The sequence below is a fragment of the Dawidia soli genome (genome assembly GCF_018598185.1).
In the GTDB taxonomy this organism is placed as follows: domain Bacteria; phylum Bacteroidota; class Bacteroidia; order Cytophagales; family Cyclobacteriaceae; genus Ohtaekwangia; species Ohtaekwangia soli.
The window spans coordinates 57,672-115,342 of sequence record NZ_JAHESC010000002.1 but is presented as its reverse complement, the minus strand read 5'-3'; the positions used below and the strand labels follow the sequence as shown (position 1 = coordinate 115,342).

General features: G+C 52.1%; 54 protein-coding genes (2 of these 54 cut by a window edge). 21 read left to right on the top strand and 33 right to left on the bottom strand.

The window, feature by feature from the left end:
* A protein-coding gene (locus KK078_RS01855; RefSeq protein ID WP_254088531.1) for an AsmA family protein crosses the window boundary here: on the top strand, nt 1–1,141 show its 3' end. Its footprint begins 1,832 nt before the window's first position; 1,141 of the gene's 2,973 nt are visible here — the last part of the coding sequence; its start codon lies off the left edge, out of view; its stop codon occupies nt 1,139–1,141.
* 293 nt (nt 1,142–1,434) lie between these two features.
* On the opposite strand, the gene KK078_RS01850 is transcribed toward KK078_RS01855, so the two are convergent.
* The 3 genes from KK078_RS01850 to KK078_RS01840 form a co-directional block, all read right to left on the bottom strand.
* Nucleotides 1,435–2,994: an Rne/Rng family ribonuclease gene (locus KK078_RS01850; protein ID WP_254088530.1), complete on the bottom strand. Its 1,560-nt coding sequence runs from the start codon at nt 2,992–2,994 to the stop codon at nt 1,435–1,437.
* A gap of 195 nt (nt 2,995–3,189) precedes the next feature.
* Nucleotides 3,190–4,002: a tetratricopeptide repeat protein gene (locus tag KK078_RS01845; protein WP_254088529.1), complete on the bottom strand. Its 813-nt coding sequence runs from the start codon at nt 4,000–4,002 to the stop codon at nt 3,190–3,192.
* 45 nt (nt 4,003–4,047) lie between these two features.
* Nucleotides 4,048–4,383: an HU family DNA-binding protein gene (locus tag KK078_RS01840; RefSeq protein ID WP_254088528.1), complete on the bottom strand. Its 336-nt coding sequence runs from the start codon at nt 4,381–4,383 to the stop codon at nt 4,048–4,050.
* Between the two features lie 97 nt (nt 4,384–4,480).
* On the opposite strand from KK078_RS01840, the gene mutY reads away from it, so the two are divergent.
* The 5 genes from mutY (at nt 4,481) to KK078_RS01815 (ending at nt 8,585) form a co-directional block, all read left to right on the top strand.
* Entirely contained in the window at nt 4,481–5,536 is a 1,056-nt protein-coding gene (mutY, locus tag KK078_RS01835; protein ID WP_254088527.1) for an A/G-specific adenine glycosylase, read from the top strand.
* Between the two features lie 110 nt (nt 5,537–5,646).
* Nucleotides 5,647–6,093 (top strand): single-stranded DNA-binding protein, encoded by a 447-nt coding sequence (gene ssb / locus KK078_RS01830; protein WP_262898568.1) that lies wholly within the window; start codon nt 5,647–5,649, stop codon nt 6,091–6,093.
* Nucleotides 6,094–6,116: 23 nt separating this feature from the next.
* The gene (locus KK078_RS01825; protein ID WP_254088526.1) at nt 6,117–7,415 is read left to right on the top strand and encodes a hemolysin family protein; all 1,299 of its coding nucleotides are present in this window, start codon (nt 6,117–6,119) and stop codon (nt 7,413–7,415) included.
* Nucleotides 7,396–8,001, top strand: coding sequence for a gliding motility lipoprotein GldD (gene gldD / locus KK078_RS01820; protein ID WP_254088525.1), 606 nt, complete (start codon nt 7,396–7,398; stop codon nt 7,999–8,001). Before KK078_RS01825 ends, gldD begins: the two co-directional genes overlap by 20 nt.
* A complete protein-coding gene (locus tag KK078_RS01815; RefSeq protein ID WP_254088524.1) occupies nt 7,998–8,585 on the top strand; it encodes a 3-keto-disaccharide hydrolase in 588 nt (195 codons plus the stop codon). The genes gldD and KK078_RS01815 overlap by 4 nt, the downstream gene beginning before the upstream one ends.
* 1 nt (nt 8,586) lies before the next feature.
* Here KK078_RS01815 and KK078_RS01810 read toward each other — a convergent pair whose 3' ends face one another.
* The gene (locus KK078_RS01810) at nt 8,587–8,790 is read right to left on the bottom strand and encodes a hypothetical protein (RefSeq protein ID WP_254088523.1); all 204 of its coding nucleotides are present in this window, start codon (nt 8,788–8,790) and stop codon (nt 8,587–8,589) included.
* Nucleotides 8,741–9,391, bottom strand: coding sequence for an RNA polymerase sigma factor (locus KK078_RS01805; RefSeq protein WP_254088522.1), 651 nt, complete (start codon nt 9,389–9,391; stop codon nt 8,741–8,743). The genes KK078_RS01810 and KK078_RS01805 overlap by 50 nt, the downstream gene beginning before the upstream one ends.
* 173 nt (nt 9,392–9,564) lie before the next feature.
* Here KK078_RS01805 and KK078_RS01800 point away from each other — a divergent pair, with 173 nt between their 5' ends.
* The gene (locus KK078_RS01800) at nt 9,565–9,954 is read left to right on the top strand and encodes a hypothetical protein (protein ID WP_254088521.1); all 390 of its coding nucleotides are present in this window, start codon (nt 9,565–9,567) and stop codon (nt 9,952–9,954) included.
* Between the two features lie 103 nt (nt 9,955–10,057).
* Entirely contained in the window at nt 10,058–12,907 is a 2,850-nt protein-coding gene (gene uvrA, locus KK078_RS01795; protein WP_254088520.1) for an excinuclease ABC subunit UvrA, read from the top strand.
* Nucleotides 12,908–13,169: 262 nt separating this feature from the next.
* Here uvrA and KK078_RS01790 read toward each other — a convergent pair whose 3' ends face one another.
* On the bottom strand, nt 13,170–13,625 hold the full coding sequence (locus KK078_RS01790) for a hypothetical protein (RefSeq protein WP_254088519.1): 456 nt from the start codon (nt 13,623–13,625) through the stop codon (nt 13,170–13,172).
* A 116-nt stretch (nt 13,626–13,741) separates the two neighbouring features.
* The gene (locus KK078_RS01785) at nt 13,742–14,089 is read right to left on the bottom strand and encodes a phage holin family protein (RefSeq protein WP_254088518.1); all 348 of its coding nucleotides are present in this window, start codon (nt 14,087–14,089) and stop codon (nt 13,742–13,744) included.
* A 68-nt stretch (nt 14,090–14,157) separates the two neighbouring features.
* Between KK078_RS01785 and KK078_RS01780 the strand changes: the two genes are divergently transcribed.
* Both KK078_RS01780 and KK078_RS01775 read left to right on the top strand, forming a co-directional pair.
* Nucleotides 14,158–15,528 (top strand): exonuclease domain-containing protein, encoded by a 1,371-nt coding sequence (locus KK078_RS01780; protein ID WP_254088517.1) that lies wholly within the window; start codon nt 14,158–14,160, stop codon nt 15,526–15,528.
* Between the two features lie 60 nt (nt 15,529–15,588).
* Nucleotides 15,589–16,950, top strand: a complete 1,362-nt coding sequence (locus tag KK078_RS01775; protein WP_254088516.1) for a dipeptidase — start codon at nt 15,589–15,591, stop codon at nt 16,948–16,950.
* Nucleotides 16,951–17,252: 302 nt separating this feature from the next.
* Here the strand turns inward: KK078_RS01775 and KK078_RS01770 are convergent, their stop codons facing one another.
* Nucleotides 17,253–18,305: a PA0069 family radical SAM protein gene (locus tag KK078_RS01770; RefSeq protein ID WP_254088515.1), complete on the bottom strand. Its 1,053-nt coding sequence runs from the start codon at nt 18,303–18,305 to the stop codon at nt 17,253–17,255.
* Between the two features lie 136 nt (nt 18,306–18,441).
* Here KK078_RS01770 and KK078_RS01765 point away from each other — a divergent pair, with 136 nt between their 5' ends.
* Nucleotides 18,442–19,329, top strand: a complete 888-nt coding sequence (locus KK078_RS01765) for a 1-aminocyclopropane-1-carboxylate deaminase/D-cysteine desulfhydrase (protein ID WP_254088514.1) — start codon at nt 18,442–18,444, stop codon at nt 19,327–19,329.
* Here the strand turns inward: KK078_RS01765 and KK078_RS01760 are convergent.
* The 3 genes from KK078_RS01760 to corA are packed head-to-tail and all read right to left on the bottom strand — an operon-like array spanning nt 19,318 to nt 21,684.
* A complete protein-coding gene (locus KK078_RS01760) occupies nt 19,318–20,073 on the bottom strand; it encodes a sulfite exporter TauE/SafE family protein (protein ID WP_254088513.1) in 756 nt (251 codons plus the stop codon). The two genes, KK078_RS01765 and KK078_RS01760, sit on opposite strands and share 12 nt — an antisense overlap.
* An 11-nt stretch (nt 20,074–20,084) precedes the next feature.
* Nucleotides 20,085–20,717, bottom strand: a complete 633-nt coding sequence (locus tag KK078_RS01755; RefSeq protein WP_254088512.1) for a deoxynucleoside kinase — start codon at nt 20,715–20,717, stop codon at nt 20,085–20,087.
* Between the two features lie 16 nt (nt 20,718–20,733).
* A complete protein-coding gene (gene corA / locus KK078_RS01750) occupies nt 20,734–21,684 on the bottom strand; it encodes a magnesium/cobalt transporter CorA (RefSeq protein ID WP_254088511.1) in 951 nt (316 codons plus the stop codon).
* A 166-nt stretch (nt 21,685–21,850) separates the two neighbouring features.
* On the opposite strand from corA, the gene KK078_RS01745 reads away from it, so the two are divergent.
* The gene (locus KK078_RS01745; protein ID WP_254088510.1) at nt 21,851–22,714 is read left to right on the top strand and encodes a hydroxypyruvate isomerase family protein; all 864 of its coding nucleotides are present in this window, start codon (nt 21,851–21,853) and stop codon (nt 22,712–22,714) included.
* A gap of 109 nt (nt 22,715–22,823) precedes the next feature.
* Here KK078_RS01745 and KK078_RS01740 read toward each other — a convergent pair whose 3' ends face one another.
* From KK078_RS01740 to KK078_RS01690, 11 genes are all read right to left on the bottom strand, one after another.
* Complete coding sequence (locus tag KK078_RS01740; RefSeq protein WP_254088509.1) at nt 22,824–24,011, bottom strand: class I SAM-dependent rRNA methyltransferase; 1,188 nt, start codon at nt 24,009–24,011, stop codon at nt 22,824–22,826.
* A gap of 28 nt (nt 24,012–24,039) precedes the next feature.
* Complete coding sequence (locus KK078_RS01735; protein WP_254088508.1) at nt 24,040–25,251, bottom strand: class I SAM-dependent methyltransferase; 1,212 nt, start codon at nt 25,249–25,251, stop codon at nt 24,040–24,042.
* Nucleotides 25,251–25,907, bottom strand: coding sequence for a lipid-A-disaccharide synthase N-terminal domain-containing protein (locus KK078_RS01730; protein ID WP_254088507.1), 657 nt, complete (start codon nt 25,905–25,907; stop codon nt 25,251–25,253). Before KK078_RS01730 ends, KK078_RS01735 begins: the two co-directional genes overlap by 1 nt.
* A 115-nt stretch (nt 25,908–26,022) precedes the next feature.
* Nucleotides 26,023–28,923, bottom strand: coding sequence for a translation initiation factor IF-2 (gene infB / locus KK078_RS01725; protein WP_254088506.1), 2,901 nt, complete (start codon nt 28,921–28,923; stop codon nt 26,023–26,025).
* A 122-nt stretch (nt 28,924–29,045) separates the two neighbouring features.
* Entirely contained in the window at nt 29,046–30,290 is a 1,245-nt protein-coding gene (gene nusA, locus KK078_RS01720; RefSeq protein WP_254088505.1) for a transcription termination factor NusA, read from the bottom strand.
* Between the two features lie 9 nt (nt 30,291–30,299).
* On the bottom strand, nt 30,300–30,764 hold the full coding sequence (locus KK078_RS01715) for a ribosome maturation factor RimP (protein WP_254088504.1): 465 nt from the start codon (nt 30,762–30,764) through the stop codon (nt 30,300–30,302).
* Nucleotides 30,765–30,990: 226 nt separating this feature from the next.
* Nucleotides 30,991–31,617: an HD domain-containing protein gene (locus KK078_RS01710; RefSeq protein ID WP_254088503.1), complete on the bottom strand. Its 627-nt coding sequence runs from the start codon at nt 31,615–31,617 to the stop codon at nt 30,991–30,993.
* Between the two features lie 6 nt (nt 31,618–31,623).
* Nucleotides 31,624–32,490 carry a glucose-1-phosphate thymidylyltransferase RfbA gene (rfbA, locus tag KK078_RS01705; protein WP_254088502.1) on the bottom strand — a complete coding sequence of 289 codons (867 nt, stop codon included), beginning with the start codon at nt 32,488–32,490 and terminating at the stop codon, nt 31,624–31,626.
* Nucleotides 32,491–32,510: 20 nt separating this feature from the next.
* Entirely contained in the window at nt 32,511–33,572 is a 1,062-nt protein-coding gene (rfbB, locus tag KK078_RS01700) for a dTDP-glucose 4,6-dehydratase (protein ID WP_254088501.1), read from the bottom strand.
* Between the two features lie 12 nt (nt 33,573–33,584).
* Entirely contained in the window at nt 33,585–34,577 is a 993-nt protein-coding gene (locus tag KK078_RS01695; protein ID WP_254088500.1) for a UDP-glucuronic acid decarboxylase family protein, read from the bottom strand.
* On the bottom strand, nt 34,567–35,883 hold the full coding sequence (locus tag KK078_RS01690) for a UDP-glucose dehydrogenase family protein (RefSeq protein ID WP_254088499.1): 1,317 nt from the start codon (nt 35,881–35,883) through the stop codon (nt 34,567–34,569). Before KK078_RS01690 ends, KK078_RS01695 begins: the two co-directional genes overlap by 11 nt.
* Nucleotides 35,884–36,055: 172 nt before the next feature.
* Here KK078_RS01690 and KK078_RS01685 point away from each other — a divergent pair, with 172 nt between their 5' ends.
* The 4 genes from KK078_RS01685 to hpf all read left to right on the top strand — a co-directional run bounded on the left by KK078_RS01685 (nt 36,056) and on the right by hpf (nt 38,955).
* Nucleotides 36,056–37,225 (top strand): acyl-CoA dehydrogenase, encoded by a 1,170-nt coding sequence (locus KK078_RS01685; RefSeq protein ID WP_317195864.1) that lies wholly within the window; start codon nt 36,056–36,058, stop codon nt 37,223–37,225.
* Between the two features lie 52 nt (nt 37,226–37,277).
* Entirely contained in the window at nt 37,278–37,475 is a 198-nt protein-coding gene (gene rpsU / locus KK078_RS01680; protein WP_254088498.1) for a 30S ribosomal protein S21, read from the top strand.
* Between the two features lie 157 nt (nt 37,476–37,632).
* On the top strand, nt 37,633–38,511 hold the full coding sequence (locus KK078_RS01675; protein WP_254088497.1) for a tyrosine-type recombinase/integrase: 879 nt from the start codon (nt 37,633–37,635) through the stop codon (nt 38,509–38,511).
* Between the two features lie 138 nt (nt 38,512–38,649).
* Nucleotides 38,650–38,955, top strand: coding sequence for a ribosome hibernation-promoting factor, HPF/YfiA family (hpf, locus tag KK078_RS01670; RefSeq protein ID WP_254088496.1), 306 nt, complete (start codon nt 38,650–38,652; stop codon nt 38,953–38,955).
* A gap of 95 nt (nt 38,956–39,050) precedes the next feature.
* Here the strand turns inward: hpf and KK078_RS01665 are convergent, their stop codons facing one another.
* From KK078_RS01665 to KK078_RS01615, 11 genes are all read right to left on the bottom strand, one after another.
* Nucleotides 39,051–39,617, bottom strand: coding sequence for an OmpH family outer membrane protein (locus KK078_RS01665; RefSeq protein WP_254088495.1), 567 nt, complete (start codon nt 39,615–39,617; stop codon nt 39,051–39,053).
* A 15-nt stretch (nt 39,618–39,632) separates the two neighbouring features.
* Nucleotides 39,633–40,169 (bottom strand): OmpH family outer membrane protein, encoded by a 537-nt coding sequence (locus KK078_RS01660; protein WP_262898566.1) that lies wholly within the window; start codon nt 40,167–40,169, stop codon nt 39,633–39,635.
* Between the two features lie 2 nt (nt 40,170–40,171).
* A complete protein-coding gene (locus KK078_RS01655; protein ID WP_254088493.1) occupies nt 40,172–42,850 on the bottom strand; it encodes a BamA/OMP85 family outer membrane protein in 2,679 nt (892 codons plus the stop codon).
* Entirely contained in the window at nt 42,850–43,602 is a 753-nt protein-coding gene (locus KK078_RS01650) for an isoprenyl transferase (RefSeq protein ID WP_317195863.1), read from the bottom strand. The genes KK078_RS01655 and KK078_RS01650 overlap by 1 nt, the downstream gene beginning before the upstream one ends.
* Nucleotides 43,603–43,658: 56 nt before the next feature.
* Nucleotides 43,659–44,351, bottom strand: a complete 693-nt coding sequence (porG, locus tag KK078_RS01645) for a type IX secretion system protein PorG (protein WP_254088491.1) — start codon at nt 44,349–44,351, stop codon at nt 43,659–43,661.
* Nucleotides 44,348–45,409, bottom strand: coding sequence for a DUF6089 family protein (locus tag KK078_RS01640; RefSeq protein WP_254088490.1), 1,062 nt, complete (start codon nt 45,407–45,409; stop codon nt 44,348–44,350). The genes porG and KK078_RS01640 overlap by 4 nt, the downstream gene beginning before the upstream one ends.
* Before the next feature lie 52 nt (nt 45,410–45,461).
* Entirely contained in the window at nt 45,462–46,340 is an 879-nt protein-coding gene (locus tag KK078_RS01635; protein ID WP_254088489.1) for an NAD kinase, read from the bottom strand.
* A gap of 95 nt (nt 46,341–46,435) precedes the next feature.
* Nucleotides 46,436–47,281 carry a 50S ribosomal protein L11 methyltransferase gene (gene prmA / locus KK078_RS01630; RefSeq protein ID WP_254088488.1) on the bottom strand — a complete coding sequence of 282 codons (846 nt, stop codon included), beginning with the start codon at nt 47,279–47,281 and terminating at the stop codon, nt 46,436–46,438.
* Nucleotides 47,282–47,313: 32 nt separating this feature from the next.
* Nucleotides 47,314–48,075, bottom strand: a complete 762-nt coding sequence (tpiA, locus tag KK078_RS01625) for a triose-phosphate isomerase (protein ID WP_254088487.1) — start codon at nt 48,073–48,075, stop codon at nt 47,314–47,316.
* A 61-nt stretch (nt 48,076–48,136) separates the two neighbouring features.
* Nucleotides 48,137–49,144, bottom strand: coding sequence for a gliding motility lipoprotein GldB (gldB, locus tag KK078_RS01620; RefSeq protein ID WP_254088486.1), 1,008 nt, complete (start codon nt 49,142–49,144; stop codon nt 48,137–48,139).
* A gap of 37 nt (nt 49,145–49,181) precedes the next feature.
* The gene (locus KK078_RS01615; RefSeq protein ID WP_254088485.1) at nt 49,182–49,673 is read right to left on the bottom strand and encodes a DUF6702 family protein; all 492 of its coding nucleotides are present in this window, start codon (nt 49,671–49,673) and stop codon (nt 49,182–49,184) included.
* Nucleotides 49,674–50,082: 409 nt separating this feature from the next.
* On the opposite strand from KK078_RS01615, the gene KK078_RS01610 reads away from it, so the two are divergent.
* From KK078_RS01610 to KK078_RS01590, 5 genes are all read left to right on the top strand, one after another.
* On the top strand, nt 50,083–50,676 hold the full coding sequence (locus KK078_RS01610; RefSeq protein WP_254088484.1) for a HupE/UreJ family protein: 594 nt from the start codon (nt 50,083–50,085) through the stop codon (nt 50,674–50,676).
* Nucleotides 50,677–50,691: 15 nt separating this feature from the next.
* Nucleotides 50,692–52,917, top strand: coding sequence for a M1 family metallopeptidase (locus tag KK078_RS01605; RefSeq protein ID WP_254088483.1), 2,226 nt, complete (start codon nt 50,692–50,694; stop codon nt 52,915–52,917).
* A complete protein-coding gene (locus KK078_RS01600; RefSeq protein WP_254088482.1) occupies nt 52,917–55,172 on the top strand; it encodes a M1 family metallopeptidase in 2,256 nt (751 codons plus the stop codon). The genes KK078_RS01605 and KK078_RS01600 overlap by 1 nt, the downstream gene beginning before the upstream one ends.
* 267 nt (nt 55,173–55,439) lie before the next feature.
* Complete coding sequence (locus KK078_RS01595; protein ID WP_254088481.1) at nt 55,440–56,729, top strand: peptidoglycan DD-metalloendopeptidase family protein; 1,290 nt, start codon at nt 55,440–55,442, stop codon at nt 56,727–56,729.
* Between the two features lie 75 nt (nt 56,730–56,804).
* Nucleotides 56,805–57,671: the 5' end (the start) of a patatin-like phospholipase family protein gene (locus KK078_RS01590; protein WP_254088480.1), read on the top strand. It continues 1,437 nt past the right edge of the window; 867 of the gene's 2,304 nt are visible here — the first part of the coding sequence; the start codon lies at nt 56,805–56,807; its stop codon lies off the right edge, out of view.

Here is a 57,671-nt window from a genome sequence, read left to right as displayed (position 1 = left end):
CTATATCGCATATGTCTTCAGCGAAAACGCCACGATCAAAGGCGTGGTGAACTTTAACTCGACGCTGTTCGACCTGAACGAGTTCATGACTGAATCAGAAACGCCTGCGACGACAACCGATACGGCTGCGCTCAGCGTCATTCCGGTGCCGCAGAATATCGACTTTGTATTGAAGTCGGACATCAAGACGGTCAAGCTCATGAACTTTACCATGACCAACGCCAGCGGCGATGTGGTCGTAAAAGACGGTGTCGCCAATTTGAGCGGTCTGAAATTCAACATGCTGGGCGGTAGCTTCGTGGTAAATGGTACGTATAACACCAAAGACCTGTCGCACCCCAAGTATGACATGTTGCTGAACATCAACAACGTTTCGATGAAGGAAGCCTCCAGCGCTTCATCGCTCGTAACTACCTACGCGCCGATCGCCGGCCTGGTCAATGGCAACTTCTCGACCGACTTCAAGCTGAGCGGCGAACTATTGCAGGACATGATGCCCAACATGGCCACGGTCTTTGGCGATGGTAACATCAAGATCGCACAAGCCGCGCTGACCGGCTCCAAGCTCGTATCCGGTATTACCTCTATCACTAAGCTTAACGACACCGATCAGGTAACATTGAAAGACGTGCTGATGAAAGCCTCCATCAAAAACGGCCGCTTGACCGTACAGCCGTTCGACGTGAAGTTTGGTACCTATAAAACCGTCGTAGCCGGCAGCACCGGCCTGGACGGCTCGCTGGATTACACATTGAAGATGGATGTGCCGGCCGGCAAGCTGGGTTCTCAATTCAACAGCCTGCTGTCGAAATATAGCACCACCAAATCCGATCCGAACGCACCGATTCCCGTAACGATCGGCGTGGGAGGTAACTATGCAAATCCGTCGACCAAGCTGGTGATGGATGAGCAGAAACAGCAAGTAAAAGATGCCGCCACCGCAGCCGTAAAAGAAGAAGGCACAAAAGCTCTGCAGAACGCTGTGAAAGGCACAGAAGCTGAAAAAACAATCAACAAGCTGCTGGGCAAAGACACCGCCAAAACAACAGCCAAAGGCGATACCACCAAAGCCACACAGGAAAAACAGGTGGAAGATGCCAAGAACCTGATCAAGGGCTTGCTGAAAAAGAAAAAGAACTAATCCAAACACCGACAATCGGAAAGGCTACCTTGAAAAGGTGGCCTTTCTGCTTTTAAGGGGGGTCAAAAGCAGGGTTATCTTAGACGTATCTTGGCGTTGAGCCACTGTTACCCCAGCGATGACATAGTCCTAAAAGCACTGGGACATGCCCCGGATAGCTCGAAGGCATCTTCCGCGCAAGCCTGCTGTGTCCGGGCCTGCGCCGGCAACGCGCGCCAATAAGAAAGCCGCCCCATATATAGGAAGCGGCTTCTTACACCTGGCAACATGCCCGGTATATTATCTTTTAGCGATCAGCTCGCAGTGAGCTGAATTTCTTCGCCCTCCTTGTTCAGGAATTTAAATTCCGTCACGGCCATGGAAGAATCCATGACGATGTTCACCCAGCGCTTGTATTTAAAGTACCAACGCATGCGCTGGGAGATAAAGCCTTTGGTAAAGTAGGCATGCAGATAGGGGTGCAAGGCCAAGACCAGGTTCTTTTCGTTTTGCTTCACCAGCAGGTGCTCGACGTTCTTCTCAACAAGGTCGGACACCAGGATAGAGGCGGTGATCTTACCCGTACCGTTACAAGTAGGGCAAACCTCTTTGGTAGCAATATTCATCTGCGGACGCACACGTTCACGTGTGATCTGCATCAGACCAAACTTCGACAACGGCAGTACGGTCGACTTGGCCTTGTCGTCGGCCATCTCATCCTTCATGATCTTATGGATGAGTTTCTTGTTATCGATATTCCGCATATCGATAAAGTCGATCACGATGATACCACCCATATCGCGCAGTCGTAATTGACGGGCGATCTCTTTGGCCGCTTCTATATTGACAGAAAGCGCTGTGGTCTCCTGGTTTTCTTCGCGGTTTGATTTGTTCCCGCTATTCACGTCGATGACGTGGAGCGCTTCGGTATGCTCGATGATCAAATAGCCGCCGCCCTTGAGGCTCACCGTCGTGCCGAAGGCCGACTTGATCTGCTTCTCAATACCGTAATGCTCGAATATCTTGGCTTTGCCTGTATACAGTTTTACGATCTTTTCCTTGTCGGGAGCGATCGTGCGCACATAGGCTTTAACCTCTTCAAAGATCTTTTTATCGTCAACATGCAGGTTGTCGAAAGACTCGTTCAGCATGTCGCGCAACAGAGAGGATGTCTTATTGATCTCGCCGATAACCTTATCGCGCGGCGACGCCGTTACGAGGCGTTCCATGCCGTCTTCCCAGGTCTTAACCATGTTGCGCAGGTCGCGATCGAGCTCTGCTACCTCGCGGCCTTCGGCCACGGTGCGGATGATCACGCCAAACTTTTCAGGCTTGATGGATTGGATCAGGCGAAGCAGACGCTTACGCTCCTCGTTGGAGGTTATTTTCTTCGATACGCTGACAGCGTTGGAAAAAGGTACCAACACCAGGTAACGACCGGCTAAGGATAACTCACAGGATAATCGGGGGCCCTTTGTAGAGATTGGCTCTTTAACAACCTGCACAGGAATTAATTGACCCTTGGTAAGCTGCTGGGTAATTTTCCCATGCTTGTCAATGTCCTGCTCCAGATTGAATTTGTCGAGCTTGGCGCCGTTGATCTTCTTGGCCCGGACCAGCTTGGTAAACTTTGAAAGTGAACTGAACTGCGGACCGAGGTCGAGGTAATGCAAAAAGGCATCCTTATCGTAGCCGACATCTATAAATGCTGCATTCAGGCCCTGTACAACTTTCTTGACAGAACCTAAATAAATGTCGCCTACTGTAAATTTGCTGCCTTCCTCCTCGTTGTGGAATTCAACCAGCGTCTTGTCTTTAAGAAGGGCTATACGACATCCGTTCTGAGTGGCACTAATGATTAGTTCATTACTCAAAACAAGAAATAATTAAATAAAAAATGATGTGTATAGACACACTGCTTCACCTCTGTGAAGCAGTGCTAACCGGTGGCCCGGTTATTTCTTCTTATGTCTGTTCTTTCTAAGACGCTTCTTACGCTTGTGCGTCGCCATCTTATGCTTCTTTCTTTTCTTTCCGCTTGGCATAGTAATGCTTTAAAAATGATGCTATTATTTTAAATCCTTCAGATAAGAATCTACCGTCGCTTGTACGGCCGGATCCTCATCCATTTCTTTTACGCGTTCAAATTGTTCCTTCGCCCGTTGGTTGTCTCCGGTGTTCATCAACGCAATGCCAAGCAATAAATGACCTTGTGTGTGATTCGGGTTCACCTTCAACAGCTCTTCGAGCCGTTCCACGGCCTTTTCATGCTGTCCGGATTGAATGGAAAGCATCCCCATATTATAGAGGGCCAACTCATTCTTCGGATCTTCTGCCAATACCTCGCGCAGCAACATAATGCCCTGCATGGGGTTTGTCGAGCTTAGGTAGGTCATAGCCAGTTTCGTTTTTACGTCCAGGTTTTTAGGATTTTCATCCAATACCTTTTTGTAAAGCTCCTGTGCCTTGCCAGCCAGCCGGTTTTGTTTGGCTTCGTCCGTTGCAAAACCGAACGCCTGGTAATAATCATCACCGGCTTCGATCCAGCTTTCCGTCGTGTTAAAGAACTTCGCTGTTTCTTCAGAAAACCACGCCGCACTGTCAAATTTGCCAGCAATTCGGTACAGGCCCGCCAAAGAGTCGGCAAAGATAGCATTTTTTTCTTTTTCCGAGCCTGTTTGATATTGAATGCGCAAAGATGCAATGGATTGAAGCACCGCACGCGGTGCGGCAGCGTGCACGTCGGCGTGCTGACCCACAGAATCGGCCGCCGGGCCCGTTGCGACAGAGCCGTCATTCTCGACCACTACCTTGGGTAATAGAAAAAGAAGGACGATCACCGCCACACAGGCGACTATGAGTATAATACGCGTTTTTAGCATGTTTTGGAAGGAATTCCCGGGAACGGGTCAAGACGGGTCCTGCTCTTAATCAACATCCTCTTCTTTATATTTCTCAGCTGTGTCGGCTAACTGTTTAACTTTCTCGCTGCTTTTAATTTTGCTCACAAAGATCTTTGCAGGCTTAAAGCTGGGAACATAGTGCTCATCGATCACCAGGGCCGTATTCCGCGATATGTTTCGGGCAATCTTCTTCTTTCTTTTTTTGTTGATGAAGCTGCCGAAACCCCGGATATAAATATTGTTGCCATTGGCCATGGAATTCTTAACCACGCTGAAGAAAGCTTCCACCGATGCGGTGACATCTGCTTTATCTACTCCGGTCTTTTCAGCAATTTCGTTGATGATGTCTGCTTTGGTCACTGTGTTATATTTTTATGTCGAATTTTTTGGGTTGGCAAATTTATATGCCGCTCGTAGATTTAAAAATGAATATTGAAAAAATCTGATAATCAGGAGGATGGACAAACGATATTTCTCTGATAAAGTCGTTGAATGGTATCACACACGCAAACGTAACCTGCCCTGGCGGGATACCCAGGACCCCTACAAAATATGGTTGTCAGAGATCATTTTGCAGCAGACACGGGTCGCCCAGGGGCTGCCCTACTACCTCCGGTTTATCGAAAAGTTCCCGACCGTCCAGGCCCTGGCCGCCGCCTCCGAACAGGAAGTACTGCGCTTATGGCAAGGATTGGGCTACTACACGCGTGCCAGGAACCTGCACAAATGTGCCAAAGAGGTGGTAGCTCGGTTTCAGGGCGCCTTCCCCGACAATTTTCAAACGCTTAAAACCCTGCCCGGCATAGGCGATTACACCGCCGCGGCCATTGCATCCTTCGCATTTCGCGAATCCGTGGCCGTGGTCGACGGCAACGTCTTTCGCGTACTGGCCAGGATCTTTGGCATCGATACGGAAATCAACAGTCCGGAAGGGAAAAAGGTTTTTGCAACACTGGCAAATGAGCTGATCAGCACAAAAAACCCTGACCAGCACAACCAGGCTATCATGGAGTTCGGCGCCCTGTACTGCACTCCCGGCAAACCCGACTGCGACACCTGTACCTTTGCTACAACCTGCTTTGCCGCCAAAAACGAGCTGCAAGACATGCTGCCGGTTAAAACCAAAGCAAAAGCGGCCCGGCCCCGGTACTTCTACTATTATGTGATCCGCAAAGGCAAGTCGATGCTGATGAAAAAGCGCGATCAAAAAGACATCTGGCATGGCCTGTATGATTTTTATGTGGTCGAAAAAGTTAAACCTGCCAATCCGGTAAAGCTCATGGCACAAGATCCTCTGCTGAAGAAATTTAACCAGGACGACGCGACCATCTCAAAAAAATATAAACACGTGCTCAGCCACCAGATCATTCATGCGACATTCATTACACTGGCCGACCAAAGGTCGCAGGCAGCAGGTGCGGACGGACTAAAATACTATTCTTCACAAAAAATCTCCGATCTGCCTAAGCCCGTGTTGATTAGCCGGTTCCTGGAAGACTACCAGCTTTTATAGTTGACTCAAGATTGGTATTTTTGTTTACCTCCATGCACCACATGCTCTTACCGGCTCGTACCCGCGCGCACGCGTGGAGGGATGAAAGCTGTAAATAAATAATAACATATATGTCAGGAGTAAACAAAGTAATCTTAATTGGACGCCTTGGTAAAGATCCCGAAGTACGAAACCTCGACAACGGTGCCGTGGTAGCGAACTTCAGCATTGCCACCTCAGAAAGTTATAAGGACCGTACTACTGGTGAGAAGAAGGAAATAACAGAATGGCACAACATCGTGCTGTGGCGCGGCCTGGCAGAGATCGCTCAGAAGTACCTGCGCAAAGGCGACATGGTATACATCGAAGGAAAACTGCGCACACGCTCGTGGGAGAAAGACGGCGTAACGCGTTATACAACGGAGATCGTCGGCGATAACATGAACATGCTTTCACCGAAAGGCAATGGCGGCGGCGGTGGCATGAGTTCCGACTACGGTTCCTCAGACCGTTCGGTTGGCGACAACATGCGCGTAACCGCTCCGGCCGATACCAGCACGGACGACCTCCCGTTCTAATTCGTCACTGAGATCTTTTTTGCGTGGACGAACCTCCCGGGAACATCGAATTACTAAACATACTCACCCGCCCCGAGCCGGTGAGTATGTTTTTATATAGCGCAGGCTTGTTGGTACTGCTCGTGTTGGCCATCCTGATCACGCTATCAAAAACGGCACTGCTGTCACTCACCGCCGACGACATGATCACGCTGCGTCTGCAGCCGAGCCGCCGCGCGTACGCCGCTTTTATATTGTTAGAGCGACCCGAGCTGTTTATCACCACGGTAACATGGGCGAACACCGCCGTCTGGCTTACCTTCATCGTATTTCTGGGTAACTACCTGACCGCCGCGTTGTGGATTATACCGGTCGTAGCCTTAGTCGCCTTGACCTGCGAAACGTTGTTAAAAGCGTATGCCACCAAACACAACATGCGGCTCGCCCTGCGCGCCGCGCCCACCTGGCTCGCGCTGGCACGTCTGTGCAAACCCGCTACCTGGCCCCTGCGCAGATTCCGCTCCTGGATGGAGCGCGTGCTGAAGCAGGAAAGCAATGAGCCGACAGCCGAAGAGTTGGCAGAAGCATTGGGCCTTTCCAGGAAAGGTGAGAACGCGGAAGAAGATAGCGAAAAAGAGATTCTGCGGGGAGCCCTCACGTTCACCCGGCTCAGTGTACGGCAGGTTATGATTCCGATCAAAAACGCCGCAGCCATTAACAGCAGGCTTACCTTCACGCAACTGCAAGAGTACGTAGCCCAGGCACACCATGCACGCCTGCCGGTGTATGCTGAAAGCCCGGAAAAGATCGTCGGCATTTTATATGTCAAGGACTTGTTGCCGTTTCTGCATGAGAAGGCCGACTTTGGCTGGCAGAACCTGGTTCGTCCCGCCTCCTTTGTGCTGGAGTCCAGGAAGATTGACCAGCTCCTAATAGCCTTGCTGAAGAAATCCATCAAGATGGCAATCGTCGTCAACAACACAGGGCGCACCGTCGGCCTGGTCACCCTGCATGACCTCAGCGAAGAGATTGTCGGCGACATTAATAATGAGTTCGATCATGCCGTGGCACTGTTCCGCCGTGTAGACGACCATACCTGTCTGTTTGCCGGCGATGTTTCCATGAACGACCTGTACACATTACTCCTGCCGGAAACCGAGGCCATGCCACCGGTAGAACCGGTGGATAAATCGCTGCACGAGCAAATGCTGGAATGGCACGGTAAAATGCCGGTCTTAGGTGATGTTATCCGTCACGAACAATTTACCTTTACCGTGGAATCCCTCGAACACAAACAGATTAAACAGGTGCGGGTTCACATTCATGAGCGGCAAAAGCATTAACATTTTCGGTCTCGGCCTCATCACCGTCTTATTCGTCAATTCCTGTACGCGTGAGTACCTGCCCAAGCCGTTGGGCTACAATCGCCTCGAGCTGCCAGAGCCCGCATACACGTCGCTACCCGATTCATTGCCGTATACCTTTGAATATTCTAAACATGCCCGGCTGTTGCCGGACTCCTCGCGCATCCGTGAAAAATACTGGATCGAGATCTACTACCCGGCGCTAAAAGCAAACGTGCACATAACGTATAAGCCTTTGCACCGCGATGAAACGCTATTGAAGGAGCTGCTGGACGATGCGTACACGCTCACCGCAAAACACCAGATCAAAGCATCGGCTATTAACGAGGTGATCACAACGACACCTACCGGTAAGACAGCCGTCATTGCCGAGCTGGAAGGCGAAGTCCCCAGCCAGTTCCAGTTTACCGTTACCGATTCCGTTAACAACTTCATGCGGGGCGCGTTGTATTTCAACACACAGGTGGCCAACGACTCGCTTGCGCCCGCCATCGACTACATGAAAAAGGATATCATGCACATGATCAATACACTCGCATGGAAAAAACCAGGACCATCGATATGAAAAAACTACAAGCATTCCTACTCTGTATCCTGTCGGTTGCCGCGGTGCAAGCGCAGGACCTCTTCAACAAAAAAGACCTTACCGGCTGGGACGTGTACGGCACCGAAAAGTGGTATGTTGAAAATGGCGAGCTTATTTGCGAAAGCGGTCCCGACAAACAATACGGCTACCTGGCCACGCAAAAAGAATACAAGAATTTCGAATTGACGGTCGAATTCAAACAGGAGTCGAACGGCAACAGCGGCGTGTTCTTTCATGCTTCGATCGAAGGCACGCGCATCACAGGCTGGCAAGCCGAAGTAGCACCGGCAGGCAAACACACGGGCGGCATTTATGAATCGTACGGACGCGGTTGGCTGATCCAGCCGGATGCACAGGCCGAAAAGCTCTTAAAAGAAGGCGAATGGAATAAGATGGTCGTCCGGGTAGAGAACGACCGGGTAACGACCCATTTGAACGGGCACCCGGTGGTTATCTTAAAGGACGAAAAAATAGGCGCCAGCAATGGCAAAATTGCCCTGCAGATTCACGACGGTGGCGGCGTGAAAGTACGCTGGCGCAAAGTGCACCTGAAAACGCTGTAAGCTACCGCTGCCTTTCTTGCAGGTTGCGCGAGTAGCTCAAGATGTTCTGTACCGTTACCGGTGACGGCTGGAGGTCGGCAGCGTCGATCTCGTCCAGCATGCAGCGCAATTCATTGAACAACGCCTTGAGCTCGTTGTCGCACAGCAGTGCCCGGTCAATTTCCCGGCTCTCCTCCTCCGTAATCTCGCGGTATAGGTACCTCACTAGATCGGTTTGCGTAAAAGTTTTTATCATAGGCTCTGTTATTGATCATCTTCTTACGCAGGTTTATCAACGCATACCGCATACGGCCCAGAGCAGTGTTAATGCTCACTCCGGTGCGGCCGGCGATCTCCTGAAAGCTCATCTGTAGGTAGTGACGCATAATCAACACCTGTTTTTGCTCTTTGGGCAAATCCTTAATGTAATCCCGGAGCTTCATCCGCGTATCACGGCGGACGTGAATGTCCTCCATGGATCTTTCCGCGAACTTCAACGAATCGAATACGCGGCTTCCATCCTCCAGTACTATCTCCGGGTAGCGTTTGTCTTTTCTGAAATGGTCGATCGCCAGGTTATGGGCAATGCGACTGATCCATGGCAGGAATTTCCCCTCCTCGTTATACCGTCCACTACGGATGGTATTGATCGCTTTCACGAACGTCTCCTGCAACAGGTCCTCGGCTGTGTAGCGGTCTTTTACAATTAAGTAAATGGCCGTATAGAGCTTCGATTTGTGGCGGTGCAAGAGCATCTCAAAAGCCTTCTCGTTACCGTTACGATAGAGCGACACTAACTGGCTGTCGCTGAATCTGCTGTCAATCATTCTGTCTCATTTAGGTAACGTAGAGATCTCTGTCGATATTGTAGGGGTTAGATTTAGAATTGGAATGAAAAGATAGATGGTTTCCTTTAAAAGCGCAAAAAAATTTCTAAAAATTCTTGCCTCTCATACTATTTCTTTAGCTATTTGCTCGAGGATTTGTGTCACCATAAAGTATGGCAGTTAGTAAGAAAAAAGTTATCAAAAGCCTTGAAAATCTTTCGGAAGATTTGAAGGATTTAATTCACGAGCAATATCCAAATGGATACGAAGCGAGCATCACCCGCATCACCAATGCGAAGAAAGAGCCTATCTTCGTTTTTCCGCTGGAAACTGATGACTCTACCTACCTGATCAAAGTACCCGTCACCAAGAACAGTGAAGGCGAGTACGACGTGGAGTCATCGCGGTCGGAAAAAGAGTTCGACAACAACGACGAGGGCGACTTCAGCAACAATGACGACGATTTCGGCAGCGGCGGCAACAATGACGAGGACGATTATGACGAGGAGGGCGGCGGCAAACGCGGGCGCGAGGCCAGCTACGATCCCGATTTTGACGCCTGACCTGCTGAAAAAAAATATTGCACAAACACCGGAACACCATCCTATCGGATGGTGTTTTGCTTTCTGCGTAGATTGATTACTTTGACAACTTAAAGACGAAACTTTGAGCCAGGCCCTGATAGCAACCGAAAAACAAATCGAAGACCTCGACCCCCGCGAATACATCATTATCAAACGTGCACGGGTAAACAACCTCAAAAACCTGAGCGTCGCCATTCCCCGCAACAAGCTGGTGGTCATCACAGGCCTTTCCGGGTCGGGAAAATCATCGCTTGCGTTTGACACTCTCTTCGCCGAAGGCCAGCGCATGTACGTGGAAAGCCTCAGCTCCTACGCACGCCAGTTCCTCGGCCGGATGGAAAAACCGGAGGTGGACTACATCAAAGGCGTTTCCCCCGCCATCGCCATCGAGCAAAAGGTCAACACCCGCAACCCCCGGTCGACCGTCGGCACGACCACCGAAATTTATGACTACCTCAAGCTGCTGTTCGCCCGCATCGGCAAAACCTACTCACCCGTCAGCGGCAAAGAGGTGAAACGCGATACCGTCAGCACCGTCGTGGATTATATCAACGGCTTGCCCCAGGGCACCCGTGTCATGATCGCTTGCCCGCTGCTGATCAAAAAAGGCCGGAAACTGCACGATGAGCTCAACCTGCTCCTCAGCAAAGGCTTCGCACGTATCCTGGTAGACGGTGAAATGAAGTTCATCGAAGAAATTCTCACCCCTCCGGTACCCGAAGGAAAGAAAAAAGCACCAGCCAAAGCGGCCAGGATCACAGGCGAGATCGAGGTCCTGATCGATCGCGCCAGCGTGCAACCCGACGACGAAGACACCACCTTCCGCCTTTCCGACTCCGTGCAAACGGCGTTCTTTGAAGGCGAGGGCGACTGCATCGTCTATGCCGAAGGATCGAAGAAAACCCATTTTTCCGATCGCTTCGAGCTTGACGGCATGACCTTTACAGAACCATCCATCAACTTTTTCAGCTTTAACAACCCCTACGGTGCTTGCCAGACCTGCGAGGGCTTTGGCAAGGTATTGGGCATTGACGAAGACCTCGTTGTTCCCGACAAATCGCTCTCGGTGTACGAGGGCGCCATTGCTCCCTGGCGAAGTGAGACCATGGGCGAGTGGCAAAAGCCGCTGGTTAAGAATGGCATCAAGTTCGACTTCCCCATTCACCGCCCCTACAACGAGCTCACCAAGGCACAGCAGGAATTGCTGTGGAACGGTAACAGCTACTTTGAAGGCATAAACGAGTTCTTCCGTTACCTGGAGTCGAAGACCCACAAAATTCAATATCGCGTGCTGCTGTCGCGCTACCGCGGCCGCACCAACTGCCCCGACTGCAAAGGCACACGCCTGCGCAAGGACGCGCAATACGTAAAGATCGCCGACACGTCCATCACCGACATCGTGCTGTTACCGATCGAAGAAGCGCTGGTCTTTTTCAATAGTCTCAAATTGCCGGTGCACGACCAAAAAGTCTCCGAGCGCATTCTGACCGAAATAAAATCACGGCTTGAATACCTGGCGAAAGTGGGCCTGGGGTACTTAACCCTAAACCGCATCACCTCGACGTTATCAGGCGGTGAATATCAGCGCATCAAGCTGGCGACATCGCTGGGTAGCGCCCTGGTGGGATCGATGTACATACTCGACGAGCCCAGCATCGGTCTGCACCCCAAAGACACTGACCGCATGATCCAGGTGCTGAAGACCCTGCGCGACCTTGGCAACACCGTGATCGTGGTTGAGCACGAAGAAGAGATCATGCGCGCAGCCGATCAGATCATCGACATAGGCCCCGACGCAGGCAGCCACGGCGGCGAGCTCGTCTTCCAGGGTACGTTGAAAGAGATCAACGGCAAGGTTCGCTCGCATACCACGGACTACCTCACCGGCCGCGAAGAAATTGTAACCCCCAAGGTGCGTCGCAAGTGGAAAGACGCCGTGACGGTTTTCGGCGCCCGCGAAAACAACCTGAAGAACCTGACGGTAAAATTCCCGCTGTCGGCGCTGACAGTGGTTACAGGGGTGAGTGGATCCGGTAAGTCTACGCTTATTAAGAAAATCTTATATCCGGTGCTGGGTCGTTTAAATGGCTCCGTATCGGAAGTGCCGGGCAAATACGACAAGATCGAAGGCGAGTTCGGCAAGATCACCCAGGTGGAATTTGTCGATCAAAACCCCATTGGTAAGTCGTCGCGATCCAACCCGATCAGCTATGTAAAAGCATACGACGCCATTCGTAACCTGTATGCCGAGCAACCGCTTTCCAAACAACGCGGCTACAAACCCGCGCACTTCTCCTTTAACGTAGAGGGCGGACGCTGCGATACCTGCGAGGGCGAAGGCGAAATCCGCGTAGAGATGCAATTCATGGCCGATATCTTTCTGAAATGCGAGAGCTGCCACGGCAAGCGTTTCAAGCAAGAGATCCTGGAAGTGGAATACAACGGCAAGAACATTGCCGACATACTCGACATGACCGTGGAAGATGCATTGACATTCTTCCAGGACAAGAAAGCCATCTACGACAAGATTTTTCCCTTGTTCGATGTAGGATTGGGGTATGTCAAGCTGGGCCAATCTTCCAATTCCCTGAGTGGGGGCGAGGCACAACGTGTAAAGCTGGCTTCCTTCCTGGGCAGGAATTCGACCGAAGGCCATATCCTTTTCATCTTTGACGAACCCACAACCGGGTTGCACTTCCACGACATTGCCAAGCTGCTGAAGGCCATCAATGCGCTGGCAGACATCGGCCATAGCGTCATCGTCATCGAGCATAACCTAGAAGTGATCAAATGCGCGGATTGGATCATTGACCTGGGCCCCGAGGGTGGTGAAAAGAAAGGTGGTAACCTGATGTTTGAAGGCACACCCGAAGACATGGTGAAAAAAGGGAAGGGCTTTACCGCTGAATTTCTTCGCGAGAAGTTTAAATAGTCACCAGGGTCATGCCGAACAGACCGGTGTAAAGGCCTATGACAATAGCGACAACGATGCCCACAATCAGTAAAATCTTCTTTTTCATGAATGTAATGCGGAAGGGGTTTGCTTCTGAAGACACTACAAGTGTCCGGAAAGTTGTAGGCAGCGTGGGATTTCTTTTCAATTTCTTTCACACAATACCCCTATACCCCATGCTGCGGTAGGTAGTCCATAGCCGATTTGATCTTTCATGGATCGGCCATGGACTACTTATGTATTAACGTCTTACATAAACGCGGCCACCGGGTCTGCTATTGTCCAGGTAGGTCACGAAGTCGTCATCGTAATATTCGTCTACCTCCACACGTGTGGCACGGTGCACGTCTACGTGGCGCATCGCTACCGGTATGCCGGCACTTACGCTCCAGTTTCTGCCGCCGAACGATATATATACCTGGCGTTGGTAATCATAGTATACGTCATAATCCCGATAATATACATACCGCACGGGGCGAGGGTGGTGGTAAACAACCCGACGCTCTACCGGGGCATGGTGGTGGTGATGGACGACGCGCACCTCGTGGTGGCAGTGGCGATCGTGATGGTGCACATGCTCGTGACGATGACGTTCGCCATGATGATGGCCCCCGCGATTACCCTGTGCATATACGCCCATACTGGAACCCGCTAACAACGCTATCGATGCTGCGCGTAAAAAGATCGTCGTTTTCATATAAGTGCTCGTTTTAAATCTCGGAGGCGAACCCCCTTGACCCTACAAATGCAAACGCAATGCCAGTTGTAAAATGCGCTGTACAAGGGCTGAGCACCAAGTAATTACAACGAGCCTTATCGCTCTTTTTCTTTGCTCAGGTCGCCAAAGATGCTGTTGAGCAGCGAGAGGATCAGGCTAAAGGCAAGCGCCCACCAAAAGCCGTCTACCCGAAAACCGGGGGTGAGAAAATCTACCAGTTGGATCATGAGCGCGTTGATCACCAATAAAAAAAGGCCCAGCGTAAAGACGGTAACAGGAATCGTAAACACCACCAGGATAGGTTTTACAAAAGCATTGACCACCGCCAGCACGACCGCTACCAGCAATGCGTACCCGTAATGTTCCACGTGCACACCCGGCAACAGGTACGCACCAACTAAAACCGCTAATCCGCTCAATAAAAAACCGATGATTCCGTTCATTTTGGGCCTTCGAAAATTTGCTTGAAGTTCTGCTTTTACCTTTAGAAGTCAAATTTTAAATTTCGAACATGTACGCGATTGTTGACATCGAAACGACGGGAGGGTTTGCAGCGAGTCATCGCATTACCGAGATCGCGATCTATCACCACGACGGCATTCGTATTACCGACAGTTACCGTACATTGGTAAATCCCGGCCGCGAAATTCCATACTATATCACGGGCCTTACAGGCATTACCACCGAAATGGTCATGGATGCGCCTTCGTTCGAGGAAATTTCGGAAGAGATATTCGCCAAGCTCGACGGTCGCGTATTTGTTGCGCACAACGCACACTTCGATTATTCATTCATCAAACAGGAATTCGAGCTGGTCGGTGTGAACTGGCAACCCCGCAAGCTGTGTACCGTGCGGTTGAGCCGCAAGATCATACCCGGACTGCGTTCCTACAGCTTGGGCAGCCTGGCCGAAAGCCTCGGCATAGAAATTGAAAATCGCCACCGCGCAGACGGCGACGCACACGCCACTGTCAAGATCTTCCACGAATTGTTGGAGCGCGATCGCGAAGGCCAGATCCTGAAGGCGCTAAAGAAAAATTCGGGCGAAACCATTCTTCCGCCGAATCTGCCAAAAGAAGAGTTCGACAAACTGCCGTCGTTGCCGGGAGTATACTATTTCCTGAACGCACGCGGACAAGTGATCTATGTCGGCAAGGCCATCAACATCAAAAAACGTATCGCCGGACACTTTACCGGCGACGCCCGCGAGTGGAGCCGCTCGAAGATCCGGAACGAAATACACCACGTTACCTACGAGCTCACCGGCAATGAATTGATTGCCCTCATCCTCGAGTCGCAGGAAATTCGCCGCCTGTGGCCGAAGTACAACCAGGCGCAAAAAACCAAAGTAGAAGAGTGGGGCATCTTTAGCTACGAAGACCGTAACGGATACTTGCGGTTTTCCGCTAACATCGTTACCAAAGGATCTTTTCCGCTGATCCGCTTTGGCACAAAGGGCGATGCCTGGAATTTTTTGTGGGAAAAAGTGCGCGAGTTTGAATTGTGCCCCAAACTCTCCGGATTGCAAGTAGCCAAGGGCCTGTGCTTCAGTCACCAGACAGGCGAATGCCACGGCGCTTGCGAAGGGGTGGAAGGCGTTGCCGATTACAACGATCGCATAACGCAGGCCGTCGCTTCGTTTAAGGCATCGGGCAGCACCGTGGCACTTATCGGCAAAGGCCGGAATATAGAAGAACAATCCCTGGTACTGGTAGACAAAGGTGTGTATTGCGGCTTTGGCTATTTCGACCGCAACGTGGCCATTACCGATTTTGAATCAGCGCGAACTTACGTACGAATAAGCCCCGAAACTCCCATTGTACAAAACGTCGTCAATTCGTACCTCACCAATCCGCGAGACGTTGAATTGGTTGTTTTTTAGGGGAAAAATGCGCGACAATCCGGCGCAAGGGTTAAGTTTGCAGCGGTCAATTAACCCAACATGACAACAAAAGAATTTATTACCGCCAACAAGGATAGATTTCTTTCCGAGCTGTTCGACTGGCTGCGCATACCTTCCGTCAGCGCCGACAGTAAACACAAGCAAGACGTACGAAAAGCCGCCGAGTTTCTAAAAGAAAAACTCACCGCTGCCGGTGTAGACAAGGTGGAGATCAACGAGACAAAAGGTCACCCGATCGTATACGCCGAAAAAATAATAAACCCCTCGTTGCCCACCGTGCTGGTGTACGGCCACTACGATGTGCAGCCCCCCGATCCGCTCAACCTGTGGGATTCACCTCCCTTCGAACCGGTTATCCGCAATGAAAAGATCTACGCGCGCGGCGCCTGCGATGACAAAGGTCAGGTATACATGCACGTAAAAGCTTTCGAGGCCATGATGAAACTCGATCTGCTGCCGTGCAACATCAAGTTCATGGTAGAAGGCGAAGAGGAAGTAGGCTCGGACAACCTTGGCGACTTTGTGAAAGCAAACAAAGCGAAGCTCAAGTCCGACGTGATCCTGATCTCCGACACGGCCCTGATCTCTCTGGAGCACCCATCCATCACGACGGGTCTGCGCGGGCTTAGCTACATGGAGGTAGAAGTAACCGGCCCTAACCGCGACCTGCACTCAGGTGTGTATGGCGGTGCCGTTGCCAACCCCATCAATGTGTTGTGCAGCATGATCGAATCCCTGCACGACAAAGACGGTAAAGTGGCCATTCCCGGTTTCTACGATAAAGTTGCCGAGCTCACCGCAGCCGAACGTACCGACCTGAACAAGGCACCGTTCAACCTGGATGACTACAAAAAGGAATTGGGCATCGACGAGATTAAAGGCGAAAAAGGATATACAACACTCGAGCGCACAGGCGTAAGACCTACGCTGGATGTCAACGGCATCTGGGGAGGTTATACAGGCGAAGGCGCAAAGACTGTGTTGCCGTCAAAAGCGAGCGCGAAGATTTCAATGCGCCTGGTTCCCAACCAGGTTAGCGCGGAGATCACGGAGCTATTCACCAAGCACTTTAAAGCAATCGCCCCTCCGTATGTAAAGGTAAAGGTAATGGCGCACCACGGCGGCGAACCGGCGGTAACGCCTACAAACTCCGATGCCTATCGTGCCGCCAGCAAGGCGTTTGAAGAAGTCTTTGGCAAGAGCCCAATACCGACGCGTGACGGCGGAAGCATCCCGATTGTGGCACTCTTCAAAAAAGAGCTGGAGCTTGATACCGTGTTAATGGGCTTCGGACTTGATACCGATGCACTGCACTCGCCGAATGAGCACTATGGAGTGAACAACTTCCTGGTAGGCATTGAAACGATCGTAGCGTTTTATAAGCACTACGCCAAACGATAATACGCGGCAAATGCCCAAAAGCAAAAGCTCCTCCCTTCTTTCGAACGGAGGAGCTTTTTGTTTAGGAGAAAGCTTCCTTCTACTACCAACATCATTATCCCATCACATAGTTTTTCTCCACGGTTCCGGGGGGAACCGTCATGCTACGTTTCAGATGTAATTCTCCTCATTCATTCAACGTCACCACACCAACTCCGATAACATCACAACAACACGACCGGAATTACTATCTGAACCAGCTCCTGACAGCGACCGCGAATTTTACCCATTCCCTCCATCCTTTCCTTTCGCTTTAATCTCGCTCAAAACAAACTCAAATTTCCGCCTCTCCTGAATTTCGTCAGATCAATCGGCGGCATGCTTTTATCGCCGAAGTATTTCTTCTTCGACGCCCGGAAGAGCTGATGGATCGCTTGCGCAAAGTTTCCTTCGCCCGTCATACGCCTTCCAAAATTGGAATCGTTCACTTTACCCCCGTGCATCTCGCAGATCTGGTGCCAAACTTTCTCGAAGCGATCGGGAAAGTTCTTTCGCAACCAGTCTTCGAAGATCTGTCCGATCGAACCATTTAGCCGTACAACCGTCATGCCCACACTCAAAGCCCCATGTTCACTTGCCGCCTTTAACACCTGCGGAATTTCATGATGATTTAGGCCTGGTATGATCGGTGCATTCATAACACCCACCGGTATACCCGCCTTTGCCAGCGCCTCTACGGTTTTTAGCCTTTTGACGGCACTCGCCGTACGGGGCTCCATTACGCTCCGAAGCTTCTCGTCGAGCGTGGTAATGGAAATGTATACATGCACGAGGTTATCCTGCGCAAGGTCTTTCAACAGATCCAGGTCTCGTAATATTAACCCGTTCTTCGTGATCATGCCCAACGGATGCCGATAGCGCGCAAAGACCTTCAACATACTCCGCGTAATCTCCATCTTGCGCTCGAGCGGCTGATAACAATCTGTATTTCCTGAAACGCTGATCGGTACCGGCTGCCACGTCGGGCTCAATAACATCTTCTCCAATAATTGCGGAGCATTCTTCTTCACAATGATCTTGCTCTCGAAGTCGATCCCCGCGCTAAAGCCCCAATACTCATGTGTATTGCGCGCATAACAATAGATACAACCGTGCTCACATCCCTGGTAGGGATTGGTTGAATACATCATGCCCAGATCCGGACTCGTTACTTTGTTGACGATGGTCTTCGATGTTTCATAAAAGACCTGCGTGGTGGGCGCCTCCATCAGTGGCTCGTCCAATCCCTCCACATGCTCCGTAACATACTGAGCTTTTAGATACTTATTATCCGTTCTGATCTGGGCACCCCGGCCTTTGAAATAATCATCCTCCATGCGCATCCTCCTTTCTGATCACCCGTAACCACCCCACATAGTTATCTAATTTATTTAGTTTTATCAACTAAAATAATTAGAATAAATTATCTGCAGCACTTCTCCCCAATTGTTTATTTTCGCTCAAATTTCACGCTTGCTCTCGTACCGTGCTACTCCCGTCATACCGATCTCCGACGACCCGCTGAGCGCCGCCGGCATCACACTTCACGTAAAGCGCGAAGACCTCAACCATCCCCATGTTTCCGGCAACAAGTGGTGGAAGCTGAAATACAACCTCGAAGCCGCAAAACAACAGGGACATACTACCGTACTGACATTCGGCGGTGCTTACTCCAATCATCTTTATGCTACCGCCGCCGCCGCGCACGCCCTGGACCTGCGAAGCATCGGCGTAGTACGCGGCGAAAGGACTGCGCCGCTCAACACTACCCTGGCATTTGCACAAGCCGCGGGCATGCACCTGCACTATGTCAGCCGTGAAGCGTATCGCCAAAAAACGGATGAGGACTTTCACAAAACACTGCATGGACAGTTCGGTGATTTTTATACTATACCTGAAGGCGGGACCAACACCCTCGCCCTGAAAGGCACGCGGGAATTTGCCACGACATTTCCCACAGAACCTTTCGACTATATCTGCCTGCCTGTAGGCACCGGCGGTACAATGGCGGGTATTATACAAGGGGCTGTTTACGGAGAGGTTATCGGATTCTCAGCACTCAAGGGAAGTTTCCTCACAGACGAGGTAAAGGTACTATTAGATCACGATGCCCCCATGCGTCCGTGGCACATCAACGATCAGTACCATATGGGGGGCTATGCAAAAACGAACGATGTATTGACCACATTCATCAAAAACTTCCAGAGCAAACATAACATCCCACTGGACTTTGTTTATACCGGAAAAATGATGTGGGGTATTTACGATCTTGTCCAACAGGGCTGTTTTGCGCGCGGCAGCAGGATCCTCGCCATTCACACAGGCGGGCTACAGGGCAACGGCGACATGCTAGCGCAATAGCATCAGCACCGCGGCCAATACCGTCACGCCCATAATAAACCAACGATACGTCTTGTCTTTCAAATACTTCACAAGGACGATCCCGATATAAGCACCCAGCGCAATTGCCGGCAGCGTGATAACATCGAGCAAAAGTGTATTCCAGGTAATGGTGTGCCAGCTAAAAACATGGAACGGAACCTTGGACCAGTTCATCACCATAAAGAACCACGCCGTCGTGCCGATGAAGACATTCTTGGGCAGACGCATAGATAGAAAGTAGACCGCCATGAGGGAACCCGCCAGATTTCCCACCATCGACGTAAATCCACCCGTCGTTCCGGCAAGCCCGGCGAACCAGGGACTATCGGGAACATCTTCCTTTCGCCCACGCTCCAGCCAGATCATGATGATCACGCTCAGGATGATGATCACTGCCATGATCATGCGAAACACATCGTCGGGCATGCTCTTGCCGACGATTGTACCGAGAATGGTGCCCAGTATCGCCCATGGGAAAAGCTTGCGCAGGTATTTCCACTCGGCATGGCGATGATAGTATAGCACACCCATGATATCGGCCATGCAAATAATGGGTAGCATGATCCCGCTCGAAAGCTGACCCCCGAACACCGATGCGAGCAACGGTACTGCCATTGTTCCCGTACCGTGTATACCCGTTTTGGACATCCCGATAAGGATCGCTACCAGAAAGAAGATAACAAGATCGGCGACCGAAAGCTCAAACGAAAAAAGAGAGATCATACCGTATCGCGTCAGACATTAAATAAGCTGTTCAGCTCCAGGTCGATCTTATTGACGATAAACGAAAAGTCCTCGATGCGTTCGACAAAATCCAGCTCGTTCACATCGATTACCAGCAACCGGCCAGGCTTGTAGTGTTGTATCCAGGTCTCGTAGTGTGTATTAAGGTTCTTGAGATAGTCGAGCCGGATGGCATACTCGTAATCACGACCGCGCTTTTCGATCTGGCGCACCAGCTTGGGAATGTCGGCCTTCAGATAGACCAGCAGATCGGGCGGCTGTACAAACGCGATCATGGAATGAAAGATGTCCAGGTAACAGGCGTAGTCGCGATCAGACATAAAACCGCTGCGGTGCAGGTTGGCCGCGAATATGTAGGCATCTTCGTAGATGGTCCTGTCTTGAACGGTAACCTTCTTACTGGCTCGTATCTTGGCCACTTGCTTAAAACGGCTCGTCAGAAAATAGATCTGCACATGAAAAGCCCACCGCGGCATATCACCGTAAAAGTCGCGCAGATAAGGGTTGTCTTCTACCGACTCCAGCAGCGCTTCCCATCCGTAATGCCGGGCAAGCTTTTGCGACAAAGTGGTCTTGCCACACCCAATGTTACCACAAATGGCAATATGCTTCAGTTCCTGCATATTCGTCTGTATCGGCTTACAGCCATTTCTTACGTTTAAAGTACCAGAGGAAGGCGAGCGAAGAGAAGATCATTAACGCAATGGCCATAGGGTAGCCGCCCGTCCATGATAGTTCAGGCATAACCTTAAAGTTCATGCCGTAGATGCTCGCGATCAGCGTGGGCGGCATAAATACAACGGTCACCACCGTAAAGATCTTGATGACAGTGTTCTGCTCGATATTGACGAGACCCAGAAAAGTATTCTGCAGGTACTCCAGACGTTCCGAGCTGAACTGCGCGTGTTGCAGCAGCGAACCGATGTCTTTGATAATTACCTTCAGGCGCTCGTTCTCGATCTTATTGAATTCGGGAATGCGGATGAGCGAGCTCACCACGCGTTGCTTTTCCGTAATAGTTTCGTGCAACAGCATGGTGTTCTCTTGTAACTGCGCGATGCCCAACAGCATGTCTTCCTTCAGCGACTCGCGGGCGATAAGCTCCTTGCTGATGGTGTTCACACGGCGATTGATGCTTTCGATCAGGTCGGCGTCGCTGTCGATGCGGGTCTCCAGGATCGTCAGGAAGATGTCGAGACCGTGCTCTTTGGTCTCGGCATTCATGGATTTGAGCTTACGCACCGCTTCCGCAAAAGTCTTGAGGTCGCCTTGGCGATAGGTGAAGAGAATGTTGCCCTTCAGGATGAAGGTGACGTTCTGAACGGAAAGCTCCACATCGCTGGAGATAAAGCCCAGGTTGATTTCGATCGTTTCTTCGGTTTCGAGAAACCGCGAGCTGCTTTCGATCTCCTGCACCTCCTGATGCGTAAAGAACTCGATCTTAAAATTGCGCTCCACAAACACCTTCTCCTGCTGCGAGGGAGATTGTAAGTCTATCCAAATGATATTGGACAACTTCATGATCTCCTCGTGCGGCAAATTCTTATGCTGCTCCAGCTTTCCTTGTCGAAGGGTGTATACTCGGATCATAGTCTTCTTAGCAGCGTGCAATTTAGGGCCAATCTTTTAAATACAAACCATTAATCTGCTGGGGCCGCCGCCGCTAAAATAACGTTTCCGGAACTCGTTCCATTTTTGGCACAGGCATTGAGTTTTCGGCTGTAAAGTAGTAAATCGTATATCTTATCCTACAACCATGAACCGTAAAGAAGCATTAAAAACCATGGCCGTAGCAGGGATCGGATCGCTTGCTATGCCGGCGCTCGGATCGTCTGCTCCGCCCCTTGAACCCATACCCATGAAAGGAAACATCAACCACTCCGTATGTCAGTGGTGCTATAACGACATGCCCCTGGAAGACCTCGTCAAAGCCGCCAAAGCCATGGGCATTAAGTCGGTTGAGCTCCTCAACGCCGAACAGTGGCCCGTAGCCTTGAAGCACGGCCTGACCTGCGCCATGGCCTACGGCAGCCCCATCGGCCTGACGAAAGGATTCAACGACCCATCGCTGCACGCACAGCTCCTGAAAGATTATTCCCTGAACATCCCCAAAGCCGCCGACGCCGGCCTCAAAAATGTCATTTGCTTTAGCGGCAACCGTAACGGCCTGACCGACGAGCAAGGCCTGGAGAACTGCGCCCGCGGACTCGAACCCGTATTGAAGCTGGCCGCAAAACACAATATCACCCTCTGCATGGAGCTGCTCAACAGCAAGGTAGACCACAAAGACTACCAGTGCGACCACACCGAGTGGGGTGTGAAGCTTGCCGAAAAAACCGGCATGGACAACTTCAAGTTGCTGTACGACATCTATCACATGCAGATCATGGAAGGCGACGTGATTGCCACCATCAACAAGCACAAGAAATATATCGGTCACTATCACACGGGAGGGGTACCCGGCCGCCACGAAATAGACGAGTCGCAAGAGCTGTATTACCCGGCCATCATGCGCGCCATCGCCGCCACCGGCTTCAAAGGTTTTGTCGCACAAGAGTTCATGCCCGCCAAAGACCCGATGACATCGCTGGCGGCTGCTGTAAAACTCTGCGATATTTAATAAGCCACGCGCGCAGCGCGAAAAGCAATAACTGGCGCGAGTCTCAGCCCCGTCTCGGAGCGAAGACTCGTGCCCAGCATTGTCCCGGTCTCCAGACCGGCGCCGAGAATTACTCCACAAACAACACCAACCCCTTGAGATATTCCCCCTCCGGATGGAAGATGGAAACAGGGTGATCTGCCGGCTGAGACAAATGATGCAATACCTTTATCTGTCGTCCCGCCTGTATCGCAGCCGATACAATCGTATCGTAAAAAAGCTGTCGGTCCACAACTTGCGAGCAGGAGAAAGTAAAGATCACACCGCCCGGACGAATGACTTTCATGGCCTCTGCATTTAACCGCTGATATCCCCGCACCGCCTGGTGGCGCGCATCGCGGTGTTTGGCAAATGCCGGCGGATCCAGCACGATCACATCATAAGCATGATGCTTGTCCGCCAGAAAGTCAAACGTATCGATGGCATAGCAAGCATGTTTTTCTGCATCGAACCCGTTAAGCTCTAAATTTTTTCGGGTCAGCTGAATAGCCTTCTCGGAAGCATCAACCGAGTGCACCAACTGCGCACCGGCCTCCAGCGCATATACCGAGAAGCCCCCGGTATAACAGAACGTATTCAAGACAGTCTTACCCGCGCTGAATTCCCCCAAAAGCCGACGGTTCTCCCGCTGATCCAGAAAGAAGCCAGTCTTCTGACCCTCCTCCCAATCGATGTAAAATTTCTTGCTGTGCTCTGCAACGATATGCGGCACAGCACTCATGCCCGACAGGTACTCGTTATAATGCTCGTCGCGCATCTTGCCCGGCAATGTACCGTGGCTCTTATAATACACCGTCTGCAACGCCGGGCTTAATGCCTTCTGAAGCGCCTCAGCAATGCGGTGACGGTCTTCGTGCATGCCGGCGTCGTGCGCCTGGACAATCGCGACACCGTCGTAATAGTCGACAATAAGACCAGGCAACCCATCACCCTCGCCATGAATCAGACGAAAGGCGTTGGTTGTTTCTGTCGGTAGTCCGGCGCTTCTGCGCAACTGCAGTGCCTGGCGAAATTTATTCTCCCAGAAATGCTCGCCGGGCTCGTCAGCACCAAAGTGCAGCATGCGTACAGTGATGCTGCCCTTCTGGTAGTGACCAAAACCCAGCCGTTTGTTTTTATAGCTCAGCACCTCTACCCAGCAGCCGTCGGTCAGCGAACCGGTAGATTGTTGTATCGCGCCCGAAAAGATCCAGGGATGATACCGCTCGATGGAGTGCTCTTTTCCTTTCTTTAAAATGACTGTTCCCGCATTCACCATAATATGTATTGATCCTCAAAATTAATCGCTATTTCACACGCGCAGCAACTGCCAGGAATTTTTCCCTGGCGCCGGAAAACGCCAGCAGGTATTTCTCACCACCATCACGCAAGCCCACTTTCTTTTTCAATGCCTCTGCCGGCAGGGGATAGTTCCGTGTGATAACATTCCCTTTGCCTTCCGGAAACAAAGGCAATACTGCCCTGCGATCGCTTTTTACAAAAGCCTCTACTTTAAACACCCGTCCTGGAAAATCCCCCACAAGTGTATCGCTGGTATAGATATGTGTATTGATCTGTATCTTCGATACACCATAGCGACCGGCAAGAAGCCTGAAAGCTCCGGCCTTCAATATCGCCGCGTTGGGTTCATACAAATAGGTTGCGGGCGGCGTGTCGGTTACTTGCGCTTGTTGCTCCTCCTGTGCGGTGAAAGAGAAGGTCTCCGGCACCCCGTGCTTCAAATTCACAGCGACAATGGAAGGCCCGCCTGCATAACCACGGCGACAAAAGAACAACAGCTCTTTACATTCATTATCGACTGCCACAATGTAAACCCCCTTCACACACGATAAGTCTTTAAGACCCTGTTGCACATCCAGCAGCGGCGATGCTTTTACCAACAGGTCATTTGCTTTCGCGAAGATCCGGCCTTGCAGCGCCACCACATCCGGCATGCAATCACTAAGCCTGAACACTTTCTGTGACCCATCCCGGCGCGACGGATCGATGTAGACAAGGTCAAACGTCGCGTCGCTATGATCCAGGAATTCTTCTGCCGTCGTGTTGTGATAGTGTATGTTTCGCGCACCGAGCTGAGCGTGATTGTGCCGGGCGATGACCTGCAGCGATTCATTGGGCTCGATCGCGTGCACCTGCTGAAAAATCTGACTTAGAAAAAATGTATCGATACCAAAGCCTTCGGTAAGATCGGCTATCGTACCCCGCAGTACGCCCTCCTGTTGAAGAATGTTTTGTTTATAGCGCGCCGTCTGTTCAGAAGATGACTGTTCCAGATTGACGCCCGGAGGGTATACAATGCCTTCGGCCTGATAATAGCCCGGCAGCTTGTCCTTTGCCTTTCGACGCGCGGCAATCTGCTCAGCCACACGCGCGGCAGGGGCGCCGGCAATCTCTTTGTGTTTTAATACCAGCTGCCGCTCATCGCCATGTTCGTGCGCACGAATAAACGCCTGAACGGCGGGAGCAAGAAGCGACGTAAATACGTTATCGTTTTCCATCAGGAGGTAGCTTGTGCCCTCGCCCGGGCACGACCGTGAAGGATGATGTTCCGGACATACACAAAGATGCCCATACTCTGCGCCACCAGCAACACCGGATCAATGGGTGTTCGGTACGCCGCGTAAAGAATGATCATAACAGAAGCCGCCAGGCTGATGACCCAAAAACCCAGCGGCAGAATAGACTTTTTATACTTCTCCGAGTAATACCACTGGTATACGAAGCGCAAGTTCAATAATAATTGCCCGATCGCCCCCAGGATCAAGAGCGGGTGTGTAAAATCCGTCTTTGTCACCAGGTTCGTCATTGCCTCTTCTGATACGACCAATACCCACACCAGTGTGAAGACGGGTAGCATGATCAGGATGAACCGTAATACAACCGGCATAATCTTCCAGCTGTCCTTCAACTGCAGGTTGCGGATGTAAATAAAGTAGGAGAGCGTCTGACCAAGAATAATAACCGCATCATCTCGAATGATGCCGTAGATCAAAAAGAGAAAAGAGCCGAGTAGACTAAGTTGCCAGAAAAGCGTCGGCGATACCACTCGGCCTTGCTTTTCGGAATAGAAAAGCTGCACCAGCTGCCGGCACCCGAACAGCGACTGGGCAAAAAAGCCCAATCCATAAACCCAGTATTGCTCGACAAACTCCATTCAAATTCTGTTAGACCCGTCACAGGTTTCGAAAAAAAAGCCTGATCGAAAAGGATCAGGCTTCTTCATATTTCCATGGGCCTTAACCGCCCATCATCTGTAGTTCAAAATTCGCTTACAGTGTACGTTTGACTTCGCGTGTTTCGTAGCTCTCAATTACATCACCAACCTGCATATCGTTGAAGCCATCGATACCGATACCGCAATCAAAGCCTGAGCGTACTTCGCTCGCATCGTCCTTGTGACGCTTGAGCGAGTGGAGCTTGCCGGCGTAGGTAACGATACCGTCGCGAATAAGGCGTATCGGATTGCTCCGCTTAATTGAACCATCCGTAACCATACAGCCTGCAATCGTACCGATCTTCGAGATCTTGAATACCTCACGAATTTCTGCGTTACCCACGATAACCTCTTCCGTTTCGGGCGCCAACATACCTTCCATGGCAGCCTTCACGTCGTTGATCGCATCGTAGATGATCGAGTAGTGCCGGATTTCGATCTCTTCGTTCTCCGCCAGGCGTTTTGCCGCGCCCGAAGGACGCACCTGGAAGGCAACGATGATCGCATCGGAAGCTGACGCAAGCAATACGTCCGACTCGGAGATCTGGCCAACACCACGGTGAATGATCGCCACCTGAATTTCCGGTGTCGACAGTTTCAACAGCGAGTCGGAGAGCGCTTCCACTGAACCGTCCACGTCGCCCTTTACAATCACATTCAGTTGCTTGAAGCTTCCGATCGCAAGACGACGGCCGATCTCGTCCAGTGTAATATGTTTCTTCGTACGGATGCTCTGCTCACGCAACAGCTGGCTACGCTTGGCAGCAAGCTCGCGCGCCTCACGGTCAGTTTCCATAACAGAAAACTTCTCACCCGCCTGCGGCGCACCATCAAGACCGAGCAATACCACTGGCGTAGAAGGTCCAGCCTCTGCCACTTTCTTGCCCGTGTCGTCGAACATAGCTTTCACACGACCGTAGTTCGCACCCGCCAGTACGATGTCGCCCACAGCGAGCGTACCAGTTTGTACCATCACGGTCGCTACATAACCACGTCCTTTATCAAGCGATGCTTCGATAATAGAACCCGTAGCGTTTCTGTTCGGATTCGCTTTCAGGTTCAGGATCTCTGCCTCGAGCAGTACTTTCTCCAGCAGGTCGTCGATACCCTTACCGGATTTCGCCGAGATCTCCTGGCTTTGATATTTACCACCCCACTCTTCCACCAACACGTTGATCTTCGAGAGGCCCTCGCGGATCCGGTCGGGGTTTGCGGTAGGTTTATCGATCTTGTTGATAGCGATAACGATGGGTACACCGGCCACCTGGGCGTGGTTGATAGCCTCTTTTGTTTGAGGCATAACATCGTCGTCGGCCGCCACCACAATGATGGCAATGTCCGTCAGCTTCGCACCCCGTGCACGCATCGCGGTGAACGCTTCGTGACCCGGCGTATCGAGGAAGGCGATCTTGTTACCGCTTTTCGTCGTCACATCGTAAGCACCGATGTGCTGCGTGATACCACCCGCCTCCGATGCCGTTACCTTCGTGTTACGGATGTAGTCAAGCAAGGAAGTTTTACCGTGGTCAACGTGACCCATGATGGTCACGATCGGCGCACGCGGCTCGAGGTTTTCTTCGGGCTCTGTTTCTTGTTCTACTTCCAGCTCTTCTTCCGCAGACGTGAATTGTACGGCATAGCCAAACTCGTCGGCAATGACCGTAATAGCTTCCGCATCCAGACGCTGGTTGATCGAAACGAACATCCCCAGGCTCAGGCAGGTCGAGATAACGTCGTTTACCGAAACGTTCATCATCGACGCCAGGTCGTTTGCCGAGATGAACTCGGTTACGCGCAGCGTCTTCGATGCCTCCTGCTCCTGCAGCATCTGCTGCTCTTGCGCTTCCGAGTTCGCCTGCCGTTTTTCACGGCGGTACTTGGAGCTATTGGTTTTTTTGTTACCGCCGCTCAGCTTAGCCAGCGTAGCGCGGATCTGATCTTGAATTTCCTTTTCTGAAGGCTCCTCTTTCTGAATGCGCGGCGCGTGCGGGCCGCGACCGGCTCCTTGCTGATGGGGGCGCGGACCGCCTTGCTGAAAAGGACGTGGTCCACCACCCTGATGAGGACGGGGGCCTTGACCCTGGCCTTGCCCCTGACCCTGGCCTTGTTGCTGGCCAGGACCTTTTTGGTCATCGGTAGGAATACGCTTGCGCGGGCGTTTGCCCTTGCGGTCATCCTTCGTATCAGACGATGCTACAGGAGCATCTTTTTTCTTGTCTACCGGCAGCTCAATTTTATCGACTACCTTCAAGCCTTTCAACCGGTCTGCCCGTGCTTTGATGACTTCTGACTCGGGTTGCGGCTCGGGCTGCTTTTCAACCGGCGGCACGACAACCTCGGGTGCTTTCTGCTCGGGTGTAACGACTACCGGCGGGGCCACTTCTGCCACAGGTTTTTCAACCTCTGCAACTTTCTTCGGCGCCTCTTCCACCACTTCCTTCACCACAGGCTTTTCTTCTACCTTCGGCTTTTCCACCTCGGCAACAACCGGTTTCTCCTCCTTGACAGGGGCAACGACCGGTTTCTCTTCAGGCTCTTTGGTAGCAGGCTTTTTCTCCAGGTCGATCTTGCCAAGCACTTTGATGCCTTCCAGCTTCGGCTTGTCGCTCGTGACCCGTTCCGCCTTCGGCTCTTCTTTGGCTTTTACCTCTTTGGAGCCGAGGTTCTTAATCATAATGCGCTCTTCTTCTTCGATACGCTTCTTCGCGGCATCTTTCTCCGCTTGTGCCGTATCTACATGCTTCACCCCAATGGAAAGACTGGAGGCCTCGAGCTTATCGGTCGCCGAAGAGGCAAACTCTTTGGACAAAAGATTGAATTGCTCAGGCGTAAGCTTAGCATTAGGGTTATTCTCGATGGAAAAACCCTTCTTTCCGAGGAAATCCAAAATGGTGTTGTGGCCAACATTAAGCTTCCTCGCTGCCTGACTCAACCTGATCAACTTTTCTTCTGCCATATTCAAATATCCCTGTTTTTTAAAGACTTTAAAATCTAAAGTGGCATTCGGCCGTAATTTAACGCATTGTTCACAGACCTCCCCCTACATTCATAAAAAACGCAGGAGCCTGCCGCGTGACATTACTCAAATTCGCGCTTCAGAATGCTTAAAACTCCTTCTACTGTCTCTTCTTCCAGGTCCGTGCGTCTGACCAGCTCGTCTTTCGAGAGGGCCAATACGCTCTTTGCTGTGTCGAGACCAATCCGGTTCAGCTCGTCGATCACCCAGCTTTCGATCTCGTCTGAGAACTCGTCCAGGTCGACGTCTTCTTCCACCTGGCCTTCTGCCAGTTCACGGAACACATCAATCTCATAGCCCACCAGCCGGCTTGCCAGTTTGATGTTCAAACCACCCTTACCGATGGCCAGGGAAACCTGGTCCGGCTTCAGATATACCGATACGCGACCGTGATCCTTGTCCACCTTGATCGAAGAGATCTTCGCCGGGCTCAGCGCCCGTTGAATGTACAGCTCCAGGTTTTCGGTATAGTTGATCACGTCGATGTTTTCATTTTGCAGTTCACGCACGATCGCGTGAATGCGGGAACCCTTCATACCCACGCAAGCGCCCACCGGATCGATCCGGTCGTCATACGACTCGACCGCCACTTTTGCACGCTCGCCGGGCTCGCGCACAACCTTCTTGATCGTGATCAGACCGTCGTATACCTCCGGTACTTCCTGCTCGAACAAGCGCTCGAGGAACACCGGAGAAGTTCGTGACAGGATGATTTTCGGATTGCCGTTGACCATGTCTACTTTGTGCACGATCGCGCGAACATTCTCGCCCTTGCGGTAACGGTCTTTTTGGATTTGCTCGCCGCGCGGAATGGAGATCTCGTTGCTTTCAGCATCCGTCAGCAAAACTTCTTTGCTCAAAACCTGGTAAACCTCGCCGGCGATGATCTCGCCCACCAGGTCCTTATACTTTTGGAAAAGGATATCTTTTTCCAGATCCTTTACCTTCTGAATCAGCGTCTGGCGGGCCGTCGTAACAGCACGACGACCGAAGTCCTCGATGTACACCTGCTCAGAAACTTCCTCACCCACTTCAAAGTCGGGCTCGATCTTATGAGCCTCCGAAAGACTTATCTTATCAAAATCCCAGATGTCTTCCGAGTCGTCGTCTACAATCTCCCGGAAGCGGTAGATCTCGAGGTCGCCCTTGTCCGCATTGATGATGATGTCAAAATTCTCATCCGACTCATATCTCTTACGGATCATGTTGCGGAATACATCTTCCAGGATCCGGATCATGGTGGGCCGGTCGATGTTCTTTTGCTTTGCAAATTCAGCAAATGACTGAATTAATTCATGTGCATCCATGGTTTTGTCTTATTTAAAACTAACTAACACCAAAGCTTTTTCTATTTCTGAAAAGACGATGTCTATGTTCGTTACTACTTTCTTTTTGCCGGCCCCTTCCTCTTGCGCAACCGTGATCTTCTCCCCCTCGATGGCCACCAGCTTTCCTTCCACGGTCTTGTCGGCCAGCTTCACGCGCAGCGAACGCCCGATGTGTTTCGGATACTGCCGCTGCAGCTTGAGCGGATGGTCGACACCCGGCGTCGACACTTCCAGCGTATAAGCATCTTCCAGCCACGATACTTCGTCCAGGTCCTGCGCCAGCGCGCGGCTGAGGTCCGCACAGGCATCGATGCTGATGCCATTGTCTCCGTCCAGAAGCACAAGCACCTTGCGGGGGCCGCGCTTGGAAGAAACAATAACATCGACGATAAACTGATTCGAATCCGTCAACTTCGATGTGGCAATCCGCTTGATCTCTTCCGCTATATCCATTTGTAAAATATTCTATAAACAAAGAGGGGACTACCGGTCCCCTCCGAAAGAATACTCAGAAACTTTCGCAAAAGTATGATTTTTTACTTTTATCGCAAAATTCTGTGAGAATTGATTAAAAACGGGCCTTTTTGAGAAAATACTTTTTTAAGGCCTGAATACTTTCGGAAGAAGTGACAGCTAAATAAACGGATTTAGCGCTAAAAAATTCCCAGCACACCCCAAATCAATACACAATTCCGCCGCCCAGCTCCCGCGCCAGGTTGATGCGCGCCTGGGCTTCATAACGCTCAAAAAACTCGGCAGTCTTAAAGAGACGGTCCATTTTCAGAAAACGTTCCAACACCTTCCGCCGCCCCGGCCGGTATAGCACGTCGGGATAAATGGAATACTCCTGCCGCACCGCCACGGCGTAAGCTGAGTAGGCAGGCCCATCGGCCCCCAGAATGCAAAGGTCGGCATCGGTAAAATAATTGATGTCGCTGATCTCGGCCGCCACATGGCCCTTGGTCGCCACGATCATATCCGCGCAAAGCGCAATACGCTCCGGCGGAAAACTCAACCGGGCCAGTCGCTCCCGGGCAAAGTCAGCACTCTTTTCCTCGTTGTCGTGCCGGTGCACGTCGTAGATATAGTCGTGGTACAGAATAGCAAAGAGCACGCAGTCCCAATCGTCTATCCGGTCTTGCACCGGAATGAGCACCCGGTACACCTGCTCGAGATGCGCCAGCGTATGATAAGTACGCCCGCGCGATTGGTAATGCCGCATGGCCTCTTGCCACAAGGCGTCGGCCATTGCACGATCACCACCGTGGCGTTGTACAGCATCCGTAAAAGCCTCTTGAAAGGTCATGATGCGCTACAGATACGTGGGCAGATTTTTCAGATACGTGCCATAGCCGCTTTTTTCGAGCGGCTTCGCCAACTCCAAAAGTGCGTCTTTGGTGATATACCCCATGCGGTACGCCACCTCTTCGATACAACCGATCTTCAGGCCCTGGCGCTGCTCGATCGTCTGTACAAAGTTGGAAGCTTGCATAAGCGAGTCAAACGTGCCGGTATCCAGCCAGGCCGTACCACGGCTCATAGGCGCCACCGTCAGCTTACCGCGCTGGAGGTACGTGTTGTTCACATCCGTGATCTCCAGCTCGCCGCGGGGACTTGGCTTGAGGCTCTTCGCAATCTCCACCACGTCGTTGTCATAGAAGTATAAACCCGGCACCGCATAGTTGGACTTGGGTTGCCGGGGCTTCTCTTCGATGGAGATGGCATTTTTATTGGCATCGAATTCCACGACGCCGTAACGCTCGGGGTCGGTCACGTGATACGCAAAGATCACGCCGCCTTGCGGGTCACGGTGCGACTGCAGCAGGCGCTGCATGCCCGAGCCATAAAAGATGTTGTCGCCGAGAATGAGTGCAACGGTCTCCTGGCCGATGAATGACTCACCGATAATAAACGCTTGCGCAAGTCCGTCCGGCGAAGGCTGCACAGCGTACGTAAAAGAACATCCCAGCCGCTTGCCGTCGCCCAGCAGCTTCTGGAACATGGGCATATCGTGCGGCGTGGAAATGATCAGAATGTCTTGAACACCCGCCATCATCAGCACCGACAAAGGGTAATAGATCATCGGCTTGTCGTACACCGGCATGAGCTGTTTGCTGACCGCCAGTGTGAGCGGATGCAAACGCGTTCCCGATCCTCCGGCCAGAATAATACCCTTCATGAGCTTCTAAGGTTTGGTTGCTAAATACGCTTGCCGTACATCTCGCTATAGTACTTCAGGTAATCGCCCGAAGTAACATGTTGTAACCACTCCGGGTTGTTCAGATACCAGTCGACCGTCTGATCCAAACCCTCCTCAAAAGTAACGGAAGGCCGCCAGCCCGTTTCGCTGATGAGCTTTGACGCGTCGATGGCGTAGCGAAGGTCATGCCCCGGGCGGTCGGTCACAAACGTGATCAACTTCGCCGACGTGCCATCCTCGCGCCCTAGCTTCTTGTCCAGAATGCGGCAGAGCAGATTCACCAGGTCGATGTTTTTCCACTCGTTGTTGCCGCCGATGTTATATACCTCGCCGATCTTGCCCTTTTCAAAGATCGCCTCGATCGCGCGGGCATGGTCTTCGACAAACAACCAGTCGCGGATGTTTTCACCCTTACCATATACCGGCAGCGGTTTGCTGTTGAGGATATTGTGGATCATCAACGGAATAAGCTTTTCCGGAAAGTGGAACGGTCCGTAGTTGTTCGAGCAACGGCTGATCAGCGTCGGCAGGCCAAAGCTGTGGTGATAGGCGCTGACAAAGTGATCGCTGCTGGCCTTGGAGGCCGAATAGGGCGACCGGGGATCAAGGGGAGTCTCTTCCGTGAAGAACTCTCCTTGATCGGCCGTTCCGTATACCTCATCCGTAGAGATGTGATAAAACCGCCGCTTGCCCGTGGCACCTTTCCAGGCGGCCTGGGCGACCTGCAGTAAATTTAGCGTACCGACAATGTTGGTATGCGCAAACTCCGCAGGGTTGTGCAACGAGCGGTCTACGTGCGACTCCGCCGCCAGGTGGATCACGCCTTCGATAGCGTGTTCTTTAAAGAGATCCACCAGAAAGGCGTTGTCTAAAATGTCGCCTTTTACAAAACGGTAATTCGGTTTTCCTTCGACGTCCTTCAGATTCTCCAGGTTGCCCGCATAGGTCAGCTTATCCAGGTTGATGATCGTACGCTCCGGATACTTGTTTACAAACAAGCGCACGACATGCGAACCAATAAAGCCGGCCCCGCCGGTAATGAGAAGTTTCTGTATGGACATCGCCGGAATTTGCTATCGGATATATTTTTCAAAATTCTTATGATCGCGCTGGTACAGCACCTCTTGTGGAAGTGACTTGAAGTACTCGTACGTGATCTTCAGACCCTCGGCACGCGATACCTTCGCTTCCCAACCCAGGATCTCACGAGCCTTGGTGGTGTTCGGCTGGCGTTGCTTCGGATCGTCCTGCGGCAGCGGTTTGTAAATAACCTTCTGCTTCGTACCCGTCAGCTTCACGATCTCTTCGGCAAATTCACGGATCGTGATTTCATCCGGGTTACCGATGTTCACCGGCAGGTGATAGTCGGACATGAGCAGGCGATAGATTCCCTCCACCTGGTCGTCTACATAGCAGAACGAACGGGTCTGGCTGCCATCGCCGAACACTGTCAGGTCTTCGCCCCGAAGCGCCTGGCCGATGAATGCAGGCAGTACGCGGCCGTCGTTCAGGCGCATGCGCGGACCATAGGTATTAAAGATGCGCACAATGCGCGTCTCCACTTTGTGATAGGTGTGGTAAGCCATGGTAATGGCCTCCTGGAAACGCTTCGCCTCGTCGTACACGCCGCGCGGCCCGATGGGGTTTACGTTGCCATAATATTCTTCCACCTGCGGGTGAACCAGCGGGTCACCGTATACTTCCGACGTAGACGCGATCAGGATCCGGGCCTTCTTTGCACGGGCGAGACCCAACAGGTTGTGAATACCCAGGGAGCCTACCTTCAGCGTCTGGATCGGTATTTTCAGGTAATCGATCGGGCTGGCGGGCGAGGCGAAGTGCAGTATATATTGCAGGTCGCCCGGCACGTGCACGAACGTAGACACGTCGTGGTTGTAGAACTCAAAGTTCTCGTGCTTGAAAAGATGCTCGATGTTGCGCAGGTCACCGGTGATCAGGTTGTCCATCGCCACAACACTGTAGCCTTCTTTAATGAAGCGGTCGCACAGGTGCGATCCTAAAAAACCGGCACCGCCGGTGATGAGTACTCTTCCTTTATTTGCCATTGATTACCTCCCTTCCTATGCTGAAATACGCAAAACCTTGATCTTTCATCACTTCGAGGTCGTACAGGTTACGGCCGTCAAAAATAACTTTACCTTTTAAGGTCGAATTCAGCTTTTCAAAATCCGGTGTGCGGAACTCCGGCCACTCGGTCGAGATGAAAATCGCATCGGCGCCTTCTGCAGCGTCATACGGCGTTTCAAAATATTGGATCTTGTCACCCATGATACGCTTCACGTTCTCGATCGCCTCCGGATCGTGCGCACGCACCGTGACACCTTCCTGCAACAGCGCCTCGATGTTATACAGTGCCGGCGCCTCCCGGATATCGTCGGTGTGCGGTTTAAACGACAGGCCCCAGAAAGCAATGCTCTTGCCCTTCAGGTTACCCTTGAAATGCTCTTTCACGCGGGCGATGAGACGCGTCTTTTGATCTTCGTTCACATCCATCACCGAACGCAGAATGCGGAAGTCATACTGCACATCTTGCGCCGACTTGGCCAGCGCCTGAACATCCTTCGGGAAACAGCTACCGCCATAGCCAATGCCCGGGAAGAGAAAACGCTTACCGATACGGCTATCCGTACCAACACCCTTACGCACCGCGTCTACGTCGGCGCCCACCAGCTCGCACAGGTTGGCGATCTCGTTCATGAACGTGATCTTCGTCGCCAGGAATGAGTTGGCCGCATACTTCGTCAGCTCGGCCGAACGCTCATCCATGAAGATGATCGGGTTGCCCTGACGTACATACGGAGCATACAGTGTTTCCATTATTTTACGCGCACGGGGCGATGTGGTACCGATCACCACGCGGTCGGGCTTCATGAAATCTTCTACGGCAACACCTTCACGCAAGAATTCAGGGTTCGATACTACGTCGAAATCAACCTTGGCATGTGCCGCGATCTTGGCGTGCACTTTGTCAGCCGTGCCTACAGGCACCGTACTCTTGTCGACAATAACGGTATAATCGGACAGCAAAGGTCCCAGGTCATCTGCCACCTTCAGAATATACTTCAGGTCCGCAGAACCATCCTCGCCCGGAGGCGTAGGGAGCGCCAGGAAAATGATCTTGGCATCTTTGATGCCTTCCGCCAGATCGGTGGTAAAGAACAATCTCTCCTGCTTGATGTTTCGCTCAAAGAGTTGTTCCAGACCCGGCTCATAGATGGTAATGGTACCACCCTGAAGCTTCTTTACTTTCTCTTTGTCGATGTCCACACACGTGACCGTGTTCCCGGTTTCAGCAAAACAAGTCCCGGTTACGAGACCAACGTAACCAGTGCCAACTACAGCTATTTTCATTGATTATAGGGTTTTACAATCTGCGAAAATATAACTTTTAGACGGATTTGGACAGTTTCAGGCTATTTCGTACCGCAATTCTTTATACCTGATTTTTACAACCTAACATTCGTTTGGTAATTCCCATCTTCTTCTTACCTTGGGTCTTCTTAACCCTCAAAAACGAATTGTTATGGATGTGCTTACAGAGAACCATCGGTTGTTGGATTTTAGCGAATCTGAAAATCAGAAGATGATCGCGCAGATGGCGCGCGACTTTGGCCAGCGTGAGATCGTACCTCACATCATGACCTGGGACGAAAGCCAGGAATTTCCTATCGACGTATTTCGCAAAATGGGCGCCCTGGGACTCATGGGCGTGCTCGTGCCCGAGGAGTACGGCGGGGCCGGACTGACCTATACCGAATACATCACCGCCATTATTGAGATCGCCCGCATAGACGGTTCGATTGGCCTGTCATTGGCGGCGCACAACTCTTTGTGCACAAACCACATTCTGCAGTTTGGCACCGAAGAGCAAAAACGAAAATACCTGCCCCGGCTTGCCTCGGGCGAGTGGATCGGCGCTTGGGGACTGACCGAACCCAACACAGGCTCGGACGCCGGCAACATGCGTACAACCGCCGTGCGCGACGGCGATTACTTTATCTTGAACGGCGCCAAGAATTTTATTACCCACGGGCGCTCCGGCAATGTCGCCGTGGTCATTGTGCGCACCGGTTCCGTAGGCGACGCCCACGGCATGAGCGCCTTTGTAATAGAGAAAGGCACACCCGGCTTTACATCCGGCAAAAAAGAAAACAAACTGGGCATGCGCGCCTCCGAAACCGCCGAGCTGATCTTTACGGACTGCCGCGTGCACAAGTCGCAGATGCTGGGGCAGGAGGGCGATGGCTTTGTCCAGTCACTTAAGATTCTCGACGGCGGCCGTATCTCCATTGCCGCGTTGGGCGTTGGCATTGCCACCGGTGCTTTCCACGCAGCATTGAAATATTCACAGGAGCGTAAACAATTCGACCAACCCATCGCCAACTTTCAGGGCATATCCTTTAAGCTCGCCGACATGGCCACAAAGGTAGAAGCCGCTCGCCTGCTTACCTTCCGCGCCGGCGACCTGAAAAACAATGGCAAACCGGTAACAAAAGAATCCGCCATGGCCAAACTGTATTCATCGGAGATCGCCGTGGAGGTTGCCAACGATGCCGTGCAGATCTTTGGCGGCTACGGCTACACCAAAGACTTCCCCGTGGAAAAATTCTACCGCGATGCCAAGCTGTGTACCATCGGCGAAGGAACTTCAGAAATTCAGAAACTGGTCATTTCACGGGCTCTTTTGAAGTAACACTTGGATAGTCAGCGAGTTTCACGTATATTTGCAGCCCTAATTGAGGAATATGCTGATTATCAACGTAAAAGAAAACGAGTCGATCGACAAGGCACTGAAGCGTTTCAAGAAGAAATTCGAGAAAACAGGCGTCCTGAAAGAACTGCGCGCCCGCACAGCCTTTGAAAAACCATCTGTTCGTCGCCGGAACCAAATCATCCGCGCCGCTTACAGAGAGCAACAAAGACTGGCTGAAACCAACGGTTAATCCGCTTCTAAAGCTTTTATCGGGAATTCTGTGGATAACGCTAGTTGTCCACAAAGTATCCCCATTGGATAAACAATCCCCATAAGTACATGCTTATGGGGATTATTTTTTTTACATTGCTCCAACACCGGCAAGCAGGAGACTTGGTGCAGGCAGCATGGTACAATCCTTTCTTACATATCTTCAATCCGAGAAAAGACTCAGTGCTAACACCATCCTAGCGTATGAAAACGATCTTACGCAATTCCTGGGCTTTCTCGAAACAACCTTCAATGCCATAGCCCCCGAAAAGGCCGGCTACAATGAGATCCGCTACTGGATCGTCCAGCTGGTCGAAGATGGCCTCGGCGCCACTTCTGTCAACCGAAAGATCGCCTGCCTCCGTTCGTTCTACAAATTCCTCATGCGCCGCGGCATCGTGAAGAGCGACCCCATGATCAAAGTCAAACCGCTGAAGGCACCCAAGCGGATCCCCACGTTTGTCAAAGAGGCCGATATGGTGCGCGTGCTCGACAACGAGGTATATGCCGATACATTCGACGGCCGGCGCACCAGGCTTATCCTCGAGCTCTTCTATGGCACAGGCATGCGCTTGTCTGAATTGATCAACCTGCGCGAAAATCAAATCGACCTGATAAACAGAACGATAAAAGTCCTCGGAAAAAGAAACAAGGAAAGAGTCATCCCCTTTTCACTAAACCTCGTTTCAATAATAGAAGACTATAAGAACGTGAGGAACCGGGAAGTGGAAAATAAAGGACATGGCCTGTTGCTCGTAACAGATTCCGGCGAGCCTTGCTACCCGGTAATGGTCTATCGCATTGTCAAAACACGTCTGCAGACTACTACGGCCGAACGAAAAAGCCCGCACGTATTACGTCACACGTATGCCACCCACCTGTTAAACAAAGGCGCGGAGATAAACGCCGTAAAAGATTTGCTCGGCCACAGCAGCCTGGCAGCAACGCAGGTATATACGCACAATTCTATCGAAAAGCTTAAGAAGGCATTCGACCTTGCGCACCCCAAAGCGTAAGGCCAGATCCCGGCAACATCTATACGCATTCAGTATGATTATAACCACCCACGCATGACAGCATAACTACTTACCGAAAGACCCGGACTTTCCAAAAACCGGCAATAATTCTATTGTTCACTTTAAAATTCAACAATTATGAAGTTACAAGTTCATTCCATCCATTTCGACGCCGACCGCAAGCTGATCAACTTCATCCAGAAAAAGCTCGACAAGCTCGATACATTCTATGACCGCCTGGTGGATGGTGAGGTGTTCCTCCGACTGAATAATGAAGGTACTGAAAACAAAACAGTAGAGATTAAGCTACGCGTGCCCGGTAATATGCTCTTCGCGACGGAAAAAGCAAAATCGTTTGAAGCCGCTACCGGCTTGGCGACAGATGCATTGCGCATGCAGCTCGACAAGTTCAAGACACGCGTTCGAAACAATAGACTTTCATAACACCCAGGCGGGAAACAACCCGCTACGGTAACGATAAATGAAAAGAGCCGCTCATGCTGATGAGCGGCTCTTCTTTTTGCGCGGTGCGCTAGTGATTATTTCTTCGGCGCCGGGGTAGCAGGAGCAGGCGTAGTAGTAGCCGGCTTCGGCGTTACACCCATCTTCTTCAATACCAGGTCAGAGATGTCCATCTTCTCGTCACCATACAGGATCACGTCCAGGCCGCCGATCTGCTGGTTCAGGATGAACGAAAAACCGTTCTCTTTCGCAGTCTCTTCGATCGTTTTACCGACTTTCTTGTAAACAGGATCCATCAGCGAGGTCTGCTTGTTTTGAATAGTGGTCTGAGCGTCTTGTTGAAACTTCTCGATGTTTTGTTGAAGCTGTTGCAGTTCGCGCTCCGTGTTTACACGCACGGGCTCCAGCATTGTATTAATATTGGCTTGGTAGTCGGCCAGTTTCTTTTGAAACTCCTGTACCTTCTGGTCACTTTGATTTTTGAGCTGTGTTTGCAACGACTTCAGCTCGGCATCGATCTGCTTGGACTCCGGCATTTGGGCAAATATATAGTCTACGTCTGCATAGCCGACCTTCACAGGAGCCTGTGCATGAGCGACAGCCGCTGTCATTCCCAGCACCACAAGTAAAACGAGTTTTCTCATTACGGTATTCAATTTTTAGTTTTTAATCTCATCATTCGGGTCACCTAACCCAAGCTCATCCAAAATGAAGTCGGTATAGTCGTACCGCGGGTCGGTGTAGATCATCGTCAGCTCCCCCGCCTTGTCAAAGACAATGTGCAGGTTCTTTTGCTTGGCGACCTTGTCTACCGCGTCCCACACCTTGTCCTGGATCGGTTTTGTCAACTCCTGCTTTTTCAGGAAAAACAAGCCTCCAAATCCAAACACCTTCTTCTGGTAGTCCTTTAGCTCAACTTCTTTCTTTTGAATTTCGTCTGTCCGCTCCTTCCGCATCGCATCCGTCAGGAGCACCTGCTCCGCCTGGAGAGCGCTGTACATGGCTTGGATCTTTTTGTCCATGTCGGCGATCTCCTTTTCCCAGGCGACCGATAACTGGTTGATCTCATCCTGAGCCTTCTTATAATCAGGCATTTTTTCCAGGATGTAGTTCGTGTCTATGTACCCGAACCTCTGAGCGTTGACAAAATTCAGGCCGAAAATGAGAAAAAATATCGTAATAATATAGACCCGCATAATTATCTGAGTTGCTGACCGATAGTAAAGTGGAATTGCGAGCCGCTAACAGGCCCTCTTCCATTTAACGGCACCGGATCGAAACCATATCCCCAGTTCAAGCCTATCAATCCGAATGCCGGCATAAAGATCCGGGCACCAAACCCGGCAGATTTATACAGGTTAAACGGATTAAAATCATCGTAATTGTTCCAGTTATTACCCGCTTCTGTGAAGACGAAACCATAAATCGTTGCGGCGTTACCCGTCGTTACGGGATAACGCAATTCAAGCCCGAGTTTGTCGTATACGATACCCCCTGCCAGCACGCCCTGGCCGCTGTTCAGACTCTGGTCGTAATACGGAGGCGTAATGGAGTTGTTTTGGTAGCCGCGCAGACCGATCACTTCCTGACCTAACAGGAAGGAGTTGAAACCACCCGCCAGACCGTCGCCGCCCAGGTAGAACCGCTCGAACGGTCCAATACCCGCCTTAGTCGTGTATTTGCCAATGAAGCCAAAGTGGGCTTTCGCCTCGAGCACAAGTTTTTTCTTATTGTCCAACGGCAGGTAGTACTTCGCATCGAACATCCACTTGTGATATTCGATCCACTTATATTTCTCCGCAGCGTCGACCGTTGCATAGTTGATGTCGCGCCATAACGAGAAAGGCGGTGTCAGCGTCACACTCAACGATATGCTCGAACCTTGCGCCGGATACATCGGGTTGTCGATGCTGTTACGTGCCAGCGTGGTGTTAAAGGTAAAGCTGTTGGAAACACCGTCGGTATAGCCCAGACCAGAGTTCCAGTTCTGCAGAATATAGCGCAGGTACGACACCGAGTTCGTCAACGTAAAGTAGTTGTCCGGCCACTCCAGCAAACGGCCCAGACCCACCGTCACGCTGTGCACCTGCAGGCGCGAGTCGTTGTCGCTGGTCGTGATGCCATACGGATAGCGCTGGAACGAGCTGTTAAAGCTTACCGACAGCGAGTGCGGCTTGCGGCCACCCAGCCAGGGCTCCGTAAATGAGAAGCTATAGCTTTGGAAAGAACGGCCGTTGGCCTGCGCACGCAGCGACAGACGCTGACCGTCACCCACCGGCAGCGGACGCCAGTGCTCAAAGTGCGGTATGTTACGCAACGAAAAGTTGTTGAACGTCAGACCCAGCGTACCCACGAAACCGTAGTATCCACCCCAACCACCGGAAAGCTCCACCTGGTCGTTCGATTGTTCCTCCACCGTCCACTGAACGTCCACCGTTCCGTTCGCCGGATTCGGCACCAGGTTCTGGCCGATCTTGTCAGGTGCAAAGTAGCCCAGCTGACCCAGCTTCTGCTGCGTACGGATGATATCGGAACGTCTGAATTTCTGACCGGGTATCGTGCTCAGCTCACGACGGATCACGTGGTCGCTGGTCCGCTCGTTACCGGCAATCGTTACTTCGTTGATCGTGGCCTGCTCACCTTCGAAGATGCGCATCTCTACGTCGATCGAGTCGCCCTCGACCGCCACCTCCACCGGGTTGATCCGGAAGAATAGATAGCCGTCATCCATATAGAGACCGCTGATGTCCATACCCTTCGGGTTGAACTGGAGTTTTTTGTCGATCAGCTCCTTGTTGTAAACGTCGCCTTTGCTGATACCCAACACGGCACCGAGCTGTTTGTCGGTATAGATATAGTTACCCGTCCAGATAATGTTGCGGAAGTAGTATTTGGGACCTTCATACACGTGCAGGTCGATATCGATCGTGCGGCCATCGTGGGCATAGACCGTATCGGTCACGATCTCAGCGTCGCGATAACCTTTGGTGTTGAAGTAGGCGACCACCGCCTTTTTATCGTCCTCGTAGTCGGTCTGGATGAACTTCGAGCTGCTGAAGATGTTCAGCTTCACGTTGTCGTTCAGGAACTCCTTCGCTTCTTTCCAGCTCACTTTGTAGCTGGAATCCATAAATTCTTTCGGCTTGATGTTGGCGATCTCCTTCAGCAGCGTGCGGTGCAGCGCAAAACGCGGGCGCTCGTGCGTGCCCTTCATTTTCTTTTTCAGCTTGGCATCGTCGATGTGTTCGTTGCCGGTGAACGCGATGTGATTGATCTTGACTTTCGATTTCGGGTTCACCGCGATCTTCATGATGATGCCGTCGCGCAATGTGTCGGCATCCTGCGTAATCTTCACCTCGGTGTTGAGAAAGCCTTTCTTAACAAAGTATTTCTTGACGGCAAGCTCGGTATTCCGCACCATGGCGTCGTTTACGATCTTACCACGTATCAGCGTCAGGTCTTCTTTCAGACCGCTCTCCTGTGACTTGGAAATGCCGGTAAAATAAAAGCTGGTCAGGCGGGGTCGCTCGGCCAGTACAATGTTGAGGTATACGTTGTCCCCTTCAATACGGTCGACCTTGATCGTTACGTCGCCCACCAGGCCGTGCTTCCACAAGCTGCGGATGGCCGTGGTGATCGCATCACCGGGGATCTTGATCTTATCGCCAACCTTCAGACCCGTCAGCGACACCATGGCATTTTTGTCCAGCACATTCAGGCCGGTCACTTCAATGCCCGCAATGGTGTACTCCGCCGGGTTGGCGTAGTTCAGGTTGTTTTCAGCGGCAGTCCCGGAACGTTCGCGATTTCGTCTGAATTGAGCCCATGTATCAACCGTGAAACCCAAAAGGATCACCAGGAATAAAACTTTCTTCATCAACTTACGGGATTCAATTGTTCGCTAGTTTTTCCAAATCTTCGTTCGCGCTGCTGATACGACCATATGGCCTCGTACAAATGTTCCTTGCGGAAATCGGGCCAAAGTGTGGGTGTGATAAAAAGCTCGGTGTAGGCAATCTGCCACAGCAGGAAATTGCTCACACGCATTTCGCCACTGGTGCGGATCAACAGCTCTGGGTCTGGGATGCCCGAAGTCTGCAAATAGTTCTCAAGAACCCCTTCATTTATTTCTTCCGGCGCCACTTTCCCGCTCTTGACCTCCGCCGCCAACTGCTTCACCGCATTGATGATCTCCCGGCGGCCGCCATAGCTCAACGCCAGGACAAGGGTAAGCCCCTTGTTGTTTTTGGTCTGGTTCATCGCCCAGGCCAGGTTGTTCTGGCAATCCTGCGGCAACTGTGACGTCTCACCGATCGTCGTCAGCCGCACCTGGTTGTCCATAAGTGTTTTGATCTCGCCCTTGATCGTGTTGACCAATAGTTCCATCAAGCCGTCTACCTCGGCCTTCGGGCGTGTCCAGTTCTCGGTCGAAAAGGCGTACAGCGTCAGGTATTTCACCCCCAGCTCCGCACAGCCCTCCGTCACATCCTTCACCGCCTGAATGGCGTTGCGATGTCCGAAAATGCGCATGGCGCCCTTCTTTTTAGCCCACCGGCCGTTGCCATCCATGATGATAGCAAGGTGCTGGGGCAGATTATTTAAATCTATATGTTCCTTTAAAGAAGCCACAAGAGGTCAAAAGTAGTAAAAAGCCGTATGGGTTAAAAGAAAAGCAGCAGAAGGACCTATTTATAAGGACTTCTGGGGCAGGGAATTTCGTAAAAAGTCCGCGTTAGACTAATTCCCAGGTAGTAGAAGGTATCGTTGTCGTTCGGATTGCCGTACTGATAATTCTTGTAACGAATGTCGCCGCCCGAAATATTGTCGAGGTGATCAAAGAAGGTCTTGCGTACGCCCAGCTCCAGGCCAAAGTACCATTTGGGGTTGTACACATATTTAACGCCCAGCCCAAACGGAATGGACACCTGAACATTACTGTATTCTTCCGTCTTTTCGCCGTTGCCCGAAATGCCAAACAGGCCCACGCCGCCAAAAAGGTAGGGGTTCAACCGCACAAAGCGCTTGGAGTCGCGCCAGTCGAGAAAGTGATACTCCAGCACCGTCGATACTTCCATCAGGAAAATGTCGAACGACGCATCGCGTTGCTTGGCAAAGGCGTCGAGCGGTTTTTCAGAAGCGCTGAGCTGGCCTCCGGTCAGGCTGGTGCGAAAACTCACCACGTTGCTGAGGTTAGATCGGTAAAAAACCGTCGCCGCCGGACGCGAATATTTAAAATTGTAATGATGAACGAGATCTCCCGTATAATTAAACGTGCCAATGCCGAATCCCACTTCCGAGCGCTGTGCGTGCGCCCACTCCCATGACAACAGAAAGATTATGAACCCAAAAGACAGCCTTGTCAACGTATAACGGATCATCTGAATTTAGCCCTGTGAAATGATTTGCCTAGTATGTACGTAAGTTTAAACGTCGTCGTCATGAAAATATCCCGGTCGTTCTTGTTCCCGCGCAAGTTGTCCGGATGCTCGCGGCCATAGCCGTCCAGCACCAGGTACGTGCGACCGTCCACCGGGCTCACATACGGCGGATTGGGCGGCGTAAATAGCTCGCTCGAACGATACGACATCGCCTTCGCCAGCTCGTTGTCACCAAACACGCCCAGGTCCACGTAGTTCTGACTTACATCGTCGATGTAGTCCGTAAACAGGTAGCGGAACCCAAGCTCTACGGAAAAATCCATAAGCTGGTTGATTCTAAAACGTGCGCCCAACCCCATTGGTATGGAAAGCTGAATTCTTTTGTAAGGTTTTATGCCGTAGTTCACCGCCGAATCAGGCAGCGTGGAGTGTTGGCCCTCTGTACCGAGCGGTTGCAAGTCTACCCACTCGCCGGCTTCGGCCAGTGGATTGCCATTGAGGTCCGTGTCAGGTGCCTGGGCTTGCGGGTTGTGATGGTAGACCGCCAAACCGGCAAACACATACGGCGTCCAGCGCACGCGGCTGATATAGGTGTCGCGGTTGGGGAAAAGGTCGATGCTCGCAATGACGGAAAGTTCTTTTATGCGGTTGCGGAAGGAGAGGTTCCGCTGAAAACGAAAACGCCCGTTGTCAGCATCTCCCGCATCGGCCGATTCGACGTCCGAACCCCGCAGCGTGCCGTACATGAACGAAGCCGTCAGCGTATAGCGTGGGCCGAAACGGTGCCCGAACGAAATGCCAAGGGCCGGACGTGTAAAGCTGATGTCGGTACTGAAGCGACTCGGCGCCGGTGCCAGGTCACCATAGTAGTTCAGCGCGTTGAGCGACACCGACACCATGTTGTAAGAATTGCTCTTTTCAAAAGAAGATTTCCTGCCGCGGTAGGTCATCATACGTTTGTTGTTGCGCTTGATCGACCTTCTGTTCATTTGGGCAACGGCCTCTTCTGCGCCGGTAACCAGAACAAAAGCGAGTACGGCAATGATTAGCTTCCTCATGTTAGTAAAAATAAGCTTCTATAGATCAGAGAATTACAAAACTAGTAAATTTTCAATTACGGATGTCCAGCCCCCAATTCAACTTATGCCGAAGGGTACGGAAGTAATGTTGGCCCTCCAATTGAACTAAATGCACGACATAATCCGATTTCGATACCTTCATCACGGCCGAAGCATCCACCGACGCCACCCGCGAATCCAGCGATACCAGAAATTTTTTGCTCCGCCCCTCCACGCGGAACGTGATCTCGGCAGTATCCGGAACCACGATCGGCCGCACCGTTAAGTTGTGCGGACTTACCGGAGTGATAACAAAATTTCCAGATCTGGGAAAGATCAACGGCCCTCCGCAGCTCAAAGAATAGCCCGTTGAACCCGTCGGCGTCGACACAATAATGCCGTCTGCCCAGTAGGTGTTCAGAAACTCACCGTCGATGTAAGTGTGAATCGTGATCATCGATGACGTGTCTTTCTTGACCAGCGTAAAATCGTTTAAGGCGAAATTCTGCTTCCCAAAGGCATCTGAGTTCGTATTGAGCTTCAGCATGGTGCGCTTTTCCGTGGTGTAGGCACCCTGGCAAACCTGCAGTAACGCCTGTTCGGTTTCGTCCTTGCTGATGGTCGCCAGGAACCCTAGCCGGCCCGTATTGATACCCAGCACAGGTATCTTCAACTTCGCAATGTGTGTGACGGCTTCAAGAAGTGTGCCATCGCCACCAACACTGATAAACACATCCACCCCCTTCAGCGAGTCGTCGGGGTTGAATGTCTTCTTGATCTTGATGTTTTTAAAAGCCGCGGTCTTCAGATATGAACCGAACCTCGCCGAAACCCAGATCTCAACTTTTTGCTGCTGAAGGATCTCAAAAATACGGACAATAAAAGGCGCTGACTGACGATTGAACTCCTTCCCATGAACAGCGATTCGCATCTGACGTTTATTTAAAATTTCTGACCCAGCAGGTCATTCACGCTAAAAATCTCACGCTGGAATTAAAGATAGAAAGGAAGCGGCAATAGCACAAGCTACAAGCCTCCGTCAGTGTCCTTCTTAAAAAGTACAGCCGCCCATGACTCACGCTCGTCCTCACGCACCTGGCGCAGGCCATAACGGCCCGCCTCCTGCGCAATGTCGGCAATGTCATGCGTGTAGAAGCCACTCAGCAGCAACAGGCCGCCGGGCACCAGACAGCCTTGATAGTATTGAATCTCTTGGAGTAAGACGTTTTTGTTGATGTTGGCCAGGATGATATCGAACGGTCCCTGCGGCTGCAAGTGTTCAAACTTCCCTTGTTGCAAATGGATGCCCGCACAACCGTTCACCTCGATATTCTCCTGGCCGTTAATGACACTCCACTCGTCTATGTCGAAGGCCTCCACCGAAGTCGCCCCCAGCTTACACGCCATGATCGACAAGATGGCCGTGCCACAGCCGGCATCCATCACGCGCTTGTCGCGATGGTCCATGTCCAGCTGATTCTTTACCATCAGGTACGTAGTCTGGTGGTGGCCCGTGCCAAACGACATCTTGGGGGTGATGACGATCTCGTACGGATACGACGCGTCGGGCGCATGAAACGCCGCGCGTATAAGGCAACGGTTGTCAACGACAATGGGTTGATAGCTCTGTTCCCACTCCTCGTTCCAGTTGCGTTTTTCAATCTTATCCTGCTCGAAAGAGAGCGGCGTCTGCGCGCCGTAGCGCGCCTTGATCTCTTCCAGTCTCTCCTTGTCGTAGTTCTCTAACATAACATAGGCCTCAAAGCCCGTGTCGGTCTCGAGAAAAGAATCAAAGCCTGCCTCCGCCATTTCAGCCATGAGGATCTCCGAATATTCCGGAGCACAGGTCACCTGGAAGCGAGAGTAATACATGCGTAACGCCGGGTGAAGATCGGTTAGACTGCTTAAGCTCCTTTGATAACTTCGGTGAAGTCGCGCGACTTGAGCGATGCGCCGCCCACCAGGCCACCGTCTACATCCGGGCAGGAGAAAAGCTCCTTGGCATTGGCCGCATTGACGCTGCCGCCGTATAAGATGATGATGGTATCGGCAACAGCCTGTCCGTATTTGCTGGCCAGGTGCTTGCGGATGACCGCGTGCATATCTTGTGCTTGTTGCGCAGAGGCCGTCTTGCCCGTGCCGATCGCCCATACAGGCTCGTAGGCAATGACCACCTTCTTCAGCGCATCAGCGTCCAGGTGGAACAGGCTTTCTTCAACTTGCTTTTTTACCAGCGCTTCGTGGCCGTTCGCCTCGCGCACCTCCAGCGGCTCGCCGCAGCAGAAGATCGGCGACAGGCCGTGCTTCAACGCAACGTCTACCTTCTTTGCCAGCAGCTTGCCGTCTTCGCCAAAATATTGACGACGCTCGCTGTGACCCAGGATAACGTAGGGGATACCCATCGACTTGAGCATCGGGGCCGACACCTCACCGGTGTATGCACCAGACTCGTGCTCACTGCAGTTTTGAGCGCCTACAGAAATCCGCGCATTGTTGCCTAACTGATTTTTGATCGGCAGCAAGTAAGGGAAGGGAACGCAAAAGATCACTTTCGCATCGCCTTTTACTTCGTCTGCCACCATGCCCGTTACCTCTGAAGCAAGGATGTTTGCTTCCTCCAGGGTCTTGTTCATTTTCCAGTTGCCGGCTACGATTTTCTGACGCATAGTTCTGTAGATTTAGATTTTAAGGCCCCAAAGATATTTTTTTCCCCCTTTTTTCCCAACCCTATTGCGGGCGGTATCGCGACTCCTTGAAAAGCCGCTGGGCATCTTCCGCCGCCATGAGCTGCGGCAGGGTCTTGTCGGCGTGCGACTTCATGTAGCTGTTGACGATACGCCAACCTACCCACTGGCCGATACGTCCCGGGCATTTTTCTCCCACCTGTATCGTGACCGGCCGCTCGCCGAGGTAGTCTTTCTTTACCACGTGGCTGGTTTCATACAGCACCTTGCTTTCAATGAACCGCGCCCAGATCAGGTCTTCGTGCGCGCGCGACCCGTTGATCTCCGCCGGCGTGTACCAGATCAAGGTGCTGTCGGGCAAACAGGGCATCATGTGTTTGGCAAAGTAAAAGGACTTGCCGTAAGCGACCATGTCGGCCAAAACGGTCTTGTCCTGTAAAGAAGTTTTGTTGAACCGGTCGCTGATGCCATAGATCAACAGGCACGAAGGAACGATATCGTCCGGGTCATACTTGCGCAGCAGGTAGTCGTAGATCTTCGGCCGGTACTTCGCACCGGCACCGAGATAAAAATCGAGGCTTACGATGATGAGCGAGTCCGACACCAGCAAGTCCGTGTCGAGGCCCGAGATCACCGTCTTGATCTTCGGCGGCGTAAAGTCGGGATAATAATATTGAATGTGCGCAAAGGCGTCTTCAAAGCTTTTCCGCAGCGCGCTGCCATCGCCAAACACCCGCTTCACTTCCATCGCCAGCGTATCGAGGTGCGGGTTGGCAAAGCGCGCATACAGCTCGTTGATAAAGACCGAATCGTCGGGGTACTCGTTGCGCCGGAAAATGTAATCGCGCACCAGCGGCTCGCGCGTAAGCAGCGCCACCAGCTCCTGCTTGCTTTTCACCTGCACCAGCGACTCCTGGAGCTGCTCGAAGGATACGGTCACGCCCTTGCCGTCCAGGCTGGGCTCAAACACACAAGCCTCCTCCTGTTCCTTGTCACCACAACCACTCAAAAAAATCAAGCCGGCAAACAAGCCGATCAATACGCTCCTCATAGTTCGTGTAAAATATCCAGTGTTATGCTGCTGTTGTCTAAAAATCTAATTGCCCGGTGGGTTCGTCGCCTGTCAGCCGCAAGCTTTTCACCTTACCCTGCACGGTAACATGTACCAGGTTGGACTGGTCGCGGTAGGTCTCCATAATGATCGAGTTTGTCACCTGAATTTTCTTCCACCGTTTCACCGGGCTTACCTCCACATAAAAAATAAATGCCTCGCCCTCCTTCTCATGGCCAAGGTACTTGATCTTCTGCGCCTTGCCGTCGAGCTGGATCGTAAAATGCTCCGCCAGGTACGGCCCCATCATCTCGTCCACCGTTATTCCCTTCGGCACCGTAATGTCCAGTTCCGGCTGTTTAAGCCGGTTGCGCATCACCACCTCCAGGTCGTCGATAAAAACCCGCATCATAATTTCCAGCGCCTTGTCCTTCTCATCAAAAGCCACCTCCGTCACCGACACATGCAGCGGGTGCGCCATAACCACCAGCACCACCCACTGAACAAAAGAAAGAACGCTCGAAACCATCCCGTACTTTTTTAAAAAGCTCAAAAATAATGAATAAGAACTAAAAGCAGCCCCCAGATTGCTGACGCAAGTGAACCCCAGACCCGACTGGCGCCGGTCTTTAGCCCCGTCCCGGGGCGGAGACCGGTGCCCGGTACGGGCGGTCTCCCGACCGCCTTGAGCTAACGTCGTCATCTAAACAACCATAAACAACCTAGCCCATCCCAACCCTAAAGCAACCCTTCACATAGGGATTACCCGTATCAAAGCCATACCAAAGCCGTACATAAGCTATCCCTGACATATACCACGCATACACCAACCCCCCATAAAAACCCCCATTCAAACCCTCCCGTGCACCGTGTACTTGCCCGCCGACAATGCACAATTCAAACTTATCCCCTATAATTGTGCCCCTTTATCATGAACTATGAGCGAGTTTAGAGTTTATTTCGACGAAGGCAGGGACCATATTCTGGATTACATGAATGGATACGACCACATTTTGTTTGTCGTTTCCCTGTGTGCATTGTACCTCATGCGCGACTGGCGGCAGATCCTCGTGCTGGTAACAGCCTTTACGATCGGCCACTCCATCACGCTGGCCTTGTCCGTGCTCGACATCGTCTCCGTCAAGCCCGAACTGATCGAATTTCTCATTCCGCTCACCATCTTCATCACGGCCGTCTCGAACCTGTTCAAAGACGAAGAAAATCTGGGCACCGGGCCGCTGCAGCTGAACTATCTGTTCGCCGCGTGTTTCGGCCTGATCCATGGCCTCGGATTCTCCAACTACCTGCGCGCAATCCTCGGCAAAGACGAACGGATTGTATCACAACTATTAGCCTTTAATCTGGGCTTGGAGGTTGGCCAGATAATTATTGTTGTCATCTTTCTGGTGGCCGCTTTTATTATGGTAGATTTATTTAGCGTGAACCGTCGCGATTGGAAAATGGTGATCTCTTCGGCCGTTGCCGGCATCGCATTGATGCTCATGAAAGAGAAAGCCTATTGGATAGACTAACTCAAAAAACCTAATATGACACGTATCCTAACCTTGTCCTGCCTCGCCCTCTTGTTCCTAACAAGGCTACAGGCGCAGGACGCCCCCAAATGGAAAGGCAAGTTTGAACAGCTGGATCAGCTCTTACCGACACCCAACGAATACCGCTCGGGTTCGGGAGCACCCGGTCCCAAATACTGGCAACAAAAGGCCGACTACGTCATCAACGTCGAGCTCCACGACGACAACCAGAGCGTAACCGGTTCTGAAACCATTACCTACACCAACAACTCGCCCGACGTACTGAAATACCTGTGGCTGCAGCTCGACCAGAACAAACTGGCCGACGGCAACATGACACAAAAAACGAAAGGCGGTACCATTAAAGATTCAGTCGATACCAAAACCGCCGCCGCGAACCTCAACCTGTACGACTTCGACGGTGGTTTTAAGATCAAGTCCGTAAAAGATGCAAGCGGCAAAACACTGCCCTACATGGTGAATTATACCATGATGCGCATCGACCTGCCCACGCCACTCGCATCGGGTCAGAAGTTCTCCTTCTCCATCGACTGGGGGTACAACATCAACGACGGCATCCGCTTCCGCGAACGCACACAGTTCGAATACTTCCCCGAAGACGGCAACTACTCGTACGTCATTGCACAGTGGTACCCACGCATGTGCGTGTACGACGACTACGAAGGCTGGCAGAACAAACAGTTCCTCGGCCAGGGCGAGTTCGCCTTGACCTTCGGCGACTATAAAGTAAAGATCACCGTCCCGGCCGACCACATCGTAGGCGCTACAGGCCAGCTAAAGAACGCCGACGCCGTACTGAGCAAAGCCCAGCTGGAACGCTGGCAGAAAGCCAGGACCTCCTTTGACAAGCCGGTGATCATCGCGACACAGGAAGAAGCAATCCAACGCGAGAAGACCAAACTGAAAGAGAAAAAGACGTGGGAGTTCCACGCCGAGAACGTACGCGACTTTGCCTTTGCTACATCGCGTAAATTCATCTGGGATGCCCAGGCCGTAAAGATCGGCAGCTACACACCGCTGGCCATGTCGTTCTATCCCAAAGAAGGCAATCCGCTGTGGGAAAAAGAATCGACCAAAGCGGTAAAGAATGCGCTGGAAGTATACTCACGCATGACGATCGACTATCCGTACCCGGTGGCGATTTCGGTACACGCCGCGCACCAGGGCATGGAGTACCCCATGATCTGCTTCAACTACGGCCGCCCGGCAAAAGACGGTACGTATAGCGCCGCCGTGCGCAAAGGCATGATCGGAGTGATCGTACACGAAGTGGGCCACAACTTCTTCCCCATGATCATCAACAACGACGAGCGCCAGACCACCTGGATGGACGAAGGCGTAAACACCTTTGTGCAGCTCGTAACAGAGATCGAACGCTACCCCGATATAGACTTCGACCGCGGCAAACCCGCCGCCCTGGTGCCATACATGAAAGGCGACCCGGGCAGCATGCGCCCGCTGATGGTGAACTCCGAGCAGGTAATTCAGTTTGGCAACGAACAGTATGCAAAGGCCGGCACCGGCCTCTTTATGCTGCGCGAAACCATCATGGGCCGCGAGCTCTTCGACCGCGCCTTTAAAGAATACGCCCAGCGCTGGGCCTTCAAACATCCTAAGCCCGCCGACTTCTTCCGCACCCTGGAAGATGCCTCCGCGGTGGACCTCGACTGGTTCTGGAGAGGCTGGTTCTACTCGACCGACATAGTCGATCAATCCATCGACCAGGTGAAATGGTTTAAGATGCGCAAGGAAGAAGTCGACCCGGAAAAGAAAAACGTGAAGACCAAGCCCGGCGACCTGGCCCAGAACGACGAGAAGTACCAGAGCTTCAATGGCGGCGCCGAGCCCTTTTCCCTCACCAACACCGACCCGCGCATGTATGGCGAGTTCAGAAGCACGATCGATGACAAGGCGGTCATGGCAAAACTGCAGGACAAAAATATCTACGAAGTAAGCCTCAGCAACAAAGGAGGCATGGTGATGCCCGTGATCATCGAGTGGACCTACAAAGACGGCTCGAAAGAGATCGAACGCCTGCCCGCGGAGATCTGGCGCACGAACGAAACCCGCGTGACGAAAGTATTTGTAAAAGACAAAGAGGTCACCGGCATCGTACTCGATCCTCAAAAAGAGATCACCGACATCAACACACAAGACAACGTGTTCCCCAAGGCACAGGCAGCTTCAAAGTTTGAAGAGTTTAAAAAGAAGAGCAAGTAATGAAGGTGGGAAACATGACCCTGCGCATCGTGACCGCACTTACCCTGCTGTTTACAGCAGGCCACGTGTCGGCGCAAAATCAGCCGGCCGGCTGGAAAGGAAAATTCGAGCAGCTGGACCATCTGCTGCCGACACCCAACGGCTACCGCACCGGCTCGGGAGCACCCGGCACCGGCTACTGGCAACAACAGGCCGACTATACCATTGACGTGGAAGTCAACGACAAGACGCAGTTGCTGACCGGCACGGAGACCATCACGTATCACAACAATTCACCCGAAGCATTAGGATTTCTCTGGCTGCAGCTCGACCAGAACATTCTGGCCGATAACAGCATCACAAATCAAAGCCGCACCGGCGCCGTGCGCGACTCGGTACCCGCGGGCTTCTTTGCGATGATGGCCGGTGTAAAAACCTCCGACTACAAAGGCGGCTATACCATTAAATATGTGAAAGACGCTGCCGGCAAGGCCCTGCCATACGTCATCAACAACACCATGATGCGCGTAGACCTGCCTGCGCCGCTCAAAAGCGGCGAGAAGTATGTATTCTCCGTTGCCTGGAGCTACACCGAGTACAACCGCCAGATTTTTGGCGAACGTGGCGGCTACGAGTATTTCCCCGAAGACGGCAACTACGTTTATACCTTCGCACAATGGTTCCCCCGCATGTGCGTGTTCGACGACTACGAGGGCTGGCAAAACAAACAGTTCCTCGGCCAGGGCGAGTTTGCCCTGGTCTTTGGTAACTACCGCGTACGCATCACCGTACCGGCCGATCACATCGTCGGTGCCACCGGCACGATCCAAAACGCAAAGGACGTCCTGTCAAAAGATCAATTGGAACGCTACGAACGCGCCCGGAAGAGCTTTGACAAACCCGTTATCATCGTCACGCAGGCAGAAGCCGTTCAAAAAGAGAAAAGTCCCTCCGAGAAAAAAGCCACGTGGGAATTTGCCGCAGAGAACGTGCGCGACTTCGCGTTTGCATCCTCGCGTAAATTCATCTGGGATGCCCAGGCCGTAAGGATCGGCGACAAAACACCAGTGGCCATGTCGCTGTACCCCAAAGAAGGCAATCCGCTGTGGGAGAGAGAATCGACAAAGGCGATCAAGAACGCCCTGGAGCTATATTCCGAGCGCACCTTTAATTACCCCTACCCGGTAGCATACTCGGTACATGCCGCCAACCAGGGCATGGAGTATCCCATGATCTGCTTTAACTACGGCCGCCCCAACAAAGACGGCACCTACTCCAAGCAAAAGCTGGAAGGCATGGTGAGCGTGGTGGTGCACGAAGTCGGCCACAACTTCTTCCCCATGATCGTCAACTCCGACGAGCGCCAGTGGACCTGGATGGACGAAGGCCTCAACACCTTCCTGGAAAAGGAAACCATCCGCACCCGCTACCCCGAGCTGTTCGAGAGCCACGGTACCCCCAAAGGCATCGTTCCCTTTATGAAAGGCGACAAAAGCCAGATGCGGCCAATCATGGCCAACAGCGACGACCAACGCCCGAGCGAGTTCGGCGCCAACGGCTATACCAAACCCTCCGCCGCGCTGACCTTATTGCGTGAAACCGTCATGGGGCCCGAGCTTTTCGACAAAGCCTTCCGGGAATATGCCCAGCGCTGGGCCTTTAAACATCCCAAACCTGCCGACTTCTTCCGCTCGATGGAGGACGCCTCCGCGGTTGACCTCGACTGGTTCTGGCGAGGCTGGTTCTACTCCACAGACAATGTCGACCTCGCCGTAGACGATGTGAAGTGGTTCCGGGTAAAAAGCGAACAGGTAGACCCCGAGAAGAAAACACCGCGCACAAAAAAGGGTGACCTGGCAGCACAGCAGACCAACAACGGCACCGACTTCAGCGGTGGCCCGCAAGAGTTCTCCATGCTCAACACCGACGCCAGAGCCTATGGCGAGTTCCGCGGTACGCTGAACGACGCCGACATCCGCAAGAAAGTAGACGGCAAGAACCTATACCAGATCCACTTTAAAAATATAGGAGGCCTCGTGTCGCCGATCGTTATCGAGTGGACATTCAAAGACGGCTCGAAGGAGATCGAGCGCCTGCCGGCAGAGATCTGGCGCGCCAACGAGAACGAGGTAAGCAAGGTATTTGTAAAAGAAAAGGAAGTGGTCAATATCTTACTTGACCCCAATGCAGAGCTGGCCGATGTAGAAGCAGCCAACAACGTGTTCCCCAAAAGGGCCGTCGAAAGCCGCTTCGACCTGTTTAAAAAGAACAATTGATCCGGGCGGGTACTGTTCTCTCCACTCTGGTATAGGAGGGAACAGTACCCAGGCGGGCAAATAGGTAACCCCTCCCCAAGTGCCGTTAAACGGCTGTGGCGTTTACCCCACAACATTTTTGTTTGTCTTATCGACCCGGCCCGTTATATTTACATCTTAGCAGTTTTGGTACACGAGCTCCATTCTATTTTTTGAACTGATTATCTTTACTGCTTCATTTTTTAAAAACCCCCCGTCACCTGTTGACGGCTTAAAACTTTTTAGAACATGCAAAAACGCTGGTTAGGATTCTTCGGAATCGTAATGTTGATCGTCGCTGCCGTAGCGTTCAACCGCTATTACCTACCGAGCCTCGCCTATCAGGAGGACGCAGCAGATTCCGTCAGTAACTTCTCGCTGAAGCTCAAAGAGCCCAGCGTATTGTACGGCATGGTGGTAGATGACTTCCTCGTCATCGAAGACAAGATCAAACGCAATGAGCGCCTGGGCGACATCCTCCTGGAATACAACGTGCCCGCCCGCCTGATCCATCAGGTATCACAGGTTTCGCGTAACATCTTCGACGTGCGCAAGATCGTTCCCAACAAAAAGTATACGCTCATTTGCAATCAGGATTCCCTGAAGACCGCAAAGGCCTTCGTGTATGAGCCGAACCCCATTGATTATATCGTTTTCCGCTTTGGCGACTCCCTGACCATCGACGTGTGCAAGCGCGACGTCGTAACCGTAGAGAAAGGCATTGCCGGCGAGATCCGCTCCAACCTCTCCGAAACCATCGAAGAGCTGGGCATCAGCCACGAGCTGACCAACAAATTCGTCGATATTTTCGCCTGGCAGGTAGATTTTGCCCGCCTCCAGAAAGGCGACAAGTTCAAGCTGATCTATGAAGAAAGCCAGGTAGAAGGCGTGACGGTCAGCATCGACAAGATCAAAGCCATCTATTTTGAGCACTTCGGCAGTCCGTATTATGCCTTTCCGCTCGACCAGGGCGATGGCGACGACTATTTCGACCAGGACGGCAAAAGCCTGCGCAAAGCGCTGCTGAAATATCCCATCGAGTTTACCCGCATCAGCTCACGCTATACCATGAGCCGCTTCCATCCCGTGCAAAAACGCTGGAAGGCTCACCTTGGCACCGACTTCGCCGCCCCCACCGGCACGCCGATCCGCTCGGTAGGCGATGGTACGGTAGAGGAAGCGCAATACAAATCCAACAACGGCAACTACGTTAAGATCCGTCACAACGGCACGTATACCACGCAATACCTGCACATGTCGCGTATCGCCGATGGCGTACGTGCCGGCACGCGGGTGCGTCAAGGCCAAACCATCGGCTACGTAGGAAGCACCGGCCTGGCCACCGGCCCGCACCTGTGCTACCGCTTCTGGAAGAATGGCGTACAGGTAGACGCCCTCAAGATCGACCTGCCGCCGTCAGAGCCTGTGAAGAAAGAATACCTGTCGCAGTTCGAAACCGTCAAGCAAGACCTCACAAACCGCCTGCAGGCGATCCCGTTCCCGGATCAGGACAAGCAGGAACCGATGGCATCGCTTTAATTATTTTTCCGCTTCGGTAGAAGCCAAGACCTTTTCTCTGACGTTATTTGCCAGGGAAAAGGTCTTGTTGCTTGAATGAAGCGCTGTCTTCCTCTCCTCCTCGTGCTCCTGTTACCGGCGCTGGCCAACGCGCAGCGGGTTGGTTTGGTGCTAAGCGGCGGCGGCGCGAAAGGCATTGCCCACATCGGTGTGCTAAAGGCTCTCGAGGAAAATAGCATTCCCGTAGACTATGTCGTCGGCACGTCCATGGGCGGCATCATCAGCGGCTGCTACGCCGCCGGCATGAGCCCTGATCAGATCGAGGCCATGATCCTCTCCGACCAGTTTATGGGCTGGGTGAACGGCAACCCCGAGCAGGGCTACAACTACTTCTACCACCAACACGACATCACCCCTTCGTTTCTCAAAGTCAACCTGGGCCTGGACTCCACCTTTAATTTTCAGTTCAACTCCAGCCTGGCCCGCGACGTATCGCTCAACTTTGCCCTGACCGAGCGCACCGCCCAGGCATCGGCCATTGCCGGCAACAACTTCGACCGCCTCTTTGTGCCGCTGCGTGTCGTCGCCGCCGACATCTTCACGCAAACAGAAGTCATCCTGAAAAAAGGCTCCCTGAGCGACGCCCTGCGCGCTACCCAAACCGTACCGTTCTTTTATACACCCATCCGCGTAGACGGTAAATACCTCTTCGACGGCGGCATTTATAACAACTTCCCGGTAGACGTGGCCCAGGTCGAGTTCAATCCCGATGTGGTCATCGGCGTAAACGTATCGTCGAAGGTCTTCGAGGGCTATCCCTACAAAGATGACGACAAGCTCATCTCCAAATCGCTGCTCTACATGCTCATGGATAAGACCGATCCGAGAAAGATCGATGAGCACGGCGTCTTCATCCAGCCCAACCTGAACGGTTTCACCGCCTTTGACTTTGCCCGCGCAAAA

What these genes read in the sequence shown, in the direction of transcription:
- KK078_RS01845 (WP_254088529.1), bottom strand. Translation starts at nt 4,002, where the DNA reads ATGCTAAAAACGCGTATTATACTCATAGTCGCCTGTGTGGCGGTGATC.
- mutY (WP_254088527.1), top strand. Translation starts at nt 4,481, where the DNA reads ATGGACAAACGATATTTCTCTGATAAAGTCGTTGAATGGTATCACACA.
- ssb (WP_262898568.1), top strand. Translation starts at nt 5,647, where the DNA reads ATGTCAGGAGTAAACAAAGTAATCTTAATTGGACGCCTTGGTAAAGAT.
- gldD (WP_254088525.1), top strand. Translation starts at nt 7,396, where the DNA reads ATGAGCGGCAAAAGCATTAACATTTTCGGTCTCGGCCTCATCACCGTC.
- KK078_RS01815 (WP_254088524.1), top strand. Translation starts at nt 7,998, where the DNA reads ATGAAAAAACTACAAGCATTCCTACTCTGTATCCTGTCGGTTGCCGCG.
- KK078_RS01805 (WP_254088522.1), bottom strand. Translation starts at nt 9,391, where the DNA reads ATGATTGACAGCAGATTCAGCGACAGCCAGTTAGTGTCGCTCTATCGT.
- KK078_RS01800 (WP_254088521.1), top strand. Translation starts at nt 9,565, where the DNA reads ATGGCAGTTAGTAAGAAAAAAGTTATCAAAAGCCTTGAAAATCTTTCG.
- KK078_RS01790 (WP_254088519.1), bottom strand. Translation starts at nt 13,625, where the DNA reads ATGAAAACGACGATCTTTTTACGCGCAGCATCGATAGCGTTGTTAGCG.
- KK078_RS01785 (WP_254088518.1), bottom strand. Translation starts at nt 14,089, where the DNA reads ATGAACGGAATCATCGGTTTTTTATTGAGCGGATTAGCGGTTTTAGTT.
- KK078_RS01780 (WP_254088517.1), top strand. Translation starts at nt 14,158, where the DNA reads ATGTACGCGATTGTTGACATCGAAACGACGGGAGGGTTTGCAGCGAGT.
- KK078_RS01775 (WP_254088516.1), top strand. Translation starts at nt 15,589, where the DNA reads ATGACAACAAAAGAATTTATTACCGCCAACAAGGATAGATTTCTTTCC.
- KK078_RS01770 (WP_254088515.1), bottom strand. Translation starts at nt 18,305, where the DNA reads ATGGAGGATGATTATTTCAAAGGCCGGGGTGCCCAGATCAGAACGGAT.
- KK078_RS01760 (WP_254088513.1), bottom strand. Translation starts at nt 20,073, where the DNA reads ATGATCTCTCTTTTTTCGTTTGAGCTTTCGGTCGCCGATCTTGTTATC.
- KK078_RS01755 (WP_254088512.1), bottom strand. Translation starts at nt 20,717, where the DNA reads ATGCAGGAACTGAAGCATATTGCCATTTGTGGTAACATTGGGTGTGGC.
- corA (WP_254088511.1), bottom strand. Translation starts at nt 21,684, where the DNA reads ATGATCCGAGTATACACCCTTCGACAAGGAAAGCTGGAGCAGCATAAG.
- KK078_RS01745 (WP_254088510.1), top strand. Translation starts at nt 21,851, where the DNA reads ATGAACCGTAAAGAAGCATTAAAAACCATGGCCGTAGCAGGGATCGGA.
- KK078_RS01740 (WP_254088509.1), bottom strand. Translation starts at nt 24,011, where the DNA reads ATGGTGAATGCGGGAACAGTCATTTTAAAGAAAGGAAAAGAGCACTCC.
- KK078_RS01735 (WP_254088508.1), bottom strand. Translation starts at nt 25,251, where the DNA reads ATGGAAAACGATAACGTATTTACGTCGCTTCTTGCTCCCGCCGTTCAG.
- KK078_RS01730 (WP_254088507.1), bottom strand. Translation starts at nt 25,907, where the DNA reads ATGGAGTTTGTCGAGCAATACTGGGTTTATGGATTGGGCTTTTTTGCC.
- infB (WP_254088506.1), bottom strand. Translation starts at nt 28,923, where the DNA reads ATGGCAGAAGAAAAGTTGATCAGGTTGAGTCAGGCAGCGAGGAAGCTT.
- nusA (WP_254088505.1), bottom strand. Translation starts at nt 30,290, where the DNA reads ATGGATGCACATGAATTAATTCAGTCATTTGCTGAATTTGCAAAGCAA.
- KK078_RS01715 (WP_254088504.1), bottom strand. Translation starts at nt 30,764, where the DNA reads ATGGATATAGCGGAAGAGATCAAGCGGATTGCCACATCGAAGTTGACG.
- KK078_RS01710 (WP_254088503.1), bottom strand. Translation starts at nt 31,617, where the DNA reads ATGACCTTTCAAGAGGCTTTTACGGATGCTGTACAACGCCACGGTGGT.
- rfbA (WP_254088502.1), bottom strand. Translation starts at nt 32,490, where the DNA reads ATGAAGGGTATTATTCTGGCCGGAGGATCGGGAACGCGTTTGCATCCG.
- rfbB (WP_254088501.1), bottom strand. Translation starts at nt 33,572, where the DNA reads ATGTCCATACAGAAACTTCTCATTACCGGCGGGGCCGGCTTTATTGGT.
- KK078_RS01695 (WP_254088500.1), bottom strand. Translation starts at nt 34,577, where the DNA reads ATGGCAAATAAAGGAAGAGTACTCATCACCGGCGGTGCCGGTTTTTTA.
- KK078_RS01690 (WP_254088499.1), bottom strand. Translation starts at nt 35,883, where the DNA reads ATGAAAATAGCTGTAGTTGGCACTGGTTACGTTGGTCTCGTAACCGGG.
- KK078_RS01685 (WP_317195864.1), top strand. Translation starts at nt 36,056, where the DNA reads ATGGATGTGCTTACAGAGAACCATCGGTTGTTGGATTTTAGCGAATCT.
- rpsU (WP_254088498.1), top strand. Translation starts at nt 37,278, where the DNA reads ATGCTGATTATCAACGTAAAAGAAAACGAGTCGATCGACAAGGCACTG.
- KK078_RS01675 (WP_254088497.1), top strand. Translation starts at nt 37,633, where the DNA reads ATGGTACAATCCTTTCTTACATATCTTCAATCCGAGAAAAGACTCAGT.
- hpf (WP_254088496.1), top strand. Translation starts at nt 38,650, where the DNA reads ATGAAGTTACAAGTTCATTCCATCCATTTCGACGCCGACCGCAAGCTG.
- KK078_RS01665 (WP_254088495.1), bottom strand. Translation starts at nt 39,617, where the DNA reads ATGAGAAAACTCGTTTTACTTGTGGTGCTGGGAATGACAGCGGCTGTC.
- KK078_RS01660 (WP_262898566.1), bottom strand. Translation starts at nt 40,169, where the DNA reads ATGCGGGTCTATATTATTACGATATTTTTTCTCATTTTCGGCCTGAAT.
- KK078_RS01655 (WP_254088493.1), bottom strand. Translation starts at nt 42,850, where the DNA reads ATGAAGAAAGTTTTATTCCTGGTGATCCTTTTGGGTTTCACGGTTGAT.
- porG (WP_254088491.1), bottom strand. Translation starts at nt 44,351, where the DNA reads ATGATCCGTTATACGTTGACAAGGCTGTCTTTTGGGTTCATAATCTTT.
- KK078_RS01640 (WP_254088490.1), bottom strand. Translation starts at nt 45,409, where the DNA reads ATGAGGAAGCTAATCATTGCCGTACTCGCTTTTGTTCTGGTTACCGGC.
- KK078_RS01635 (WP_254088489.1), bottom strand. Translation starts at nt 46,340, where the DNA reads ATGCGAATCGCTGTTCATGGGAAGGAGTTCAATCGTCAGTCAGCGCCT.
- prmA (WP_254088488.1), bottom strand. Translation starts at nt 47,281, where the DNA reads ATGTATTACTCTCGCTTCCAGGTGACCTGTGCTCCGGAATATTCGGAG.
- tpiA (WP_254088487.1), bottom strand. Translation starts at nt 48,075, where the DNA reads ATGCGTCAGAAAATCGTAGCCGGCAACTGGAAAATGAACAAGACCCTG.
- gldB (WP_254088486.1), bottom strand. Translation starts at nt 49,144, where the DNA reads ATGAGGAGCGTATTGATCGGCTTGTTTGCCGGCTTGATTTTTTTGAGT.
- KK078_RS01615 (WP_254088485.1), bottom strand. Translation starts at nt 49,673, where the DNA reads ATGGTTTCGAGCGTTCTTTCTTTTGTTCAGTGGGTGGTGCTGGTGGTT.
- KK078_RS01610 (WP_254088484.1), top strand. Translation starts at nt 50,083, where the DNA reads ATGAGCGAGTTTAGAGTTTATTTCGACGAAGGCAGGGACCATATTCTG.
- KK078_RS01605 (WP_254088483.1), top strand. Translation starts at nt 50,692, where the DNA reads ATGACACGTATCCTAACCTTGTCCTGCCTCGCCCTCTTGTTCCTAACA.
- KK078_RS01600 (WP_254088482.1), top strand. Translation starts at nt 52,917, where the DNA reads ATGAAGGTGGGAAACATGACCCTGCGCATCGTGACCGCACTTACCCTG.
- KK078_RS01595 (WP_254088481.1), top strand. Translation starts at nt 55,440, where the DNA reads ATGCAAAAACGCTGGTTAGGATTCTTCGGAATCGTAATGTTGATCGTC.